Source organism: Bacteroides intestinalis, from assembly GCF_003464595.1.
Taxonomy (GTDB): domain Bacteria; phylum Bacteroidota; class Bacteroidia; order Bacteroidales; family Bacteroidaceae; genus Bacteroides; species Bacteroides intestinalis_A.
Map to the genome: position 1 here is coordinate 346,030 of NZ_QRZF01000001.1, position 57,671 is coordinate 403,700.

Annotated in this window: 33 protein-coding genes and 1 tRNA gene (2 of these 34 only partly in view); 27 read left to right on the top strand and 7 right to left on the bottom strand. The window is 43.3% G+C overall.

Annotated features, from left to right (window positions below):
• Together DWW10_RS01290 and DWW10_RS01295 are read right to left on the bottom strand one after the other, a co-directional pair.
• A protein-coding gene (locus DWW10_RS01290) for a RagB/SusD family nutrient uptake outer membrane protein (protein ID WP_022394235.1) crosses the window boundary here: on the bottom strand, window positions 1-647 show its 5' end (the start). The gene continues 1,051 nt to the left of window position 1, outside the view; only the first 647 of its 1,698 coding nucleotides appear in the window; it begins with the start codon at window positions 645-647; its stop codon lies off the left edge, out of view.
• 22 nt (window positions 648-669) lie between these two features.
• Window positions 670-4,062 carry a SusC/RagA family TonB-linked outer membrane protein gene (locus tag DWW10_RS01295; RefSeq protein ID WP_022394234.1) on the bottom strand — a complete coding sequence of 1,131 codons (3,393 nt, stop codon included), beginning with the start codon at window positions 4,060-4,062 and terminating at the stop codon, window positions 670-672.
• A 785-nt stretch (window positions 4,063-4,847) separates the two neighbouring features.
• On the opposite strand from DWW10_RS01295, the gene DWW10_RS01300 reads away from it, so the two are divergent.
• The 5 genes from DWW10_RS01300 (at window position 4,848) to DWW10_RS01320 (ending at window position 14,489) form a co-directional block, all read left to right on the top strand.
• Complete coding sequence (locus tag DWW10_RS01300) at window positions 4,848-5,696, top strand: hypothetical protein (protein WP_007660601.1); 849 nt, start codon at window positions 4,848-4,850, stop codon at window positions 5,694-5,696.
• Between the two features lie 433 nt (window positions 5,697-6,129).
• Window positions 6,130-9,609: a SusC/RagA family TonB-linked outer membrane protein gene (locus DWW10_RS01305; RefSeq protein ID WP_022394213.1), complete on the top strand. Its 3,480-nt coding sequence runs from the start codon at window positions 6,130-6,132 to the stop codon at window positions 9,607-9,609.
• Window positions 9,610-9,621: 12 nt separating this feature from the next.
• Window positions 9,622-11,484, top strand: a complete 1,863-nt coding sequence (locus tag DWW10_RS01310) for a RagB/SusD family nutrient uptake outer membrane protein (protein WP_022394214.1) — start codon at window positions 9,622-9,624, stop codon at window positions 11,482-11,484.
• A 52-nt stretch (window positions 11,485-11,536) separates the two neighbouring features.
• Complete coding sequence (locus DWW10_RS01315; protein ID WP_022394215.1) at window positions 11,537-12,949, top strand: DUF4623 domain-containing protein; 1,413 nt, start codon at window positions 11,537-11,539, stop codon at window positions 12,947-12,949.
• 97 nt (window positions 12,950-13,046) lie between these two features.
• On the top strand, window positions 13,047-14,489 hold the full coding sequence (locus DWW10_RS01320; RefSeq protein WP_022394216.1) for a glycoside hydrolase family 10-like protein: 1,443 nt from the start codon (window positions 13,047-13,049) through the stop codon (window positions 14,487-14,489).
• Between the two features lie 101 nt (window positions 14,490-14,590).
• Here the strand turns inward: DWW10_RS01320 and DWW10_RS01325 are convergent, their stop codons facing one another.
• A complete protein-coding gene (locus DWW10_RS01325; RefSeq protein WP_022394217.1) occupies window positions 14,591-15,916 on the bottom strand; it encodes an ATP-binding protein in 1,326 nt (441 codons plus the stop codon).
• A 682-nt stretch (window positions 15,917-16,598) separates the two neighbouring features.
• Here DWW10_RS01325 and DWW10_RS01330 point away from each other — a divergent pair.
• The 17 genes from DWW10_RS01330 to DWW10_RS01410 all read left to right on the top strand — a co-directional run bounded on the left by DWW10_RS01330 (window position 16,599) and on the right by DWW10_RS01410 (window position 45,104).
• Complete coding sequence (locus tag DWW10_RS01330) at window positions 16,599-19,769, top strand: SusC/RagA family TonB-linked outer membrane protein (RefSeq protein WP_022394218.1); 3,171 nt, start codon at window positions 16,599-16,601, stop codon at window positions 19,767-19,769.
• A gap of 27 nt (window positions 19,770-19,796) precedes the next feature.
• Complete coding sequence (locus DWW10_RS01335; protein WP_259320396.1) at window positions 19,797-21,707, top strand: SusD/RagB family nutrient-binding outer membrane lipoprotein; 1,911 nt, start codon at window positions 19,797-19,799, stop codon at window positions 21,705-21,707.
• Window positions 21,708-21,732: 25 nt separating this feature from the next.
• A complete protein-coding gene (locus tag DWW10_RS01340; protein WP_022394220.1) occupies window positions 21,733-22,677 on the top strand; it encodes a hypothetical protein in 945 nt (314 codons plus the stop codon).
• A 239-nt stretch (window positions 22,678-22,916) separates the two neighbouring features.
• Window positions 22,917-24,083: an exo-beta-N-acetylmuramidase NamZ family protein gene (locus tag DWW10_RS01345; protein WP_118420640.1), complete on the top strand. Its 1,167-nt coding sequence runs from the start codon at window positions 22,917-22,919 to the stop codon at window positions 24,081-24,083.
• Window positions 24,084-24,124: 41 nt separating this feature from the next.
• Window positions 24,125-25,573 carry a sodium:solute symporter gene (locus tag DWW10_RS01350; RefSeq protein WP_022394222.1) on the top strand — a complete coding sequence of 483 codons (1,449 nt, stop codon included), beginning with the start codon at window positions 24,125-24,127 and terminating at the stop codon, window positions 25,571-25,573.
• A gap of 22 nt (window positions 25,574-25,595) precedes the next feature.
• On the top strand, window positions 25,596-28,745 hold the full coding sequence (locus tag DWW10_RS01355; RefSeq protein WP_022394223.1) for a golvesin C-terminal-like domain-containing protein: 3,150 nt from the start codon (window positions 25,596-25,598) through the stop codon (window positions 28,743-28,745).
• 23 nt (window positions 28,746-28,768) lie between these two features.
• Window positions 28,769-30,628, top strand: a complete 1,860-nt coding sequence (locus DWW10_RS01360) for an outer membrane protein assembly factor BamB family protein (RefSeq protein WP_022394224.1) — start codon at window positions 28,769-28,771, stop codon at window positions 30,626-30,628.
• A 32-nt stretch (window positions 30,629-30,660) separates the two neighbouring features.
• The gene (locus tag DWW10_RS01365) at window positions 30,661-32,127 is read left to right on the top strand and encodes a glycosyltransferase family 2 protein (protein ID WP_022394225.1); all 1,467 of its coding nucleotides are present in this window, start codon (window positions 30,661-30,663) and stop codon (window positions 32,125-32,127) included.
• Window positions 32,128-32,284: 157 nt separating this feature from the next.
• Complete coding sequence (locus DWW10_RS01370; RefSeq protein WP_022394226.1) at window positions 32,285-33,217, top strand: DUF4922 domain-containing protein; 933 nt, start codon at window positions 32,285-32,287, stop codon at window positions 33,215-33,217.
• Between the two features lie 6 nt (window positions 33,218-33,223).
• Window positions 33,224-34,588 carry a SpoIID/LytB domain-containing protein gene (locus DWW10_RS01375; protein ID WP_118420641.1) on the top strand — a complete coding sequence of 455 codons (1,365 nt, stop codon included), beginning with the start codon at window positions 33,224-33,226 and terminating at the stop codon, window positions 34,586-34,588.
• A gap of 24 nt (window positions 34,589-34,612) precedes the next feature.
• Window positions 34,613-35,935, top strand: a complete 1,323-nt coding sequence (locus DWW10_RS01380) for an MFS transporter (protein ID WP_022394228.1) — start codon at window positions 34,613-34,615, stop codon at window positions 35,933-35,935.
• Window positions 35,936-35,962: 27 nt separating this feature from the next.
• Window positions 35,963-37,198: an exo-beta-N-acetylmuramidase NamZ family protein gene (locus DWW10_RS01385; RefSeq protein WP_118420642.1), complete on the top strand. Its 1,236-nt coding sequence runs from the start codon at window positions 35,963-35,965 to the stop codon at window positions 37,196-37,198.
• Window positions 37,199-37,330: 132 nt separating this feature from the next.
• On the top strand, window positions 37,331-40,246 hold the full coding sequence (locus DWW10_RS01390) for an FAD-binding and (Fe-S)-binding domain-containing protein (RefSeq protein ID WP_022394230.1): 2,916 nt from the start codon (window positions 37,331-37,333) through the stop codon (window positions 40,244-40,246).
• Between the two features lie 25 nt (window positions 40,247-40,271).
• A complete protein-coding gene (locus DWW10_RS01395) occupies window positions 40,272-41,459 on the top strand; it encodes an acyltransferase family protein (RefSeq protein WP_118420643.1) in 1,188 nt (395 codons plus the stop codon).
• A gap of 74 nt (window positions 41,460-41,533) precedes the next feature.
• Entirely contained in the window at window positions 41,534-42,373 is an 840-nt protein-coding gene (locus DWW10_RS01400) for a hypothetical protein (RefSeq protein ID WP_022394232.1), read from the top strand.
• A gap of 53 nt (window positions 42,374-42,426) precedes the next feature.
• A complete protein-coding gene (gene murQ, locus DWW10_RS01405; RefSeq protein WP_021968228.1) occupies window positions 42,427-43,248 on the top strand; it encodes an N-acetylmuramic acid 6-phosphate etherase in 822 nt (273 codons plus the stop codon).
• Window positions 43,245-45,104, top strand: a complete 1,860-nt coding sequence (locus tag DWW10_RS01410) for a serine hydrolase (protein WP_022394233.1) — start codon at window positions 43,245-43,247, stop codon at window positions 45,102-45,104. The genes murQ and DWW10_RS01410 overlap by 4 nt, the downstream gene beginning before the upstream one ends.
• Window positions 45,105-45,184: 80 nt before the next feature.
• Here DWW10_RS01410 and DWW10_RS01415 read toward each other — a convergent pair whose 3' ends face one another.
• The 4 genes from DWW10_RS01415 to DWW10_RS01435 form a co-directional block, all read right to left on the bottom strand.
• Complete coding sequence (locus DWW10_RS01415; protein ID WP_118420644.1) at window positions 45,185-46,510, bottom strand: ATP-binding protein; 1,326 nt, start codon at window positions 46,508-46,510, stop codon at window positions 45,185-45,187.
• A gap of 182 nt (window positions 46,511-46,692) precedes the next feature.
• The gene (locus DWW10_RS01420; protein ID WP_118420645.1) at window positions 46,693-47,325 is read right to left on the bottom strand and encodes a BamJ family beta-barrel-assembly machinery protein; all 633 of its coding nucleotides are present in this window, start codon (window positions 47,323-47,325) and stop codon (window positions 46,693-46,695) included.
• 44 nt (window positions 47,326-47,369) lie between these two features.
• Complete coding sequence (locus DWW10_RS01425) at window positions 47,370-48,911, bottom strand: glycine--tRNA ligase (protein ID WP_007660624.1); 1,542 nt, start codon at window positions 48,909-48,911, stop codon at window positions 47,370-47,372.
• Between the two features lie 207 nt (window positions 48,912-49,118).
• The gene (locus tag DWW10_RS01435; protein ID WP_259320397.1) at window positions 49,119-49,988 is read right to left on the bottom strand and encodes a DUF4373 domain-containing protein; all 870 of its coding nucleotides are present in this window, start codon (window positions 49,986-49,988) and stop codon (window positions 49,119-49,121) included.
• A 603-nt stretch (window positions 49,989-50,591) separates the two neighbouring features.
• Here DWW10_RS01435 and DWW10_RS01440 point away from each other — a divergent pair.
• The 5 genes from DWW10_RS01440 to DWW10_RS01460 form a co-directional block, all read left to right on the top strand.
• The gene (locus tag DWW10_RS01440) at window positions 50,592-53,270 is read left to right on the top strand and encodes a DNA gyrase/topoisomerase IV subunit A (protein WP_022391435.1); all 2,679 of its coding nucleotides are present in this window, start codon (window positions 50,592-50,594) and stop codon (window positions 53,268-53,270) included.
• Between the two features lie 40 nt (window positions 53,271-53,310).
• Window positions 53,311-54,174 (top strand): DUF3316 domain-containing protein, encoded by an 864-nt coding sequence (locus DWW10_RS01445; RefSeq protein WP_022391436.1) that lies wholly within the window; start codon window positions 53,311-53,313, stop codon window positions 54,172-54,174.
• A 36-nt stretch (window positions 54,175-54,210) separates the two neighbouring features.
• Complete coding sequence (locus DWW10_RS01450; RefSeq protein WP_022391437.1) at window positions 54,211-55,242, top strand: S41 family peptidase; 1,032 nt, start codon at window positions 54,211-54,213, stop codon at window positions 55,240-55,242.
• A 75-nt stretch (window positions 55,243-55,317) separates the two neighbouring features.
• Window positions 55,318-55,399: transfer RNA gene (locus tag DWW10_RS01455), tRNA-Leu, on the top strand.
• A gap of 298 nt (window positions 55,400-55,697) precedes the next feature.
• On the top strand, window positions 55,698-57,671 hold the 5' portion of the coding sequence (locus DWW10_RS01460; protein ID WP_022391438.1) for a SusC/RagA family TonB-linked outer membrane protein. 1,065 nt of this gene lie beyond the right edge of the window; the window shows 1,974 of its 3,039 coding nt (coding positions 1-1,974); it begins with the start codon at window positions 55,698-55,700; the stop codon falls past the right edge of the window.

Here is a 57,671-nt window from a genome sequence, read left to right on the forward strand (position 1 = left end):
TTACAGTAGGTACCTTCGTACAACGTGATGTCAGCTTTCATTGCCAGTGCCATGTTAGCACTGAAGCGCTGCTTGTTGGTTCCCGTAATTGTAGTTGCAGCATAATTTAGATCTTCAAGAACATTGTCCATTACAACATCTCTATCCGTACGTGGTCCGTAAACCACATCCTTGTCTGCCGGGTCTACAACTGTAGTTATCCACTGTACATCACCATACATGCGAACCAATTGGTAATATTGCCATGCACGGTTTAAACGTGCCAGACCTTCATAATTAGCTTTAACCGCATCATCAAGAGAAGATGTTTGCAATCCTTCGATAATATAATTGGCACGACGAATTTCTGTGAAAGGGCTTGACCAATTTGTAGAAGTAGCCACTACACTCGTGTAAGTCCAGACTGTCGACTGATAGTCTACCTGGTCATCACTCAGCGTTTTGAAATAGAACCAGCCACCACCGCTGCCATTTCCATAACCCGAATAGTTGTTATAGAATGTATTGCATTGGTTGTCAAGGTTACTCGTATTACTCCAATATGCAGGAGTATTGGTAAAGGCATCCAAAGGTGCTTTGTCGAGAAAGTCATTACAACTTGTCAAGGCCATCAGTGCCATTGTTCCGTATATGAATAGCTTTTTCATCATTCTTATTGTTTAATAGTTATTATAAGGTTACCTGAATACCGAATGAGAAGGTACGAGTGATAGGAGTTGTACGTCCCCAACCTCCATAGGTAAGGCCATCACCAGTACTGATTTCCGGATCAACTGGAAGATCACTGCCCTTGTAGAGCAAGAAGAGGTTACTACCACTAAAGTAGATACGTGCCTTTTCGATGAAAGCTTTACGGGTCCACTCTTTCGGCAAAGTATAACCAACTGTTACGTTCTTTAAACGAAGATAAGACATATCGGTCAAGTAACGAGATTGCGGATAATAGTTATTGGAACCGTTTGCAATACCCGATACAGTACCTTTGGCTTCATTTCCCGGATATAAACGAGGATAAGTGTTACCCTGGTTGATATCATAACCGGTAATTGTTTTCCAATCATCAGTATAGAATACTCTATTGAAACTTTTTTGATTATCGTAGATAGCTAAGTCAGCTCCACGCATCATCGGGAAGTTCAGAGAAGAAATAGTCCAATCAGAACGTTTGCCTACGCCTTGGAAGAATAAATCGAGGTCAATGCCTTTCCAGTTACCACCCAGATGGAAGCCATATTCATAACGAGGGAGTGAATTACCGATAATCTTCAAGTCACCATGATCATCAGCGGTTCCTTTTCCACCGTCAATCGCGCCACTGCCATCCAAATCTTTGAACTTAATATCACCAGGGCCATAATGGAACGGAGCACGTTCAAGTGCGGACTGGCTGGCAATACCTGACTTATAATTCCATGAACCATCTGCATTCTGGCCGGTAAAATCAGATTCTTCAAAATAACGATCTGTTTCGAAGCCCCAGATATCACCATAATTCTTGCCCGAATAGTAAGAACTGAGTAACTTAGTATCATTATTCCACTTCGTTACTTTTGTCTTTGAATCACTAAGATTGAAGTTAGCATACACATTAAATTCACCGAATTTATGATGCCAATCGAGGTTTAACTCCCATCCACGGGTGCGCAGTGTACCGGCATTATCGTAAGGAGCAGTAGCACCTACACTGTTCGGAAGAACCTGAGCAGGAGCAAGCATATCACGGTTTTCACGTTGGTACCAGTCAAATCCTACGGTTAGTTCGTTATTCAGGAAGCCTAAGTCCAGACCAATATCAGTAGTACGGATGCGTTCCCAAGTAAGAGACTTCGACACCAGTTTAGGCATATTGTACTGAGTCAATCTATTAGCATTAGCTCCATTGCCATCTACCCAATAAATATATCCTGAAGCCGATGTGTTTTCGCGTTGGCTGATCAATGCCTCAAACATATAGTCTCCGATGGCTTCATTTCCAATTTCACCATAAGATGCACGCAACTTAGCATTGTTAACCACTTTCTTCAACGGTGCAAAGAAAGCTTCTTCTGAGAACCGGTATCCGATAGATGCAGAAGGGAAGAATGCCCATTTATCATTATGTGGGAATCTGGAAGAACCATCATAACGTCCATTCACTTCTAACAGGTAAATACCCTTATAATCATAATTAATACGTCCGAAGTAACCGGCTGAAGCACGGGAAGTGTGCGACCAATTTATTTGTTGTCCATCTTGGCTTGCCAGATTCAATTCGGGATATGCTTCATCATACAATCCCTTGCGGTATCCATATAAATAAGTATAATCCACTTCTTCAGCATTAGCTCCGACCATTACATTCAAATTATGGCTCTTCGCAAAAGTCTTGGCATAGTTGGCATACGCATTCAAAGTCCAAGTATTCTGCTTGGAATTATCCCGCCAGATTGCCGAGTTACTTTTGGTAACAATATATTTAGGAGTAGGCATTCCCGACCAGTCAATACCATAGACCGAGAAGTCTTCAGAACCACTGTTCAAGTTCTGAATAGCATAAGTGAAATCAGCATTCAAAGTAAGTCCTTTTACTATTTCTGCTTTCAAGAATCCATTCAGACGGGTAAGGTCAGTTATTTCCTTACGGTCTGATGCTTGTTTACGCATAGACATGAGGCGAGTGTCATAACCATCAATGGTACCTGAAGGAATAAAGAAAGAACCCCAACGCCAAAGGGTCTGATAAGTACTGCTGTAAATGTCAGGACGCTGATAAGCCTTACGAGAGTAATTGACACGTGCACCTACTTGCAACCAATCATATAAATTGGTCGTTACATTCACTGAAACATTATATTTCTTCAATTCATCGGGACGCACTTTCATAATACCTTCCTTCTCATCATAACCAAAAGAAAGATAATAATTAGTCTTACCAGAACTTCCCTGAACAGATATATTATGGCTCTGTGAAGGGGCTGCTTTGCTATAATAAATATCTTGCACATCCCAGTCAGCATAATAATAAGGAGTTCCGTCAACGATGCTATAATCACCCACATTGCTATCGCTCTGATAGGGTCTCATTTCACCGTACTTCAGTTTTCTTCCGCCATTCTGTTGCGCCCATTTCTCAGCATAAGGTAACAGCTTGTCAAAGTACATGCCGAAGAGCTCAACTTCATATTGGTTAGCATTAGCCTTAGCCTCTAATGCAGCTCTAAGCTGTGTGGGTACATCCGGGAAATTCGGAAGGTAAGTGGCTTGATCCCAAGCGAAATTATTACTATAGTTTATAGTAACCTTTTCCGTCGGTTTAGCACTCTTCGTATTAATTAAAATAACACCAAAAGCTGCACGTGTACCATAAATAGAGGTAGAAGCAGCGTCTTTCAGTACAGAGATACTCTCAATATCCTGTGTATTCAAGAAAGAAATGTCATCCATCGGGACTCCATCCACAACAATCAACGGATTACTCTTTTCAGAATTACTTAACGTACCGACACCACGAATACGCATTGCAGCACTTCCGTTGATATCACCATTTTCTGTTGTGATACTCAAACCAGGAACCGCACCTTGCAGTGCTTTGGTTACATCTTGCTGAGGACGGCCTGACATCGTTTTATTCAAGTCTACAGTAGTAACTGCACCTGTTAAATTGGCTTTCTTTTGTGTACCGTAACCAACTACTACTACTTCATCCAATAATTCCGTATCTTCCTTCAACACGATTTTCATAGTAGGTGTAGCCTTTACTTCCTGAGGCTGATAACCTACGAATGATATTTTTAATATTGCTCCTGATTTTACACTCAATGCAAACTTTCCATTAACGTCAGTAACAATACCATTAGTTGTCCCTTTTTCTACCACACTGGCACCGATAACCGGCTCGCCTGTCGCATCTACAACCAAACCTGTAACATTGATAGATTGTAACTGCTCTGTTACTTCTGAAACATGATCCGAAGCAACCTGGTTAGCCATCGCATTACCGCTTCCTAAAAACAGTGCACTGATGGCTACTGCTGTGAAGAATTTGCTATTTGCTAATCCTCGTTTTTTGCGATCTTCATTCATAAATGATTGATAATTTTGTTGTTAAATAAAATAGTTCTCTCAAAAATTAGGGTAAGGATAATCAGATAGAAATAGTTAGTCAGATCTATTTCTTCTGTCAGACAAGTTTTTCTTCCATAGGCGTTTTTTCTTATTTATAGGTTTAACTTATATTTTATCTCTCTTATTATTTTTAGAGGTTTACTAAGTTCCAAGAGAACTTAGTATATACAATATTATTCTATGGTTTACATTGTTTTCAGCCATATCTGAGACGTACTTGCTCCGTACCTTTTCCGTACTTTCTCCAGTCAGAAGTACCTCTGAGTGGAGAATGTACGGAGCAAGTACGTCTCAGGTATGGCTACGGTATGGAGCAGACTATAAAAAGCGTTTTTTATTCCAGTCAATAAATATAGACTCTTAGGCTAGTTTCCTTTTTAAAGAAAAGCCTTTTATCCCTCTCGAGAAGTAGGTGTAAGCGTTGTTTCACAGGACTACACCCTTTCTTTTGAATGACTACACCCTTTGGCTGCAATGGCTACACCCTTTATTATAAAAGGTGTAGCCCTGCATAAGGGATGTTTTACATATTAGAAAACGGATTACATTTATTCAATATAGACTTGTGGAACTATCCGGTAACACATATTTCTTCTCGTTTCTACCCTATATCTATTGAATACTCATTTTATTGAGTAGTACACTCTCCAAGAACGAGATGATAAAATGAAGTTTTGGAAGTTTTTGTGCTGGTATATTAAAAAAAACTATATATTTGTATCCAATTCTAAATCTAACTGCGTATGAAACTGATTGCAGAGAGTGGTTCAACAAGAACTGAGTGGGCCTTAGTTGAAGACAATCACCTGATACAACGTGTTTTTACTGAGGGACTTAATCCTTTCTTCCAAACCCGAAGAGAGATCAGCCGAAGTGTGCGCTTAGGTTTACCCGAGACTTTTTTCAAAAGAAAGCTTGAGCAAGTATATTATTATGGTGCTGGTTGTACTTCTTATGAAAAAAAGAATGTATTGGGGGCCTCATTAGTAGCACAGTTCAAAACTCCGATTCAAGTAGAAAGCGATTTACTTGCGGCTGCTCGTGGTCTATTTAAATGTGAAGCAGGAATTGCGTGTATTTTAGGTACAGGTTCCAATTCTTGTTTTTATAATGGGAAAATTATAGTAAAAAATGTCAGAGCTGGTGGGTATATATTGGGCGATGAAGGCAGTGGGGCAGTGCTGGGCAAGCATTTTCTTTCAGACGTATTAAAAGGTTTAGCACCCAAAGATATTATGGCCGATTTCTTTGAAAAGTTTCGTATTAGCCCGAATGAAGTAATGGAATCTGTTTATAATCGTCCATTTCCTAATCGTTTCCTCTCTACTATTTCTTATTTTCTGGCAGATTATACAAGCGATGATTATGTATATGATCTAATAACTACTAATTTACGCAATTTCTTCATAAGGAATGTTTGCCAATATGATTATAAGAACTATCCAATCCGTTTTGTTGGATCATTGGCTTATAGTTATGCCAAAATTTTGAGAGAAGTTGCCAATGAGTTTGATATTGAGCTGGATATTATTGAAGAAACTCCAATGAATGGTCTAATTGACTTCCATTCATTAAATATTGAAGAACCTTAATATTTGTATATAAAACATATTAACAAGGGTGTAATAACCTCTCATTTGCAAACATATAAATATAAAGTTAAATAAATGCAAAGGAATGTTCTTGATATTAAATTATAATATATCTTTGCTAAGAAGAAACGAAGAAATTGCGTTTCGTCACCTTTGTTAATAACGAGTTTATCTCTTAAAATGACCAACTAAATCGTAACAGTATTTAGTGTATTTTAATTTTTGACCGATAGCAGAATTACTAAGTTCTCTTGGAACGGTAAATGAAAACAAATAGAGATACTATATAAGTCAAACCTAATAAATAGAAGAAACGCCTATGGAACAGAAACTTACCTAATAGAAGAAATAATTCCGTTTATTTCTAATTCACTACCCTTACCCTAAATTTTGAGAAAATTATTTTGATTAACAACAAAATCATCAATCTTTTATGAATGAAGATCGCAAAAAACGAGGATTAACGCATAGCAAACTCCTCATGGCAGTAGCTATCGGTACGCTGTTTTTAAACAGTGGAAATGTACTAGCTACTCAGGTTGCCTCCGACAGCCCTTTGGAAGTGACAGAGCAACTACAAACCCAAACGATTAACGGCTTGGTTGTAGATGCCAACGGTGAACCGGTTATTGGAGCCAGTATTATAGAGAAAGGAACTACAAATGGTGGTATTACGGATATTAATGGTAAATTTACGCTGACTGTAAAGCCAGGAGCTACCTTAAAGATTTCATACATAGGCTACCAGACTCAAGAAGTGAAAGCTGCCCGAACTATGAAAATTATTCTGAAAGAAGATAGTGAATTGCTACAAGAAGTAGTAGTGGTAGGTTACGGTACACAAAAGAAAGCTAACCTCACAGGAGCAGTAGCAACAGTCGATGTAAATAAGACATTAGACAGCCGTCCTATCGCTGATATTGGTCGTGGATTGCAAGGTGCAGTAGCGGGAGTTAATATCACAATCCCAACTGGTGAAGTAGGCTCAGACCCTTTAATTAAAATTCGTGGGCAAGTTGGTTCTATTTCAGGAAACAATACACCACTCATCTTATTGGACAACGTGGAAATCCCAAGTATCCAGATGGTAAATCCTAATGATGTTCAATCTATTTCTGTTTTGAAAGATGCTGCTTCATCTTCTATCTATGGTTCTAAAGCTGCATTTGGTGTAATCCTGATAACCACAAAATCAGGGGCACAAAGTGATAAATTTGAAATAAGCTACTCGAACAACTTTTCTTGGCAAGATCCTGCTAAGAAAATTGAGATTGGCGGTATAGAAGCATTACAATATACATTGGATGCACAAACAAACAGAAGAGAACCGATGCCAGCCGGCGGTTTCTGGCGTATTAGTCCTGAAAGCCTGGAAAAGGCTATTGAATGGCAAAACCTGTACGGTGGAAAAGTAAAATGGAATGATCCGGTAGTGTATGGTCGCGACTGGTACTATGACGGAAAAGATAAATATGGATACAGACTTTACGACGGTGCTAAAGCCATGATTAAAAATTGGACACCGACAATGACCCATAACTTGTCTGTTAATGGTAAGAGTGGCAAGACCAGCTATAATATCGGATTAGGTTATCTGGACCAGAGCGGTATGTCAAAAACGGCTAAGCAAGATGACTTCAAACGATACAATGCTTCGGTTAGCGTTACTTCAGAAATCAATAAGTATATTACTGTAAGAGCAAGCTCAATCTATTCAGATCGTAACAAACGCTATCCGGGAATTGGGAATACAACTGCTGACCCATGGTTATATCTTTATCGTTGGAGTCCGCTAATGCCTATGGGAGTGACTGAAAATGGTAATCCGTTAAAAGAACCTACCTACGAAATGGCAGCTGCCAATACGGATAACCTGCAAAATAAATACTACAATATCAATTTAGGTTTCACACTGAATCTAACCAAAAATTGGGATGTAAAGTTTGACTATACGTATGATAGACAAACTACTGAAACGAATTCATCCGTAATGCAATATGAGGCTGGTGAAATGTGGTATGCTCCCACTGCCTGGATGGAGAACGGCAGTCAGGTATTTGTTAACGAACAAGGAGAGAGAGTAGACACCGGTGGTATGCCTGCATATCGCTTCCCTGTGAACAAATACTATAACAGTTCCGGTCCAAGTGCCAGTCAGGTAGGCAATAACAGTAAATCTATTGATAATAATACTTTCAACATTTATACTACTTACAACTTGTTATTGGGTCCAGAAAAGCAACATGCATTCAAGCTTATGGCAGGTATGAACAGAGTTACCAATAAATGGAGTTCATATAAAGGTTGGAAAACAAATCTAATTGACTTGACAAATCCGCAATTCCCGTTGGCCTCCGGAGATCAATTTATAGAAGGAAACCGAAACTGGGAAGCGCAGTTAGGCTTTTTTGGTCGTCTCAACTATTCTTTTGAAGATAGATATTTCGTTGAAGCAAATATACGTCGGGATGGTTCATCCAAGTTCCCAAAGCATCTGCGTTGGAAGTGGTTCCCTTCTTTCTCTGCCGGCTGGGTATTTACCAATGAAAAGTTTATGGCACCTATTAACAATATCTTAAGCTTCGGTAAATTCAGAGCTTCATGGGGTAGTATTGGTGACCAATCCGTTTCAAACACTCTGTATAAATCCATATTGTCAGATGGTCAATCATCATGGCTGGATGGAAGTGGAAATAAAATACCTATGTTCGGTACTCCGTCATTGGTGGACAGCGATATTAGCTGGCAGCAAATCGAAACGCTGGACTTCGGTATCGATCTCAGATTCTTTAATAACAAATTCGGAGTGACTTTTGACTGGTTCCAACGTGATACGAAGAATATGATTATTCCAGGTGAAAGCTTACCGGTAACTCTTGGTGCAGCTGCCCCTAGTGGCAACTATGGTAGTTTGAGAACCAAGGGTTGGGAATTGTCAGCTGACTTCAACCATCGTTTTGCTAACGGATTGGGCATTAATGCAACAGCCTCTATTTCAGACGCTTCTACTTTTATCACAAGAGGTGCCGACTACTTGACTCCGTGGGAAGATCGAAGTTTAGGAACTACCTACTCAACAGGCAGACGTTATGGTGATATTTATGGTTTTGTAACCGACAGATTATTCCAAAAAGAAGACTTTGTATATGGAGCGGATGGTCAGATTGAAAAGATTATCGTTATTTATAACGGAACAGCCCGTACCACCTATAAACAATCTTCAGAGTATCCGGTTTATCAGGTGCATTATGAAGATGGAAATAAGCTAATATTCTCTCCTGGTGATACCAAATTTGTAGATCTTGATGGTGATGGTTACATCACTCCGGGAACCAGTACAAATGGTAATCCGGGTGACCAAACCGTTATCGGCAATACCACTCCTCGCTATGAATACAGTTTCAGATTGGGTGCTGACTATAAAGGCTTTGATTTTTCTATCTACTTCCAAGGCATTGGAAAACGCAAGATCTGGGGTAACGGTCAGTTAGCAATTCCTGGGTATAATGCAAAGGAAGGTGCACTGCCTAAAACTTTTACAACAGACTATTGGACAGAAGAACGCACCAACGCTTTCTATCCCAGAGCATGGGACTTAGGTGGCAGCAATACTGGATTTGCTATGCAGAAACAATCCCGCTATCTACTGGATATGTCTTATTTAAGAATCAAGAATATAACATTGGGATATACCGTTCCGACAAATATCTTATCTAAGATATACATCAGCAAAGCAAGAGTCTATATGTCATTGGAGAACTTCTTTACATTTGATAACCTGAGAGGATTACCTATTGATCCGGAAGCTATATCAGGGTATTCTATGTTCTCCACCAACTATAACCTTGGACGTACAGGTACCGGTACACCGGTATTCAAAAGTTTATCATGTGGTGTTCAATTAACCTTCTAAAATAGAATCATTATGAAATTAAAAATATTTATAATTTTAGCCGGTGTCGTTTTATTGTTTACGAACTGTAATGATGTGCTCGACCGCCCGTCATTGACTACGGCTGAGGATGATGCATATTGGACCAATGAAGATAGAGTACGTCTATATGCTAATGCTTTTTACACAAACTTCTTTGTGGGGTATGGATTAAAGTATACAACGACTTATGCTCCTAACGCCAATTATACATTTAATGACGACGCAGTGAGGATGTCCACTCAAACACAGTTTGGGCGTACAGTTCCTACATCTAAAGGAAGTACAAGTCTGGATATGATGTGGCAAAGTGAATTTACCGGTCCTACATGGAATTTTGCCTGGGTTAGAAAAGCAAATGTTATGATTGACCGCATCACTAATCTGATGCCTGAAATATTGACAGACGAACAATATAACCATTGGACAGGTGTTGGACGCTTCTTCAGAGCACTGGAATATGCTCGTCTGGTAAATGTTTTTGGCGATGTTCCTTATTACGACACAGAAGTTCAGAATACGGATAAGGATGGCTTATACAAAGACCGCACTCCGAGAAACGAGGTTATGGATGCAGTTTACAACGATTTTGAGTATGCATTACAGAACGTTCGTTTGAATGATGGAGGTCAATATGTGAATCGTTACGTAGTAGCCGCCATGGTTTCAAGATGGGCTCTGTTTGAGGCAAGCTGGCAGAAATATTATTATAAAAATAACGAACGGGCTAAAAAGTTCTTCGATCAAGCTGTTGTTGCAGCAGAGATGGTTATGAATAGTGGCAAATATGGTATTGTTGAAGATTTCCGTAAATTATTCGGTTCTACTGACTTAACCAACAGCAAGGATTGCATTTTATACAGAAAATATGATGCTGGTCAAAATGTTACGCATTCCATCGCATCAACTTGTAATATGAATGACCCTACCGATGTTGGTCCAAACCTGGATTTGATTAAAGCGTTCATTTGTACAGATGGTAAGGATTGGCAGACTTCTTCTTTGGAAAATGTAGATGATTTTACTCTTAGCAATCTGATTAAAACAAGAGATTCTCGTTTTGAAGCCAGCTTCTATACTAAACCCACTCCAAGATCCAAGAGTAGCTATTTATATGTAACAAAGTTTATCCCACGAAGTGGACTGAGTTATATTGAAAGTGGTGGTTCTCCGGCTGCCGAATTCCAAAGCGAGAAAAACGTAACAGGTTATCCGGTACTGCGTTATGCTGAAGTCTTGCTAAATTGGATTGAAGCGAAAGCTGAACTTGCAACACTGGGTGGTACAGAGGTTTCTCAGAGTGATATAGATATATCTATCAATCTGATTCGCAAAAGACCGGTGGCAGATGAAGCCAAAGCTTTAGGAGTAACAATGACAGCTGAGATGAAGTTGGACGCACTTCCACAAGATCCCCATAGAGATCCTACTGTACCGGCACTACTTTGGGAGATCAGACGGGAAAGAAGAATGGAATTTGCTTTTGAATTCTCACGTATCATTGACTTAAGGCGTTGGAAAAAGCTGGAATATATGGATACCGATAAGAATGAAGATTTGTTGATTGGTACCTGGGTTAATTTCAACAATGAAGTAAAAAGCGAGTTGAAGGATGAGAATAAAGGGAAACTCAGAGTAATGACCAAAGACGGAAGCTTTACGGTATATGATGGAACTAATGCAGCTAAGATGAATGGTTTCTTCTATCCTACACAGAATCAGGGTAGACTACCGTTCCTGAACGTTCCTAATGTTAATCCTTATCTTTCTCCTATTGGCACGAATCAAATTTCGGACTATAAGAATAAGGGATATACTTTGACTCAGACTGAAGGTTGGCCAACAGGCATCAATTGATAACATGAATCAATGAAATCATGGAAATTATTTTAAACTAAAACATGAGATTATGTATAAATTAATAAGAAATATAGGATTTTTGGCTGTATTGCTGGGACTTGGTCTGGTATCCTGCGATGAGGATTATCCGAAAAGCCATATAGCACCTTATGACACCGAACTTCTTTCTATCAAAATAACCAATGCAGGTGCAGATGGCAATACAGTTGTAGAAGGAACCATTGATGAAGACAATAAAATCATCAATTTCCCGCGCTTGGATATGACAACGAACTTCTCTGCTCTTAATCTGGACGCGAAGCTTTCTGATGGAGCTACTCTTCAAAATTCGGTATTGGATTTTTCTATGGATGAAGAAACTGCTTCTAAAACTTTGGTTCTTCGGATAGTAAATCAAAAGAGATACAAAGAATATTTTATAAGAGTCAGAAAAAGAATTCCGGTATACGGAGCTGATTTTGAGAAGCCTACAGTATATGATTTCTCCGGAGATAATATCTATCCTGATTATGTAAGTCAGAATACAAGATGTGCTTCTTATGATGGTGAGCATGTATTGGTTGTCAGCAGAAAAACCGCCCCCCACCTTCTTAAGGTATCTGACCTGAAGAAGGGGGAAACTAAACCGATCATGTTGGATCTTACAGGTGTAGCGGGCGGTACTTTCACCTACAATATGGGAGCATTGGTAAACGGGCATGTATATATTGCGTCATTATCAGGCTCTCAAGCATCACCGCTGAAAATTTACTATTGGGAAACACCGGATTCTAAACCTGAAGTTGTTGCCGATATCAAAGTTTCGGATATTCCTGGAGCTGGAATCAGACATGGAGATAACATATCAGTCAACATCGATAAAAACGGTAATGGATTTATCTTCTTTGGAGATAATAAATCCACTAGTTTTTTGAGACTGACCGTAAGCAATCATAAGACAATAGGTGAACCAAAAGTGCTGACTTCAAGTGCTGATGCGACTATGGTTACCAATGTGTATAGAATAGAAGATACAGACCAGTATGTATGGGCGGGAGTAAGATTGCCTGTTACATTGGTTGATGAATCTCTTGGAAGTAAATATGCAATGAACAAATCGAACTTGGAAACGGAAGCAGTTGCCCCCAGGATATTTACCTTTAATGAGGAACGTTATCTGATAGTTTGCAGTGCCGGACAAGGAAGTGCGACCAAAGCAACTCCTTCTTTAGTTGTTTACAATCTGACCAAGGGAAGTACAGTAGCTGAAGCTATGCAGAAATTTGATGAAGGAGATAATCATAATCCTGATTATAGATTCATCTTGGGTGGAAGCGGCAATGGGGCAGCTCTTGCACAAACTGATTATCGTATAGAGAAAGATGAAAATGGAAAGGATGCCAAACTCTGCATTTTCGGCTCGCGTACAGATTCAGGGTTTGTAATCTGTGAGTTCCCTATTAAACAAGAGGAAGAAGATTAATAACTATCTTCGTTTTTTAATCAAATAAATTATAGTATTAACATAGGAGCCGTCTAATGAGTGAGAATTAGACGGCTTCACTATTCTGAATTTAGGAATGAAATATTTGAAATATCTAACCTTGATTATTTTCATTGCATTTGTCGCATCTTGTAGCAAGGACAATGACGATGATATTATACCACCGCCGGAAGAAAATACACCTTCGACTTTGCCTCAAAAAGAGTTGCGTGGAGTATGGGCAACCACAGCCTGGGGTATCGACTGGCCCATGGAGGAGTACGATGCTACTGCTCAGAAACAAAAGTATATTGACTATCTGAACTTATTAGTCGAAAACAAAATGAATGCAATATTCTTCCAGATTCGAGGAATGGCAGATGCATTTTATGATTCGCAATACGAGTCTTGGAGTAAGTATATCACAGGAACTGCCGGGGTTAAGCCAAGTTATGACGTACTGGAATTTCTTGTTGAAGAAGCTCATAAACGAGATATCCAATTCCATGCCTGGTTAAACCCTTATCGTATTTCAACCCGGGCAAATAAAGGTTCGGCATTTCCTCAGTTGGATCCAAAGATTCCTACTGAACTGACTAAGGATTACGAAAAGATTCGGATTTATAATCCGGCTTTACCCGAGGTGCAAACCCGCATAACACAAATCGTCAAGGAAATTATTACTAAATATGATGTTGACGGTATTCATATGGATGATTATTTCTATCCTGCATTAGAAGCGTCTGAGAGCATGAATGATAATGCGGAATATGAAAAATATGGTAAGGCACAGTTTGATAATATTGCTGATTTCAGACGAAATAACGTAAATGTAGTAATCCAGAATATTCAAAAGACTATTATCGAGACTCGTCCTGATGTGATCTTCTCAATCAGCCCCGCGGCCAATATGGATAGTAACTATAATACTTTGTTTGCAGATGTGAAAAAGTGGTCGAAAGAAGGCTGGGTGGATGTTGTAATTCCACAATTGTATTTTGCTACGGGCACGGAAGAGAGCAGTTTTAATCAGAGACTAAATTTATGGTCACAATATATTTATGAGAATCATCTTTTAGTAGGATATGGAGTTTATAAATTTGGTGACCCGGCATATGGCAGCAAATTCCAGTCGTCTGAGGATCTGCAAAAACAGTTCGACTTTGCAAAAACAAAACCAAAAGTAAAAGGAAGTGTTTTGTATAGCGTTAAATATCTGGTAGAAAATAAAGTCAGGATTATGGATGTAATCAGGAATGTATATAAAACTCCTGTCTTGCTCCCCTACTTAGGCAGAACCATAGCTGAAAAGCCAAATACTCCGACCAATGTCCGCGTAAGTGGAAGTAATTTATCATGGAGTGGAGTACAAGCTGCTTATTATGCAGTGTATAAAGATAATGGTATCAACCAAATAGCCAGCTTAATAGGGACCACTAAAGATACCACATTCAAATTGAATGAAAAAGGAACTTATTTCGTAACAGCACTCGATAAGAAAAATGCAGAAAGTGATTTATCGGAATCTGTAACTTATTAAAGCTGTTTCATTCTACAAAATGTTCCTTGGCAATCAGAACATAAACAAATATAGTGTAATATATCGCTAATTAAATGGTCATTAAATTAATGACCATTTAATTAGCGATATATTAAAAAGTTAACGATCTTCTTTGTCCAATCTGCCAGATATAAAGGTATATTAATCAATGTACCATCCTGTTTCAAATTATTCAATGAATAACGCAGTTTATATGTCGGATGATAATTCGCATCATAAACAGACAAACTTTTACCTCCTAACCGAGTTTGAGCTTTCACCTCAACAGGGATAATTTCACTGCCAGACTGAATGACGAAATCAACTTCTGCTTTTCCTATAGAAGTCCAGTAACGTGGAAGAATATCATATTGAGGAACTAAACTCTGCAAAACATAATTTTCGGCAATAGCACCTTTAAATTCCGTATAAGTATCATTGCCAAGAAATACGATTTCGGACGGAAGACCGGATAATTCACGCAACAGCCCGACATCGGATAAATAGACTTTAAATGCTGATAGATCATCATAGGCCTTCAAAGGAAGAAACGGCTTTGTTGTACAAAATACCCGGTAAATCAAGCCGGCACTTTCCAACCAAAGCAAAGCGTCTTCATAATCCCGAGCACGCGCACCGGGTTTAACCAATTTATACAGAAACTTTCTGTTTTCCTTAGCCAACTGGCTGGGGATGGAATTCCAGATGTGAATAATACGGGGAATATCCTTATTTTCTGCATGTTTAGAGAAATCCAGAGTATAGGCATTCAGTATTATTTGCTGTTCTTTTTTCACTTTTTCCATGCCTTTGTTTTCGAGAAAATAGTTTATTGCGGCAGGCATTCCGCCAATAACCAAATATTGCTGATACAGTTCACTAAGCCTGTCGGTAACAAATTGTGGCAAAGGAGTTATTTCAGTAAGTTCTTCAATATAGTTGTATAGTTTTTCATTGGTCGTCTTTAAGAATTCCTTAAATGTAAGAGGATATAAATTCAGGAACTCAACTTTGCCTACCGGGAATGAATCGCCTTTAGACAAAGCCACACCTAACAAGGAACCTGCCGCTACAACAGCATATTCAGGCGCATCTTCATAAAAATACTTCAATGCATTTAAGGCAGGATTGCATTCTTGGATTTCATCGAAAATGAGTAAGGTTTCGCTCGGCAGAATAGGACTATCAGTGAGCAATGATAGTTGTGAAATAATTCGTGAGGGTTCCTTGGTTGTTTCAAATATCTCATGGATAGAATGATCCTTATCAAAATTAAATTTGACCGTATACTTAAACTCCGTTCTCCCGAAATACTCAAGAATCCAAGTTTTTCCGGTTTGACGTGCTCCTTTCAATATAAGGGGCTTTCTTTCGGAATTACGTTTCCATGCTTTCAAATCTTCTATTATGCTCCGATATAGTTCCATAGCTACAACTTTATATTCCAATTATTGGCATTATAACACAAAACAGGTTCCTGTTTTTGGCAAATTTACCAATAATCAGAACATAAGCAAATAATAATGGGACAATTATAGGTATAATTATTGCTTCAGCATATTCTTTGCTAACAATTTTGTATCATTAATCCTATATATAAGTTTAAGAATCTTCTATCATACTTCTTAGTCTTCAGGCTAAGATGCAATTTTGCACGGACTTTCTAATCCTACTCCAACTTACTAATAACAGTTTTTGGGAAAAGTTCCTTTCCAAAGAAATTATGCGTTCTAAAAGCTCTATAGAATAGAGTTAAAAAAAACTTTGCGTTCTCTTGGAACTTATATAGTACATAAATAAAAGTAACAGAGATAAAACATAAGTTAAACCTAATAAATAGAAAAAACGCCTATGGAACAAGAACTTACCTAACAGAAAAGAATAGCCTCAGCTATTTAAATCAACTATCCTTATCTTTAAATTCGAAGAAGCTATTTTAATTAACAACAAAATCATCAATATTATGAATGAAGATCGCACAAACAAAAGCAATAGTACATAGCGAAGTACTCAAACTACCACAACTAATGTATTATCCTGTAAGTCATGACAATACAATAGTATAACTATTTTATCCAACAAAAAAACAATTTAAACCATGAGACTCTTATGAATAGATTTAAAGAAATCTCAATGGGCATAGCTGTTATGCTAATAGTACCTGCTATCAGTATAAATGCCAGTCCTAACAACATTGCAGGTAAACCAACTTCACCTGCTACTGAAGTAATGCAACAACAGACCCAAATCACTGTTAAAGGTAGAGTTACCGATTCTGCTGATGAGCCTCTCGCCGGGGCAAGTGTTCAAATACAAGGAACCGGTCAAGGCGTAATTACTAATGCTGATGGAAACTATACAATCGCTGCAAAACAAGGAGCTATACTCAAATTTTCATATATAGGTTGTAAACCACAGTCTGTCAAAGTAACTAAGGCACAAATTAATGTGCAAATGGAAGAAGATGCCAATATGCTAAACGAGGTCGTTGTTACGGAATTCGGACTAAAACGCGTACAACGTGGTATCGGTTCGTCTGTACAAAAAGTAACTGCAGATGAAATAGCAGAATCCGGACGAGATAATTTCATCACAGCACTGCAAGGACGCGTATCAGGTATGAACGTTGTATCCAGCTCCGGTGCTCCGGGAGCGTCAACACAAGTAACGCTACGCAGTATCACTTCATTGTCCGGTAGCAACCAGCCGCTTTACGTTGTCGATGGTATACCAATGAACAACTCTTCTTTCTCGGCAAGTAATGGCATGGCTGTAGATGATACCTATGATAGCCGTACATTGGACTTTTCATCACGTGGTAATGACTTCAATCCTGAAGATATTGAGAATATCACTGTCTTGAAAGGGGCCGCAGCTGCAGCACTCTATGGCTCAAATGCCTCCAACGGTGCAATCATCATCACTACCAAGAAAGGTACAGCGGGCAAGGGCAAGGTTTCATACAGTAATCGTTTCCGTTGGGATACATCCTATGGATTACCTGATCCACAGACTAAATATTCTAATGGAAATTATGGTGTAACCAACTATTTCAATACAGCTCGTTTTGGTGGACTTTATCCTGAAGGAACTAAACTCTATAATAATCTTGATCAAATTCTGCAAACAGGATTCACGCAGGTACACAATGTATCAGTGGAAACCGGTACAGAGAAGATAACCATGCGTGCAGCCGCTTCATTCACCGATCAGACTGGTACTATTAAAAATACCGATTATCAACGTAGCAACTTCTCTTTATCAGGCAAGGCAGATATTACCAAGTGGATGCGTTTTGAATCATCCATGCAGTATGCATCTACTCAAAACAATAAAATGCCTAAAGGTACCAGTGGACCACTTTATTATGCACTTCGCTGGCCGCTTGTGGATGACATGAGTAATTATCTTGACCCAGACGGAGTACACATGCGCTATCCTTACCCATATGTGGACGGAGACATGTACAATCCACTGTTCTTGATGAATAAAAACAAGTATTATGATGAATCCGACAGAATTATTGGTAACGTAACTGGTATTATCCAGCCGAATTCTCATATTTTCCTTCGGGCACAATATGGTTGGGATATAGGTACACAGACATTTGAAACATCAGAGCATCCACTATGGGCTAAAAACAACTATGATATACAACCCAGCCTTGGTGGGGTATACAATTTGGTTAAAGAAAACTTCTCAGACCTCTCTATGAATATACTTGCAGGTTGGAATGATAAATTCTTTGATGGAAAACTGACTGTAACCGCACAAGTTGGTTATCATCAGGTAGAAAATAAAATAACACGCTTGAGTTCTTATGGCAGAAATTACATAGTGTGGGATATGGCTTCTATCAACAACGTAAACCCAAAAACCATTATCGCTAAAAAACGTTCTACAATTCGCCGCATTCAGGCAATTTCCGCACAAGCAGAATTTGGCTGGGATAACATGGCATTCATTACCTTACGTGGGCGCAATGACTGGGCCTCAACACTGCCTACCGATAACCGGAGTTATTTTTATCCGGCATTGGAAGCATCATTCGTTCTGACAGAATTGCCTATATTCAAAGGAAATGAAGTTATAAACTACTTGAAGTTAAGAGGTGCTGTAGCACAAGTAGGTAAAGATACATCTCCACTTTCTATTAATCCAGAACTGGAACCCACAGAACTTAGAGGAGGAGGCTATAAATATGGGTTCACGGGTCCAAACTCAAAACTGAAGCCTGAGATGACAACCAGTTATGAAATAGGGGCAGAAGGCCGTTTCCTGAATGATCGAATCGTTGCAGATTTCACTTATTTCCGCACTCGTTGTACAGATCAGATAGTAAGGGGCTTCCGCTTATCATACGCTACAGGTTTCATATTGAACACCCGTAATCTGGGTGACTTTAAAACATGGGGCTGGGAAGGACATATCGATGGAGACATCATCCATAATTACAATGGATGGCGCTGGAATGTAGGTGTTAATCTTTCACATACCGGTTCTAAGACAATCAAACTCCCAATGGCAGAATTTTATGATACCTATACCAATGGAAATACGGCTGGTATTCGTTTAGGAACAATGGTAGGTGATCCTGTTACTTCTATTCATGGTCTTGACTTTGAACGTAATGACAAAGGTGAAGTATTAATAGATCCCACTACAGGAGCTCCACGTGTAAGTTCAGAATGGACACACATCGGTGACCGCGAACCCAAATTACGTTTCGGTTTCTCGACGGAAGTAACTTTCAAACGTCAATGGCGCCTTAGTGCAATGTTTTCCGGCAAATTCAAATCAACTGTAATTAATGGAACTGGCCGATATTTAGCACAAAATGGTATCGACTGGGATTCAGTGAAGAAACGCGAGCAAGGCTCTGTTATTATTCCTGGCGTATTGAAGGATGGTAATGAAAACTCAGAGAATCCGACACCGAACAATATCGCCATCACATACGGTAATTATGGTGGTACGATTTACGCGGGCTCTGCCCGGGACTGGGTTCAACCCAACGTCAACTATCTGCGTATGTCAGAATTACGTCTATCGTATACATTTACTGAAAAGTTCCTTAAAAAAGCAACTAATGGTCTGCTTAGTTATGCTCAAATTTACGTATCCGGAAGTGATCTCTTCACTATTACCAACTACAATGGTCTGGATGCTGTAGGTAATACAATGTCTGCTTCTGCCGGTGGTGTAGGTGGCGAAGGTTACGATACATGGGGAATTCCGAGTCCACGGGGTGTCACATGTGGTTTAAGCATACAATTCTAAATCATAAACCCTATTAATATGAAAAATATGAAGAAATTTATAATAGTTCCATTTTTATCTCTACTGATGTTATTCAATACCGGTTGTGACGACTATCTGGATGTAAATAAGAATGTTGACTCTCCTGATTATGTAGAAGACTACCTATATCTGTCTGGCATCCTGCAAACTTATCAAGACGTTACGTGGGATTTAACATATGCTATTCTGCCTATGATTTCCATGTGGAGTTCTACACAGAGTTCATATGGTTCCAATTATGGTAATCACTATTATCCACAAAGTAGTGATACTGGTGCAATAATTTGGCGTACTGTTTACTGGAATCAAGGTATGAACCTTGAAAATTTACTGAACCAAGCCATTGAAGCAGAACATTGGCATCTTGCCGGCATTGGTTATGCCATTAAAGCATATAGTTGGGATATGCTGACCAAAGTTTATGGCGAATTGCCACTTAAACAGGCATTTGACAATGAACGCGTCCGGTTTGATTATGATTCTCAGGCTGACATCTATGAAGCTGTCCGTGAATGGGCTCGCAAAGCTATTGAATATTTGGAAATGGAAGATAAAACCGTTTACGGCTCAAAAATCTCCGCTAATGACTGGGTTTACAAAGGCGACATTACTAAATGGAAAAAGTTTGCTTACGGTGTAATTGTACGTAACCTGTCATCTCTGTCAAACAAATCAGACTTCCTCGAGAAGTATGCCGATGAATTAATTGAAGCCGCCAATAAATCATTGCAAACATCTGCCGATGATGCAATGGTTGAAATGGAGGGTGGCTCAGCGAGTGTATCTTCTTCTGGATTTAACAACTTCTGGGGAACGCAACGTGGAAACCTGGGTACCACTTACTATCAACATGATTATATGGTACAGATTATGACAGGAACCATACCTAAATATGGAACAGATGGTCAACGCATCAAACAGGCAACGCCTCCTAACCCGTATTATCAATATGAATTGCTCGAAAAGCAATATATAGCAGATACACTGATTAACTTAACCGGCCACTATGACCCTCGTGTAGCAGTTAAATTGAGTACTGACAGTGACCCTGAATACCTCTATATTGACAATCCTGACAGTGTAAAAGCCCACCAATATTACGGAGGAAGGAACAATACTTCCCGCACCAACCCTGCTGGAATCAAGACCACTCCACATCTTTATGGCCGTACCACAACAGTAAAGAATTCCACAACATCTTTGCCTAACGATGGCATTGGTCGTTGGATATTTCGTGATGACGCACCTTATGTACTGATGACTGCTGCAGAAATTAAGCTGTGCCTTGCTGAAGCATATTGGAAGAAAGGTAATAAAGGAGCTGCTTATACAGCTTTCAAAGAAGGTGTTCGCAACGACTTGGATTTCACTGTTACCCCACTCTATCCGGGAAACAAGGGAGTTATTGGCGGTGGAGACAAAGTTACTAAGAGTGTCTACAATGCTCTGGCAAACGAATATTATGCCGGTCCCTACGTAGAAGGATTAGGAGAAGCGAATCTGACTCTATCGCACATCATGCTGCAAAAGTTTATTTCACTTTATCCTTGGGGAGGTATAGAAGCGTGGACCGACTTACGCAAATATCATTATGATATTCAGTATACTGGTGACTATCCATCCAAGGGTAACGGTTGGGACGCCACACGTTTGATTGAAGTGAAACGTGATGAAGATGCCACGAAGGTATTCAAAGGTTACTTCTTGGGTGCTGCCAGAGACATCGAATTCCGAAATGCGGCATATAATCTTTATAATGATGGCTCGCCTTGTTATCGCATTCGCCCGCGTTACAATTCAGAGTATACATGGAACATAGAATCATTAGAGAAACTGAAACCGATTTCCGGTACAGCACCCAACTATCAGTGTTCTATCCCTTGGTTCGCCTACCCAGGTGAATACCCTGAAAACTAATGTTTTATTTTAAATAAATAATGATATGAAAAAAATAAAGTATATAAGCATTGCTCTTTTAGCCACCTTCTTTATGGGGTCATGTGAAAAAATGGAAGTGGATTACGATGCCATTCCAGTCGGAGACGATATGGCTCAGTTCCAAATAGGTCATTACACACCAGTAACGACATCGGCTGAAAATAATATCTATAAGGTAGAGTTGGATGGTAAATTGCTGGCTAACAATACCAATGTATTGAAATACTATAACACAATTCCCGGTGCGAGCAGGTTCTACTACGCCAAGCCAGGCAAAGCGAATCTGAAGTTGTATCAAGGAACCGATTTAAAGTTAGTATTCGATCAAGATATTACTTTAATCAAAGGAAAACAAAATGTCATTGTACACGACTATAATACCAGTCCGATCATTCTGGAGCGCAATTTTGATATTCCGTATCCACTGGATCCATCCAAAGCAACCTTTGACACAGATACCATCGGCTACATTCGTTTCATTAACTTGATGTATGAAAATGAGGGGCAACCCACCACAATGAAACTACAATATCAATATCAGTATACCTTGCATCCGCTTTATACGAATGCAGATAAAGACGCTGGTCTCATTCCTGACGGCAAAAAAGTAGGAGATGCAACGGGAGACGCAACTAAAAGTGCATGGCTCAATTTAGGTTCACCTGTCGCCTTTGGTGAAAGTACAGGCTTTCAACCTGTACCTGTAAAAAAGACAACATACATTGCACAGGGAGCTGCCCGCATAGATTTTCGCATAGTAGTAACAGCCGCAAATGGTGGCGTACCCGGAGAAACAGTTATGGACAATGTAGATTGGTTACTAAAAGTCAATGGTAAGCTTTACACAGACTATTGGAATATTACCATCGGTCGTTATACGACTCATTACTTTGCCGGTCTTCGCAATAAAGCAACCGTTGTAAAAGCATACAGCTATGCCGAGCATTAGAAGAGACAAACTGATTTGGAATATCCAGTAAAGAGTTTCCCATCATTTAAAAGGAAAGAGGATGTATCTCACAATGAGGTATATCCTCTTTCCTCTTTAAGATATCAAACATTGAACAAGGAAACTTTTATTTGCAAATTAATAATTATAATACTAAAAATAATAAAATAAGTGTTTTTGATATTAAAATAAAGTCTATCTTTGTTGCTACGAAAATCCTCCTTAACAATAATACTATTATGAAGAAACTTCTGCTACTGACTCTTTTATTGTGCAGTGCCTTCTTGTGTCAAGCGCAAAAAGATCGAATCATTTTGGGTGACGAACAGACTTCCGAGTATTTTCCCATCCTGAAAGATAAGAAAATCGCTATATTCTCCAATCATACAGGAATGATAGGAGACAAACATTTATTGGATGTCCTTTTGGAAAATAAGTTCAATGTGGTTGCTATTTTTTCACCGGAACATGGATTCCGTGGAAATGCAGATGCAGGAGAACACGTATCCAGTTCAGTAGACTCAAAAACGGGTGTACCTATCCTTTCACTTTATGAAGGTAAAGATAAGAAGCCAAGTAAGGCCTCAATGCAAAAGTTCGATATTTTAATAATAGATATACAAGATGTAGGGCTACGCTTCTATACTTATTATATAACAATGTGCAGGCTAATGGATGTTTGTGCAGAATATAATAAGAAAGTCTTATTGTTAGACCGCCCCAATCCAAACGGACATTATGTAGATGGACCGATTCTGGATATGAAATATAAGTCGGGAGTGGGATGGTTGCCGATTCCTATTGTTCATGGAATGACATTGGGAGAACTTGCATTAATGGTAAATGGAGAAGGCTGGTTACCCGGTTCACGCAAATGTGATTTAGCTGTTATCAAGTGTAAGAACTATACACACCAGACAAGGTATCAATTGCCAATTCCTCCATCTCCTAATCTACCGAATATGAAGTCGATATATTTATATCCGTCCACTTGTTTCTTTGAAGCAACACCTGTCAGCTTAGGCAGAGGAACTTCACTGCCATTTCAGGTGTATGGACATCCCAATATGACCGGATATAATTATAGCTTCACTCCAAGAAGTATTCCCGGAGCAAAGAATCCCCCTCAGTTGAATAAACTATGCCATGGAGTAGATCTGAGCAATATGAGTGATGAGGAAATCTGGAAGCGAGGAGTAGATTTAACCTATGTTATTGACGCCTACCGTAACTTGAATCTGGATGACCATTTCTTCCGTCCATTCTTTGAACTGTTAGTGGGAAGAGATTATGTACGGAAAATGATTAAAGAAGGAAAAAGTGCCGATGAAATTAAAGCCATGTGGAAAGGTGATGTTGAAAAGTTCAAGGCACAACGTAAACCCTATCTGCTTTATGAAGAGTAAGTTTATTACCGATATAAATCGTTCAATCGTAAATTAATAGTATGAGCCCGATATCCGTTATTATCACCATTGCCGCTTACTTTGTGATATTGTTCACTATATCCTACATAGCCGGCAGAAAAGCCGACAATGAAGGTTTTTTCGTCGGTAACCGTAAATCGGCCTGGTATGTTGTGGCATTTGCCATGATTGGGTCCAGCATCTCCGGAGTGACGTATGTATCAGTGCCGGGCATGGTGGCTGCCAGTAGTTTCGGTTACCTGCAAATGGTATTGGGATTTGTTGCGGGACAACTAATCATTGCATTCGTATTGACGCCATTGTTCTACCGAATGAATCTGGTATCCATCTATGAATATCTGGAAAATCGTTTTGGCATGTCTTCCTACCGGACAGGCGCATGGTTCTTCTTTATCTCTAAGATGCTGGGAGCCGCAGTACGTTTGTTCCTCGTATGCTTGACACTGCAACTGCTGGTATTCGAACCGTTTGGATTACCTTTCATTTTGAATGTAGCTATTACCGTAGCATTGGTATGGCTCTATACTTTCCGGGGTGGAGTTAAATCTCTGATCTGGACAGATTCACTCAAAACATTTTGCCTCGTGGTATCGGTAGTTCTCTGCATCAGTTATATTGCTTCCGATCTTAATCTATCGCTTAGCAGTATGATCAGTACAATTGCCGATAGTGACATGTCACGCATCTTCTTCTTTGACGATATAAACAGTAAACAGTATTTCTTCAAACAATTCTTTGCCGGGGCATTCACAATGATTGCCATGACAGGACTGGATCAGGACATGATGCAACGTAACCTCAGCTGTAAGAACTTCAAAGATTCACAGAAAAACATGATTACGAGTGTTATATCACAGTTCTTCGTAATTCTGTTGTTCCTGATGCTGGGTGTATTACTTTACATCTTTGCTGGTAACCAAGGCATTCAGGTAGAAAAGAGCGATGAGCTCTTCCCGTTGATAGCCACCGGCAACTACTTCCCTGCAATTGTAGGAATCTTGTTTATCATCGGACTTATTTCTTCAGCTTATTCCGCTGCCGGCTCAGCATTGACAGCTTTAACAACTTCCTTTACAGTAGATATCCTCGGGACAAAAGGCAGGACGGAAGAAGAAATCGTAAAGATACGCAAGCGGGTACATATTGGTATGGCTGTAATTATGGGTATCACGATATTCGTATTCAACCTATTGAATAACACAAGTGTGATTGATGCCGTATATATACTGGCAAGTTACACATACGGTCCCATTCTCGGATTATTCGCATTCGGTATATTCATGAGACAGCAGGTTCGCGATAAATATATCCCATTGGTAGCCATCCTTTCCCCTATCCTTTGCTTCATCCTGCAAAAGAATTCGGAAGCCTGGTTCAATGGGTATCAGTGTAGCTACGAACTGTTGATATTCAACGCTCTGTTCACGTTTATCGGACTCTGCCTGTTGATCCGAAAAGATAAGAACTAATAATTAACTTAATACATCATCCATGAATGTAAGACTTCATTTTTTGTTCACTTTGCTCACCGCCTCCCTGATCCCCCAGACGGGAGGCGCGCAAGAGCTTCCGACGGATGTCCGCCAGGAAATCGGTAAGTTTCTGGACGCAACCGCACGGAAAGAGGTTTCCGTAGGACGCATCCGGATTGACTCTGTTGCCATTGAAGGAAATACGTTGCAATTATTTGCTAACATGAACTGTGCATATATTCCTTTCCGAGAAGATAATGTGACAGAGATTTATCAAGGTGTGCAGGCACTGCTTCCGGCAGAGTTTTCAAAGTACAACCTGCAAATCCGCACGAATAAGCGTAGCATTGAAGAATTAATCCCCCAGGCACTACGCAGCAAAAAGGACAAAAAAAACAAAACATTCAATCCTGCCGGGACAAAACCTTTAGTAACGGCCCTTTCTACCCCCTATACCCCTACAAATGGACTAAAGAACCGTCACATTGCTTTGTGGCAGAGTCATGGCTTCTATTATGAGCCCAAACTGACACGCTGGGAATGGCAACGCGCCCGCATCTTCCAGACGGTGGAGGATTTATATACGCAAAGTTATGTACTGCCTTTCTTGGTTCCCATGTTGGAGAATGCAGGAGCTAATGTGTTGATGCCCCGTGAACGGGATAGCCAAATAGCAGAAGTTGTTGTAGACAATGACGGTTGCCTTCACTCCCGTTCCGTTTATACAGAAAAGATAGGCGATAAGAACTGGATGCAAGGTACTGGTGAAGGTTTCGCCCATCTGCGCGATCAATATATCAATTTTGAGAACCCATTCCGTGAAGGAACCTTCCGCACTGTTGAGACGGTGAAAGGTAAGAAGGAGAAAGAGAGTACAGCCGAATGGATTCCTGAACTTCCGTCAACCGGACAGTATGCCGTTTATGTATCCTATAAATCATTGCCAAACAGTACGGATGATGCCCTTTACACCGTTTATCACAAAGGAGGAGTCTCCCAATTCAAAGTGAACCAACAGATGGGTGGCGGCACCTGGATTTATCTGGGTACATTTGGTTTTGATGCCGGAAAAAGCGATGCCGGAAAAGTTGTTTTAAGCAATCGTTCTGATAAAGCCGGACGTATCGTTACCGCTGATGCCGTAAAAATCGGAGGTGGTATGGGAAATATGGCACGCCGTATCTCTGAGACAGGTGCCACAGAGAATATTAAAAGTTCGGACGGCAATGCTGCCATAGTGCATAAAGAAATGCCAAAAGTAGATTATCCGTATGAGATAAGCGGTTATCCCCGTTTCTGCGAGGCGGCACGCTACTGGCTTCAATGGGCAGGTATTCCGGACAGTGTCTATTCCGACAGTCAGGGTAAGAATGACTATACGGACGATTACAAATGTCGTGGTATCTGGGTGAATTACCTTGCCGGTGGTTCTGCGGTTAACCCGACAGAACAAGGACTGAATATCCCGGTAGATATGGCTTTCGCCTTCCATTCAGATGCAGGAACCACGCTAAACGATTCCATCATCGGAACATTGGGCATCTACTATACCAACGTTCACAATGAAGAATACGCCAACGGAGCATCCCGCTATCTGGCACACGACATGACAGACCTGATTCAGTCAAATATTGTACGGGATATCCGCAGCCTATACGAACCGGATTGGACACGCCGCGGTATGTGGAACCAATCCTACTACGAAGCACGTGTGCCCCGTGTCCCCACTATGTTACTGGAATTACTTTCACACCAGAACTTTGCAGACATGCGTTATGGTTTAGATCCACGTTTCCGTTTTACGGTAAGCCGTGCAATCTATAAAGGTATGCTGCAATTCATTTGCTCGCAATACCACATGGATTATATTGTTCAGCCGTTACCTGTCGACAATATGGCATTGAAAATGGCAGGCGAGAATGAAATAGAGCTGACCTGGCAACCCGTAGCCGACCCACTGGAGCCAACGGCAAATGCTGAAAAATATATAGTTTATACCCGCATCGGAGATGGCGATTTCGACAATGGCGTGTTGGTAGATAAGAATACCTATCGCACTGCCCTCCCTGCCGGCATGGTATGCAGTTATAAAGTAACTGCCGTCAACAAGGGCGGAGAAAGTTTCCCGTCCGAAATACTCTCTGCAGGACGTGCACTTAATAGCTATAAGCGATTAGCGATGAGTGATAAGCAAACAAACGCTAATCACTCATCACTAAACGCTAATCACTCAGATATCGTGCTGATAGTAAACGGCTTCGACCGTATCAGTGCTCCGGCAGATTTTGTTGCACCTGCTCCCGGTGATACTTTATTCGCCGGCTTCTTAGATGATCTGGACCACGGCGTACCTTATCTGAAAGATATCAGCTACATCGGTAAGATGAAAGAATACCGCCGTTCCATTCCATGGATGGACGACGATGCTTCCGGCTTTGGCGACAGCTATGGTAATTACGAAGATAAAGTAATCGCCGGAAACACATTCGATTATCCCGCTATTCATGGAGCCGCCATTTTGAAAGCCGGATATTCTTTCATATCTTGCAGCGATGAAAGTGTGGAAAATAAAACAATGAACCTGAACGATTATAAGTATGTAGACCTGATATTAGGTAAAGAATGTCAGACCAAAATGGGACGTGGCGGTGTGAAGCCGTTAGAGTTCAAAACATTCAGCCAACCTATGCAGGAAGCTATCACCGCATATTGCGGACAAGGCGGAAACATCTTCGTCTCGGGTGCTTATGTAGGAACCGACCTTTGGGACAATCGCCTTGCCCCGGCTCAGGAATCCGATAAGAAATTTGCAACAGAAGTCCTGAAATATAAATGGCGCGTGGGGCAGGCAGCTACAGAGGGTAAGGTGAAATGTGTAGCTTCACCGTTCCCCGCCCTTTCAGGCAACTATACATACCATAATGAACTGAATGCAGACAGCTATGTGGTAGAATCACCGGATGCCATCGAACCGGCAACAAAAGATGCATACACCGTAATGCGTTATTCGGAAAACAACCTGAGTGCCGGAGTAGCTTACAAAGGCGACTACAAGACCTGCATACTGGGCTTCCCGTTCGAAGCATTGCGCACTGCCTCTGAAAGAGAAGCGTTGATGAATGCCATCCTGACATTCTTCAGTGAAAAAACTAATTTATTCAAGCAATAATATACTAAAACCAATCATCATCTATGAAGCGAAGACTTTTAATAATGTTCCTGTTGGGCTGCCTGCTACCGTTCGCGGTACAGGCACAACATGGCACATTCCGTTTTGCGCAAATAACGGACATCCATTTCAGCCCCAACAATCCCAACCCGACGGAAGACTTGCTACGTTCCGTCGCGCAAATAAATGCGACAGACAGTATCGACTTTGTTTTGGTTACGGGCGACATTACCGAAGAGGGCGACCGTGCCACCATGCTGAAAGTAAAAGAGACATTGGATTTACTGAAAGCAAAGTATTACATGATCCTCGGTAACCATGAAACCAAATGGAGTAACTCCGGTTGTACTGCCTTCGGTGAGATTTTCGGCGGCGAACGCTTTGAATTCGAGCATAAAGGTATCCTGTTTCTGGGCTTCAACTCCGGCCCGTTAATGCGTATGGCTTACGGACATGTCGTTCCGCAGGATATCCGTTGGATGACGGAAGAAATAGATAAGTTTGGAAAAGATAAACCGGTTATACTCGTCACACACTATCCGTTACTGGATGGAGATGTGGATAACTGGTATGAAGTAACAGATGCAGTGCGCCCCTATAACATTCGTTTGTTCATCGGCGGGCACTATCACCGTAACCGGGATTTGCGTTATGATGGCATTCCGGGTATCTTAATGCGCAGCAACCTGCGTGATAAAGAAGGAAAACCGGGATACGGCATCTATGATATAACGAAAGATTCGATTCTCGTCTACACTCAACGCATTGGCGAACCGAAAAAGCAATGGGCTGCTTTCTCACTGACTCAGCCCTATTATGACCGCAATGGAAAAGCAGAGAAATACCCCGACTTTTCAGTCAACACAGAATACCCGAATGTGAAAGAACAGTGGGTAGTGCAAACCGGTGCAGGTATCTATTGTTCGCCTGCAGTAGAAAAAGACAAAGTGTTCGTCGGAGACGATATGGGTTACCTGACTTGCTACGCCTTGAAGAATGGAAAGAAACTATGGAATTTCCAGTCCGGTAAGCGTATTGTAGGTACTCCGGCTGCGGCAGATGGTGTAGTCGTATTCGGTTCTGCCGATCGTAACATCTACGGTCTGAACAGCAAAGACGGAAAACTGCTATGGACTGTAAAAGCAGAAGATCCGGTATTGGGCGCGGTAACCATTGAAAATGGAATTGCCTACATCGGTGCCAGCGATTCTACTTTCCGTGCTATTGATATCCATACAGGTAAAGTAATCTGGGCATATACCGGTGTGAAAGGATACATTGAAACCAAACCACTGGTAACAGCCGACAAAGTGATCTTCGGTGCCTGGGACAATACCCTCTATGCATTGAATAAGGCAGACGGCAAGGAATTATGGAAGTGGACAGGCGGGCTGACGCGCATGCACTTCTCACCCGCAGCCGTATGGCCGGTAGCCGCAGAAGGCAAAGTATTTATCACCGACCCGCAACGTGCCATGACGGCTATCAATATAGAAAACGGAAAAACTGTATGGCGCACTTTCCAGTCTATGGTACGTGAAACGATTGGCCTGTCGGAAGACGGAACGCGTGTATTCAGCAAGACCATGAACGACAGTATTGTCTGCTATGCCACACAAGGAGATCAACCCCGCGAATTATGGGCAAGCAACGTCGGCTTCGGATACGAACATGCACCCTCCATGCAAGTGGAAAAGGGAGGTGTAATGTTCGGCAGCACCAAGGAAGGACTGATCTTTGCCTTAGAAGCCCAAACCGGTAAAGTCTTGTGGAAGCATAAGATAGGTAACTCACTGATCAGTACCGTAGTGCCGCTGAACGGGCGACAGGTATTGTTCACCGCCACCAGTGGCGAAGTAGGACTGCTACGAGTTAAAAATTAAAGAATTAATAATTAAAAGCAATATAGGACATTATGAATAAAATCAATTGCTTCGTTCCTTTCTCAGGAGCTGCACAAGCGGAAAAGACAGTAAAAGGCCTGCAAGAAACCGGCTTAGTGAATAATATTTATCTGCTCGCCCTACCGGACGTTACAGAAAACCTACCCGGATGCAGTACCCTGCACATGCAATCCATCCAGTCCAGCACTGCTATGAGGGATATCGCCGGACATAGCGATGCAGAATATACACTGATCTATACGAAATATACGACGCTCGAACTGGGTTTATTCGCCCTGGAGCGTATGATCCACATTGCTGAAGACAGCGGTGCAGGCATGGTATATGCTGACCGCTACCAGGTAAAGGAAGGCAAGCAAACCAATGCCCCGGTGATCGATTATCAATTCGGCTCATTGCGCGATGATTTCGACTTCGGTTCCGTACTGTTATTTCGTACGGATGCATTCAAGGAAGCCGCTGCCCGCATGAATGAAGACGAGTATAAATTTGCCGGACTTTATGACCTTCGTCTGAAAGTAAGCCAAAAAGAAAGTCTGGTACACATCAATGAGTATCTGTACAGCGAAATCGAAGACGATACGCGCAAGAGCGGTGAGAAGATATTCGATTACGTGGATCCCAGAAACCGTGACCGCCAGATTGAAATGGAACAGGCTTGTACCGAGCATCTGAAAGAAATCGGCGGTTATCTGGTTCCTGAATTCAAACAAATAGAATTCTCAGCAGGCAACTTCGAATATGAAGCTTCGGTTATCATCCCCGTACGCAATCGTATCCGCACCATCCGCGATGCCATCCATTCGGTATTGAAGCAGAAGACCGACTTTAAGTTCAACCTGATTATCATCGACAACCACTCTACGGACGGGACCACAGAAGCTATTGACGAGTTCAAGAACGACAAACGCCTCATCCATATCATCCCCGAACGCAAGGACCTGGGTATCGGCGGGTGCTGGAACATGGGTGTGCATCATCCTAAGTGTGGTAAGTTCGCCGTACAACTGGACAGTGACGACGTGTACAGCGATGAAAATACACTGACCACTATGGTTCGTGCTTTCTATGAACAGAATTGCGCCATGGTGGTAGGTACTTATATGATGACGGACTTCAATATGAATATGATTGCTCCGGGTATTATCGACCATAAAGAATGGACCCCCGAAAACGGACGCAACAATGCACTCCGCATCAATGGTCTGGGTGCTCCGCGTGCTTTCTATACTCCGGTGCTGCGTGAAGTGAAAGTTCCGAATACCAGCTATGGTGAAGACTATGCACTGGGATTAAACTTCTCCCGCCAATACCAGATCGGCCGTGTGTATGACGTAGTTTACATGTGCCGCCGCTGGGACGACAACTCGGATGCTTCACTGGATATCGTGAAAATGAATGGCCATAATCTATATAAAGACCGCATCCGTACCTGGGAACTCCAGGCACGTGTGGCGAAGAATAAAAGCAAATATTGACGAAGTATCGTCACTTGATCGGGTGAAGTATCGTCACTCGATCGGGTGAAGCATCGTCACTCGACCGGGTGAAGCATCGTCACTCGACCGAGCAAGGCATCATTGCCTGACCGAGCAAAAGATTCGCATTATACAATCAATAATATATAGAGTATATATGAACCAAACCATAAACAATCTGCTTACCGAGCAACTTGCCTCCTGGGAAACGGCTCGTAACAACTACGCCGCCCTTTCGGGTGTGCAGGTGAAGGAGTTGGATGTAAACGGTATTCCATATAAGGTACAGTTCAATCCTGCACGTATCGTTTCTTCGGGAGCTAAAGTAGATGCCCAGTCCATCAAGGAACGCAAATGTTTTCTCTGCCCGGCCAATTTACCGCCGGTGCAGAAAGGAATTCCATTCGAAGGACATTATAATATCCTGGTCAATCCGTTCCCTATCTTTCCCCGCCACCTGACGATACCGGAAGTGGCACACGTGAACCAGCGCATAGCCGTCCGTTTCAAGGATATGCTGGCATTGGCACAGGCGTTGACGGATTACACAATATTCTATAATGGTCCCAAATGCGGTGCATCCGCCCCCGACCATGCTCACTTCCAGGCAGGCAACAAAGGTTTCATGCCTATTGAAAAGGACTGGCGCGGACAGGTAGCAGGCAAAGTGGCCGATTACGGTGAAGCTACCCTCTGGTACCTGAATGACGCTCCCCGTGCAACATTGGTCATCGAAGCAGGCAATAAGAAACACGCTGCCGCCCTGTTCGATATCATTTACCACTCACTGGACATCAAACCGGGAGATGACGAACCGATGATGAATATATTGGCATGGTACGAAGATGAGAAATGGATCGTATGCGTATTTCCACGTGAGAAGCACCGTCCGGCTTGCTATACAGCCGAAGGGGATGCTAATTTATTGAGCAGTCCTGCATCCGTAGACCTCGGCGGAGTGTTTATCACACCGGTAGAAAAAGACTTTCTCAAGATCACAGCCGAAGATATAGCCCAGATCTTGAGTGAAGTATCGCTTTCTGCCGAAGACTTCCATCGGGTACGTCAGCGCATTAAAGAACAAATATAAACGATTATGAAAGAGCCCAAAGTACACGTAGGCATATTGTTCGAGCCACAAATAGAGTTTATCCTGCTGAATCCGTACCGCATCAACGGTATGGAAATCAGTGGTAAGCAGGTTGTGACCTACAACGAAGACAGGATACTGTGGAACGGACGCCTTTATGACGAGCTTCTATTTGAACCTGTAAACGAAGCCACCGACGCTTTCGAACTGCTCGATGTCACCATCGGCATCAACTTCCACTGGGAGCGCAAAGAAGACCAGCGCTTTCTGGGTTCTCTGAAGATTATTGTGGAGAACAAGAAGCTGACAGGTATCAACGTCATTCACGTAGAAGATTACCTGACCAGCGTAATCTCCAGTGAGATGAGCGCAACGGCTTCGTTAGAGCTGTTGGAGGCACATGCAGTAATTTCACGAAGCTGGCTTTTGGCTCAGATTCATAAGAACAAGGAGATTACGGAAACCCAGACAGAGTATTCCGCTTTCACCCAAACAGATGAAGAGTTAATCCGTTGGTACGACCGTGAAGACCACACCCGTTTCGACGTCTGTGCAGACGACCACTGCCAGCGTTACCAAGGCATTACCCGTGCCTCCACCGAAATCGTAAAGCAAGCCATCGCTGCCACCCGCGGACAAGTATTAACGTCTGACGGTAAGATATGCGATGCCCGATTCTCTAAATGCTGCGGCGGTGCATTCGAAGAATTCCAGTATTGCTGGGAAGATGTGAAGTATCCCTATCTCCTGAAACAACGGGATTTCCGTATCTTCAGTTCCAAATTCAATGACTTGAGTTTCGAAAACACCTTATCCGGTAGCGGATTACCAGATCTGACCGACGAGCAAGAAGCCAAGACATGGATACGTACTTCTCCACCCGCTTTCTGCAACACCACAGACAAGAAAGTCCTCTCACAGGTATTGAATAACTACGACCAGGAAACCACCGACTTCTATCGCTGGAAAGTAGTTTACACCCAAGAAGAACTTTCCGCACTGATCCTGAAACGCTCTGGCATCGATTACGGGCAAATCATTGATCTTGTTCCTATCGCTCGTGGAACTTCAGGTCGCCTCTGGAAACTGAAAATCGTAGGAACCAAGAAGACGCTCACCATTGGCAAAGAACTGGAAATACGTCGCACACTGTCCACTTCCCATCTGTACAGTTCCGCATTTGTAATAGATAAGGAAGACGTCTCTCCCGAAGGTATCCCCGCCCGTTTCATCCTCACCGGAGCCGGCTGGGGACACGGTGTAGGACTATGCCAGATCGGTGCTGCTGTTATGGGCGAACAAGGCTATAAGTATGACGCGATACTGCTGCACTATTACATAGGTGCAAGTATCGAGAAGCTATATGAATAATTTAACAAAACAATAAACAATATCATGAACAGTACAAAAAGAATATCACCGTGGGCATGGGTACCTACCTTATACTTTGCACAAGGCATTCCCTACTTCATAGTTAACAACATCTCGGTACTGATGTTTGCCAAGATGGGTGTTCCCAATGGAGAGATGGCTTTGTTTACGAGTTTACTGTATCTACCCTGGACCATCAAGCCCTTCTGGAGTCCGTTCATCGACATCATCAAGACCAAACGATGGTGGATCATCTCTATGCAAATCCTGATGTCGATAGCATTCATTCTGTTGACACTGTCCATTCCGAAACCGGATGAAGCAACAATAGCTGCCGGGACGACTCCCATCAGCATGTTCACCATTACACTGATTCTCTTCATCATTACAGCATTTGCTTCGGCCACACATGATATTGCCGCCGATGGCTTCTACATGCTGGCATTAAAGCAAAGCGACCAAGCCGCATTCGTCGGTATCCGAAGCACCTTCTACCGCCTTGCATCCATCTTCGGACAAGGAGTACTCGTAGCCATTGCCGGTGCCATTGAACTGAGGTACAAAGACATTCCACTGTCGTGGACCATCACAATGCTGGTTACAGCCGTCATGTTCAGTTTGGTAACTTTCTATCACCTCTTTGCAATACCCAAGCCTACCTCTGACAAGTCTGTATTGACACCGGGAACAGCCAATGCAAAAGCCATATTCCAAGAGTTTGGGCGTACATTTGCCACTTACTTCACCAAACCCGGCGTATGGTTGGCCATCGCATTTATGTTACTTTATCGCCTTCCCGAAGCATTCCTCATCAAGATGTGCATGCCTTTCCTGGTAGCTTCTAAAGAGGCAGGAGGTCTGGAACTTTCCACAGCAGAAGTAGGTATTGTATATGGCACTATCGGAGTGATATTCCTCACCGTAGGCGGTATCCTAGGCGGATTATTCGCATCGCGCATCGGACTGAAGAAATCCATTTGGTGGATGGCAGCATGTATGACACTCCCCTGTCTGACCTTCGTCTATCTCGCCATCGGCCAACCCGATAATCTATTTGCCATTTCAACGGCCATTGCCATCGAGCAGTTCGGCTACGGATTCGGATTCACGGCCTATATGCTTTATATGATGTACTTCTCCGAAGGAGAGTTCAAGACGTCGCACTACGCCATCTGTACCGCTTTCATGGCACTGAGCATGATGATTCCAGGCATGTTTGCAGGTTACCTTCAGGAAGCAGTCGGCTATGTCAACTTCTTCTGGATCGTAATCCTCTGCTGTGCCGCCACTATTGTGGTCACGGTGTTTGCCGACAGGAAGATTGACCCAACATACGGAAAAAAGTGATTAACAATTAATGATTAGTGATTAGTTATGAAGAAGATAATTATAATATCCTTGCTCTGCCTCCTTTGCGGAAGCGTGGTGCAGGCACAAAAGATAAGAATAAAGACAGGTATCGAAGTCCTGAAAGACCAGAATTTCAAGTGCCTGGAAGGCAAACGCGTAGGTCTGATTACCAACCCCACCGGAGTGGATAATCAGATGAAATCCACCATTGATATTCTGCATGAAGCACCGAACGTAAATCTGGTTGCCCTCTTCGGTCCGGAGCATGGGGTTCGTGGCGACGTACATGCCGGCGACCACGTGACAGACATCAAAGACGCCACCACCGGATTGCCCGTATATTCCCTTTACGGCAAAACCCGCAAGGCTACGCCGGAGATGTTGAAAGACATTGACGTATTAGTCTACGATATCCAGGATATCGGTTGCCGCTCATTCACCTATATCAGTACAATGGGACTGGCTATGGAAGCAGCAGCCGAAAACGGTAAAGAATTTATCGTATTGGATCGTCCCAACCCGGTAGGCGGACTCAAGATAGAAGGCAATCTGGTAGAAGATGATTGCATTTCTTTTGTCAGTCAGTTCAAGATTCCGTACCTTTACGGGCTGACTTGCGGTGAGCTGGCATTGATGCTGAACGGAGAGAAGATGATGGCAGCACAATGTAACCTGCACGTTGTGAAGATGAAAGGCTGGAAACGCAAGATGGACTATGTACAGACAGGGTTGCAATGGGTACCCTCTTCTCCACATATCCCCCATCCGCACTCGGCTATATTCTATCCGGTAAGCGGTATTCTGGGTGAGCTGGGATACATGTCTATCGGGGTAGGCTATACGATACCGTTCCAGATGTTCGCCGCACAGTGGGTAGAAGCAGAAAAACTGGCGGGAAACCTGAACGCATTGAATGTGCCGGGTGTTGTATTCAGGCCGATGTATCTGAAACCCTTCTACTCCGTGGGTAAGGGTGAATTGCTGCAAGGCGTACAGGTACACATCATGGACGTGCAGAAAGCCCCGCTGAGCGACATCCAATTCCTAGTGATGCAGGAAATCGCAGCGCTCTATCCTGACCGTGCCGTATTTGAGCATGCCGACAAGGGACGTTTCCGTATGTTCGACATGGTAAGCGGCTCGGAAGAGATACGCAAGCGGTTCTCACAGCGCAACCGATGGGAAGATGTTCGCGACTATTGGTATAAGGATGCTGAAGACTTCCGACGATTGTCGAAGAAGTACTACCTGTACAAGTAGGGAACAATAAACGCTTCTTGCACCGAAAAGAACCATTAAGGAATCGGGATGCCATGAGGGGTGACAAGTGCTTGTCATCACAGGCAGGTGAAAGAAGAAAAGAATGATAAGGAAAAGAAAGGCGAAAACACTATGGTAAAAAGTAGCTACACTTCGTTTTTGCAGGGAATAAGGGGACTTATTCCGCAAGATAGGATATATACCGACGAACTGCGCCGGTTGGCATGGGGAACAGATGCGGGTTTCTACCGTCTTATCCCACAAATCGTGATTCGTTCCAACAGCGAAGAGGAGATCTCCGACTTGCTGAGACTTGCTGACCGTTACGGTCTGCCAGTAACGTTTCGTGCCGCAGGAACCAGTTTGTCGGGACAAGCCATTAGTGACTCTATCCTGGTAGTAGCCGGAAAACATTGGGAGAAGTACAGCATTTCTCCCGATCATGAACAGATTACCTTGCAACCGGGCATCATCGGTCAGCGGGTTAACGAGATTCTCGCCCCCTACGGACGTAAGTTTGCTCCAGACCCGGCAAGCGTGAAAAGTGCCATGGTAGGCGGCATCGTCATGAACAACGCCTCGGGTATGAATTGCGGCACACATGCCAATAGCGACAAGGTACTTCTCTCCGCCCGCATCGTATTGGCGGACGGCACCGTGCTAGACACAGGGGACGACATTTCGCGTGCTTCCTTCGAAGCCACCCACCCCGATTTCTACAATCGCATCTGCGAATTGCGTGACCAGATACGTGCCAACGAAGAACTCGCTGCACGCATCCGCTACAAATACTCCATCAAGAACGTAACCGGACTGAACCTTCTGCCATTTGTCCGTTTCGATGATCCGTTCGATATTATTGCCCACCTGATGGTAGGCTCGGAAGGCACGCTTGCGTTCCTTTCTCAAATTACCATGCGCACAGAGTACGACTATCCGTACAAGGCTAGTGCCATGCTCTATTTTACCAGCATCAAGGATGCCTGCCGGGCGGTGGTGGTGATGAAAGAACTCTCAAATGACAATACTTCCGCATCAGAAGCAGACAGAAAGATAGTAAAAGGTGCCGAACTGCTGGACTACAAGAGCCTCTCTTCGGTAGAAGACCCTGTCTACTTAAAGTATAAGCAAGAAGTTGCCGATGCCTCCGGCCTCACAGCCGTGCTGACCGAGACCAAAGCCCGCACCCGCGAGGAACTGGAACAGAACATCTCAGTAATCGAGGAATGTCTGAAAACTTTCAGCACCTACATCCCCGTGCACTTCACCGACCGGCCGGAAGAATATTCCAAGTATTGGGCTATCCGCTCAGGCATATTCCCATCCGTAGGCGGTACACGCCAGCCGGGCACTACCTGCCTCATCGAGGACGTAGCCTTCCACATCGAAGACCTGCCCGAAGCCACTGCCGACCTGCAACAGCTCATCGCCCGCCACGGCTACGATGATGCCTGCATCTACGGTCATGCCCTGGAAGGCAACTACCATTTTATCCTGAACCAATCCTTCAGTACCGACGCCGAAGTAAAGCGCTACGAGGACCTGATGAATGACGTAAAGACTCTGGTAGTCGATAAATACGACGGTTCGCTGAAAGCAGAACATGGCACCGGACGTAACATGGCCCCCTTCGTGAAATATGAATGGGGAGAGGCAGCTTTTGAAGCCATGAAGGCAGTCAAGCAGTTGTTCGACCCGAAAGGGCTGCTCAATCCGGGAGTTATCTTCAATGATGACCCGCAATGCCACATCAAGAACTTCAAACCGTTACCGTTGATTCCTATCGACGAAGCCAGTCCTGCCGAAAAAGTAAACAAGTGCATCGAATGTGGCTTCTGCGAAGTGAACTGCCTGTCGTGCGGCTTTACCCTTTCTTCGCGCCAGCGCATTGTATTGCAACGGGAAATATCACGTCTGAAACAAAGCGGCACAGACCCGGAACGTCTGTCTCTACTCGAAAAACAATACCGCTACCCGGGCAATCAAACTTGCGCAGGAGACGGACTGTGCTCCATGTCTTGCCCGATGAATATCAATACAGGCGACCTGACCCACATCATCCGCCAGGAAATACTGCCGAAAGGTAGTCTCGGATATAAAGCAGGAGATTTCGTAGCCAATCACTTCGCCGGTGTTAAGAGTAGTCTGCGCCCCGTTTTATCATTAGCCAATTTCGGGCACTCCGTATTGGGAACTAAAGCTATGAGCAGCATTACGAAAGGAATGCACAATGTATTGGGCGTGCCTTTGTGGACGCCTGCCATGCCGAAAGCTTATTCAATTGACAAGTCACAATTGTCAACTGTCAATTGTCAATTAAACAAAGTAGTTTATTTCCCCAGCTGCATCAACCAAACCATGGGTCTCCCGAAAAAATCCCCCGTGGAGCAACCTTTGGTAAACAAGATGATCTCCCTCCTGCAAAAAGGCGGTTACGAAGTCATCTTCCCCAAGGACATGGATAAGCTCTGCTGCGGCACCATCTGGGAAAGTAAAGGTATGCTCGACATTGCTGACCGCAAAGCTGCCGAACTCGAAGCCGCCTTTTGGGAAGCCAGCGAGCAAGGCAAGTACCCTGTTCTCTGCGATCAGAGCCCCTGCCTGCACCGCATGCGCGAAACCATTCAGAAGATGAAACTCTACGAACCTGCAGAATTCATCTACACCTTCCTGCGAGACAAACTGGTCTTCACGCAGACCGACCGCCCCGTAGCTGTACACATCACCTGCTCCATGCGCAAAATGGGTCTGGCAGATACAATTATCTCCCTGGCAAAACTCTGTTCTACGCATGTCTTCGTACCCGAAGAAGTAGGCTGCTGTGGTTTTGCCGGCGACCGTGGATTCACCTATCCCGAACTGAATTCCTATGCCCTGCGCAAACTCCGTCCGCAGATAGAAGCATCGAGTATCACTATCGGCTACTCCAACAGTCGTACTTGCGAAATAGGACTGACTACCAATTCAGGTATCCCCTACGTCTCTATTGCCTATCTCGTAGACCAATGCACGAAGAGCGTGAAAGCTGAAGCAACTGATAACTTATAACTAATAACTTAACACACTTATTACAATGAACAGTCAGACCAAGACAAACAAGCGCATTCTTGCCCTCGACATCCTTCGCGGTGTCACCATTGCGGGCATGATTATGGTGAACAACCCCGGCACTTGGGGACATATATATGCCCCCCTGCGCCACGCTGAGTGGAATGGCCTCACCCCCACCGATCTCGTCTTCCCTTTCTTCATGTTCATCATGGGTATCTCTACCTATATCTCCCTGAAGAAGTACAATTTCGAGTTCAGTCATGCAGCCGCCATGAAGATATTGAAGCGCACCATTATCATCTTCCTGATCGGACTTGCCATCGGCTGGTTCTCCAGATTCTGTTACTACTGGGCAGGCTCCCATGAAGGCCTCAGTTTTGGCGAACAACTCTGGGCATCCGTCTGGACTTTCGACCGCATCCGTATCCTGGGTGTCATGCAGCGTCTGGCCCTTTGCTACGGTGCTACCGCTATCATTGCGCTGACCATGAAACACCGTCATATCCCTTACCTCATTGCCACATTGCTGGTAGGCTACTTCATCCTGCTGATGTGTGGCAACGGATTTGCTTACAACGAAACCAATATCCTCTCCATAGTGGACCGTGCCATCCTCACCCCCGCACATATGTACAAGGACAACGGCATTGATCCCGAAGGTCTTTTAAGCACCATCCCCTCCATTGCCCATGTATTGCTGGGTTTCTGCGTGGGTCGCATGATGCTGGACAGCAATAAAGCCGAGAGTCGCGAAGCGTTACTGAACTCTCACCTGATCAAATTATTCCTGGTTGGTGCCATCCTTACTTTTGCAGGCTTCCTGCTGAGCTACGGTTGCCCTATCAACAAGAAAATCTGGTCTCCCACTTTCGTCCTCACCACTTGCGGGTTGGCCTCTACTTTCCTTGCATTGCTCATCTGGATCATCGACGTGAAAGGATACAAGAAATGGTGTACTTTCTTCGAAGCTTTCGGTGTCAACCCCCTGTTCATGTACGTTCTGGGTGGAGTGCTCGGCATCCTGTTCGGCAGCATCAGCTTCCCCTGGGGTGATGGCAACATCAGCATACACGGATTCTTATATAAGATTGTTCTTATGCCGATATTCGGTGAGACAGGCGGTTCACTGGCCTATGCATTGCTCTTTGTAGCCATCAACTGGTGCATCGGCTATCAATTGTATAAACGGAAGATATATATCAAGATATAGTAGCAAGCAGGTAAATCGGCAAAAGACTATAACACCGATGAAATATAAACGATGAATAATTAAAATTAAACGATATGATATTAATAGCAGACAGTGGCTCTACAAAAACCGATTGGTGTGTTGTAGAGAAAGGTAAACTCATCCAGCAGGTTTCTACGAAAGGTACCAACCCTTTCTTTCAGTCGGAAGAGGAGATCAGTAATGAAATTGCGACAGCGCTGCTGCCCCAGTTAACGACCAATGCCTTCGACGCTGTGTACTTTTATGGTGCCGGCTGTGGCTTTCCCGACAAAATTGCCATGGTACACCGTGCCATTATCCAGCATCTCCAGGTTTCGGGCGACGAAGTGGAAGTAAATACGGACATGCTTGCCGCCGCCCGCGGACTTTGCGGACACGAACCGGGCATAGCCTGCATCATGGGCACAGGTTCCAACTCGTGTTATTACGACGGCAAACACATTGGTGCCAACGTCTCTCCCCTGGGTTTCATCCTTGGCGACGAAGGTAGCGGTGCTTGCCTGGGCAAGTTGCTGGTAGGCGATATTCTGAAGAATCAGATGACTCCGGAACTGAAAGAGAAGTTCCTCAAGCAGTTCAATCTGGAACCGGCAGACATCATCGACCGTGTATATCGTAAACCATTCCCGAACCGCTTCCTGGCAAGCCTGTCTCCATTCCTCGCTCAGAATCTGGACGAGCCTTGTGTGCGCACGCTGGTGCTGAACAGTTTCAAGGCTTTCCTGAAAAGGAACGTCATGCAATACGATTATCAGCATAGCAAGGTACATTTCATCGGCTCCGTAGCATTCCATTATAAGGAGGTACTTGCCGAAGCAGCACAGGAAATGGGCGTTCAAGTAGGCACCATTCTCCAAAGCCCTATGGAAGGCCTGATTAGCTACCATAGTTAACCATCCCAGTCCCCATAAATCATAAATTATAACTCATAAATCTCATCATCATCATGGCATTCGTAAAAATATCAGAGCAACCTTCGCTCTACAACGACTTAGAAAAGAAATCTGTCCGCGAAATATTGGAGGACATCAACACAGAAGACCAGAAAGTGGCATTGGCTGTTCAAAAAGCCATCCCACAGATTGAAAAACTGGTGACACAAATCGTTCCACGCATGAAGCAAGGCGGACGTATCTTTTATATGGGAGCAGGTACCAGCGGTCGCCTGGGTGTGCTGGATGCATCAGAAATTCCTCCAACATTCGGCATGCCGCCTACGCTTGTCATCGGACTGATAGCAGGTGGCGATACAGCCCTGCGCAATCCGGTGGAAAATGCGGAGGACGATATGCGTCGCGGTTGGGAAGAGTTGGTTGAACGTAACATTACGGATAAAGATACTGTCATCGGCATTGCTGCTTCCGGCACGACTCCTTACGTGATCGGCGCCATGCAGAAAGCACGCGAGCACGGCATTCTTACAGGCTGCATCACCAGCAACCCCGACTCTCCAATGGCAGCAGAAGCAGATGTTCCCATCGAAATGATTGTAGGACCGGAGTATGTAACAGGCAGTTCACGCATGAAATCGGGTACGGGGCAAAAGATGATACTGAACATGATTACTACTTCTGTCATGATACAACTGGGCCGCGTGAAAGGTAATAAGATGGTGAACATGCAACTGAGTAACCAGAAATTGGTAGACCGTGGTACCCGTATGATTGTAGAAGAACTGGGATTGGACTATGGAAAGGCAAAGGCACTGTTGCTAATGCATGGTTCAGTGAAAAAGGCAGTGGATGCTTATAGGGGGGTAACATTATGAAACTCCTCCCTTCCTTTTTCTTCTTTGTGTTGCTTGCCCTGCAAGCCAATGCACAATCCTTGCAACGTGTTGCCCCCGAACAAGTAGGCATGGATTCCCGTCATTTGCTGTACGCTGACGAAGCGATAGAAACCGCCATCGCCAATAAAGACATTCCCGGTGCCGTGCTCGCCGTAGTACGCAACGGGAAGATGGCCTACCTCAAAGCATACGGCAACAAGCGTGTGTACCCTAACACCGAGCCAATGACCGTAAACACCATTTTCGATATGGCCTCATGCAGCAAACCCATGTCCACTGCCATCTGTACCCACATCCTCGCAGAACGTGGCAAGCTCCGCCTCCTGGACCCCGTCAGCCTCTACATCCCTGAATTTAAGTCCTGGATGAGCGAAGACGGAAAAGATAAGAAAATCATCCGCATCGCCGACCTGCTAACGCACACTTCCGGCCTCCCCCCTTATGCTCCAACCAGTGAATTGGAGAAACAATATGGCTCTCCCAGCCCCAACGGAATGATAGAGTACATAGCCAACTGCCGCCGCGACTTCAAGCCGCAAACCGACTTCCAATACAGTTGCCTTAACTACATCACCCTGCAACGCATCATCGAAACCGTCAGCGGACAATCTTTACGTGACTTCGCTCGCGAAAATCTCTTTGATGTATTAGGTATGACCCATACCGATTATCTCCCCTGCAAGCGCGACAAGGATGGAAAATGGATCAATACAGCAGATGCCCACTGGGCAACCTCTACTGAAGGTGACTGGCATAGCCTCATCGCTCCTACCGAGAAGCAACCCGACGGCAGCGTCCTCTGCGGACAAGTACACGATCCACTCGCCCGCATCATGAATGGCGGTATTTCCGGCAATGCCGGCGTATTCTCTTGTGCCGAAGACATAGCTGTCCTCTGCGCCGCCCTGCAAAACGGCGGAGAATGGAACGGACACCGTATCCTCAGCCCATTGGGAGTAAAAGCTATGCGTACCGTCCCTCGTGCCACCGCTACATTAGGACGTACTTTAGGATGGGATAACTTCACCGCCTACGCTTCCAATAACGGAGATTATTTTGGTCCGAATACCTACGGGCACACCGGATACACCGGTACTTCCATCATCATAGATCCGGACAACGATACTTCCGTCATCCTGCTCGTCAATGCCGTGCATCCCGAAGACGGTCACAGCATGGTTCGTTTGCGCTCTCTGATAGCCAATGTTGTTGCAGCTTCTATCTATCCCACCCCACGTATTTATACGGACCATTACTATAAGCGCTTCCTTCAATTCATGGATGAACCTGCCATTACTTCCAAAGACATCGTCATGGTAGGCAACAGCCTTACAGAAGGTGGCGGCGACTGGAACGCTCGCCTCAACAAGAAAAACATCCGTAACCGTGGTATCATCGGTGATGAAGTTATGGGTATTTACGACCGCCTGCACCAGATACTTCCGGGACACCCTGAGAAATTATTCCTCCTTGCCGGTGTCAACGACATCTCACACGACCTCACTGCGGACAGCATTGTCAATATGATACGCATGACCGTAGAGCGCATTCAGCGTGAATCTCCCGATACGAAACTCTACCTGCAAAGTCTCCTGCCTTTCGATGAGAGCTTCGGACGTTACAAAAAATTAACCGGGAAAACCGACATGGTTCCCGAAATCAATGCACAACTGGAAGTTTTAGCTAAAGATCACAAGATTACATTCATCAACCTCTTCCCGTTATTTACAGAGAAAGGCACGAATGTACTGCGCAAAGAACTGACTAGTGACGGCTTGCACCTGAATGAAGAAGGGTATAAGATTTGGGTAAAGGCGTTAAAAAAGAAGATGTAATTAGTGATTAGTGGTTAGTGGTTAGTGATTAGTAGGCTGCGCTATTATTCCGCATGAAGCTAATCACTAACCACTAACCACTAATCACTAACCACTCCCAACAACGCTTTCGTCTTATCCGCCAAGAACAAAGGTATATTCAGCAAATTTCCATCCCGCTTCAGATTCAACATTGAATACCGAATTCGACAAGTAGGTTGAAAGAGTTTCTCATACTGAATCAGACTTTTGCCCTGTATATTTTGGTCTGCTTTTACCTCTATCGGATAGATCTGATTGGCATACTGAAGCAAAAAGTCCACCTCTGCCTTATTGCCTGAAGCCCAATAACGGAAAGGCATTTGAAACTGTGCTGTAAGGCTTTGTAATATATAATTCTCAGCTAACGCCCCTTTATATTCTGTATAGGCAGGAGTAGGCAACAATAATATACTGGCATCCAATTCAGACAGCCTCCGCAACAAACCCAAATCCAATGTATAAAGTTTAAATGTACCTAAATCATCATAAGCTTTCAATGGTAACTTGGGAGCTTTGCTAAGTAATACTTTATTTATAAGCCCTGCCTGCTCCAACCACAAAATGGCATCTTCATATTCCCTGGCACGTGCTCCCGGACGGACCAACTGATAAACAAACTTGCGATTCTCTTTCGCCAACTGCGAAGGCAACGAGTTCCAGACATAATTGATACGAGGAGCCAAAGTCGGAGTAGTATGTTTCACGAAATCCAGAGCATAATCATTCAGTATATCTTGAAGTGCAGAATCCACTCTCTCCATATCATTAAAATCAACCATCAAGGTGGCAGGTTCGGGCATACCTCCACAAATGGAATAAGCAGTAAAAGACTCCCGCAACTTATCAAAAAAAATCTGTGGCAGTGGTTCTACCTTATCAATAGAATGCATATACTCATGCATAGCTGGGTCTTTTGTCCTCAGGAACTCCGTAAAAGTGAGCGGATACATATAAAGATGATTCACTTTCCCTACCGGAAATGATTTGCCCACATGATTCAGATAAATGCCTAACAAAGAGCCCGCACACGCCACAGCATACTCAGGAGCTTCCTCACAGAAGTATTTCAATGCATTCAATGCCTCGTTGCACTCTTGAATTTCATCCAGAATCAATAAGGTTGTTTGAGGTTCTATCTTCTTTCCATGCAAAAAAGATAAGTGTTGAATAATTCGTTGAGGGTCCTTCGTTGTTCTAAAGACATCGCAAAGACCACTTTCATCCTTATCCAAGCTAAAATAAGCAACATCGTCAAAATACTCTCTGCCAAAGTACTTCAAAGCCCACGTCTTACCTACCTGTCGTGCACCATGAATTACCAGAGGCTTTCTGTTCGTATCCGTTTTCCATGCTGCCAATTGCGAGATAATGTCTCTTTCAAACATAGCAAATCACATTTTTGATATCATAAATGTGTGAATTTACACATTTTCGATACGAGTTTTGTGCAAATATACACATTTCCAATAGAAAACCCTGTAATAGCAAAATATAAAACAAAAGAAGGAGGCATATCTAATCAAAAGAAATAGATATGCCTCCTTTATTTTTTCATGAAGAAGTTAGTTTACTGAGCCACCTCTGTCATTATCACATCAAAAGCTAATACTGAATAACCGGGAATCGATCCACTACCATCAGTTCCATATGCAGAACCCCATGGAACATAAACCATCCAGCGTTCTCCAACGCGCATATATTGCAGGAAAGTTCTCCATCCACTTGTCAGTGAAGATGAGTTGATAGTAAACTTAACAGTCCAGTCGAAATCTGTCGGCTCATTCTTTGGAGGATTAGGGATAGCCTGATCTATTGCACTATATCCCGTAAAACTTCCATCAAACTTAGTACCAGTAATCAATGTACCATAATAATAAGTATAAGCTGCTTCTGTAGCCATCGGACGTTGTCCATCCAGATTCTTCACAAGCTTTTTACAATATATATATTCCGGAGTCTGAAGAGTACTGACAAATTCATTCTTAATATAGAACATTTCGCCTACCTCTACTTTATCCAACTTTTCCAAGTCCATAGGAACATAATTATCCCCCGCAACTACTTTGATAGAATCCAGAAACGCTTGATTACGCTCCTGCCAGTTCGCATATTTCCCTTCCTCTTCCACTTCTTCGCAAGAGACAAACGCACCTGCCAAAATCAGCAGGAAAGGCAAAAATACTAAGAGTTTTTTATTCATTCAATTATTTTTTATTCTGTATTCTAACTTTCGAATTCCAGTACTTATTGCAACCCTTTCAGCAATGAAGTGATGCTGACACGGTCTGCAATAATGTTATTCAGTTCAGCAATAGCCACGCGTTCCTGTTGCATCGTATCACGATTACGCAGTGTCACGCAGTTATCTTCCAGAGTTTGGTGGTCAACAGTCACACAGTACGGAGTACCGATGGCATCCTGACGACGGTAACGTTTGCCGATACTATCTTTTTCATCATACTGGCAGTGGAAGTGGAACTTCAATGAGTCGATGATCTCACGAGCCTTTTCAGGCAGACCGTCTTTCTTCACCAACGGCATTACAGCCAACTTCACAGGAGCAAGTGCGGCAGGCAATCTCAGCACTACGCGGCTTTCTCCGCTCTCCAGTTGTTCTTCGCAATAAGAAGCAGACATAATGCTGAGGAACATACGGTCCACACCGATAGAAGTCTCGATAACGTACGGAGTATAACTCTCATTTGTTTCAGGATCGAAGTACTTGATATTCTTACCTGAGAACTTCTCATGCTGAGACAAGTCAAAATTCGTACGGCTATGGATACCTTCCACTTCCTTGAAACCAAACGGCATCAGGAATTCGATATCTGTAGCTGCATTCGCATAGTGAGCCAACTTATCATGATCGTGATAACGATAGTGGTCGTCACCGAATCCCAATGCCTTATGCCATTTCAAGCGAATTTCCTTCCACTTCTTAAACCAGTCCAATTCAGTACCCGGCTTCACGAAGAACTGCATTTCCATCTGTTCGAACTCACGCATACGGAAAATGAACTGACGGGCAACAATCTCATTACGGAATGCCTTACCAATCTGTGCAATACCGAAAGGTATCTTCATACGCCCGGTCTTCTGTACATTCAGGTAGTTCACAAAGATACCCTGAGCTGTTTCAGGACGCAGGTAAATCTTCATGGCACCATCAGAAGTAGAACCCATCTCTGTAGAGAACATCAGGTTGAACTGACGAACTTCCGTCCAGTTCTTTGTACCGCTGATGGGGCAAACGATTTCTTCATCCACGATAATCTGGCGAAGCTCGTCAAGGTTATTATCATTCAGTGCCTTTGCAAAACGTTCGTGCAATGCGTCACGTTTAGCCTGATGTTCCAGTACGCGACCGTTTGTGCTACGGAACTGTGCTTCATCAAAAGACTCTCCGAAACGCTTGGCAGCTTTGGCAACTTCTTTATTGATCTTATCGTCGTACTTTGCAAGTTGGTCTTCAATCAATACATCGGCACGATAACGCTTCTTGGAATCACGGTTGTCAATCAAAGGGTCATTGAATGCGTCTACGTGTCCGGAAGCCTTCCAGATGGTGGGGTGCATAAAGATAGCGGAGTCGATGCCGACAATATTTTCGTGCAGCAACACCATGCTCTGCCACCAGTATTGTTTAATGTTGTTTTTCAGTTCCACACCCATCTGACCGTAGTCATACACTGCTCCCAATCCATCGTAGATGTCGCTGGAGGGGAATACGAAACCGTATTCCTTACAGTGTGATACGAGTTTCTTAAAAACGTCTTCTTGTGCCATTTTTTGTTATATCTATTAATTTTAATCCAGTTCTTTATTAAAAAGCGCCACAAAGATAGGGATTTATATCATAAGTCGGGCAGGTGGGGTATTAATTTATCTTATCGTAACAAACTCTCACTTTGCACTTTCGACACAATCTGTCCGTCAAACAAATTGATGATACGGTGGATATACGAGCCCAAAATCCGTCTCATGGGATGATTCTTACCGCCCCACGAAGCAAGGCTGTCCCATCTCACGAGGCGGATTTCGTCGCATCACGGGACGAATTTCGCCATCTCGCAAGGCAGTTTTATCCGAAGTTGGAGAAGAATCCATTGCCTCGTGAGATTGTTCCAGATAGCATTGCCTGCCGGGTGGAGAAGTGCCTCGCTGGCGATAGGGCAGCTCACAGGACGGCTGCCTGAGACAGATGGCAGGAAAGAAACTACTGCCGGAAAAGGGAAAGATGGCAGTATCGGCAGCAACATAGATACCACTGTGATTAACAGTAGCAGCAACAGCAGATATTTCTTTTTCTTTTGCTGCTGTTGTTATTATATCTCTTATATTCTCTTTATGCTGTATGGAGTTTTCGGATAAACCACTGTTATTCTGACTGTTGCAAATTGCTCCAGATTCATTTCCATCGCGATTTTTGTCCATTGTCTGCCTGTTTTTCGTCGAAAATCCGTCATTTTTGCCCGATTTTACATCATTGTCCGGGTACTTTTTGCCATTTTGCCCACTGTTTTTCGCAGTATTTTTTGTCGGTTTCACCTCCACATCCTCTTCCTTTTTTTGCGGCTCTTCAACGTATTTCGTATTTAGCTGCACGGGTGAAAAATGATCGCCGACAATAGTGAACAACTGGAAATCCGTGACGATCTTCATCATATAAGGATAAGTAAAATTACGGGTGGCAAAAGGTTTCAGGTATTTCATGTCCGCTTCCATATCGGGCAGAAAGCTCAGTTTCTCCAAAATATACCAATAAATACCGTAGGCCTTACCGCCCTCACGGGAAATCATATTCTGAATACGGGGATCATTGAAAGACATAATCTCATGCTTAAGGTAAAAGTGCTTGTTCATATTCTGCTTAATTCTGTTTCAAATAATTTATCTTTTTGCTTTTACAAAGATCCGATTATTATTCCACTACACCAAAAACAGTTTTTCACGAAAAGGGCCGTTTTCTTACTATTTGAAATGCAGGAAATGAGATAGGAAACGACTTGTTAACTGGACAAAAAGCCATAAGACACCATGCTAACAATCAACACTTTACAACCATCTACCTTCTTATTTCCATTCTCATTCATAAATTCTACAAGTAGATTCGGAAAGTTGACAAAAAAACGAAATGCCGCCCACAAGCAGCCAAACGCCACATATTAGAGAAAAAAACTCACATTTCAAATAGTGCGTTTTCGGCCATAAATGTCTTATTTGAAAAGCACTTATTTATGATATAATAACACATTGAATGCAAAAGAGAAAATCACACATGCAACATCTGATAAATGATAATTTATTATTCATCTGCAGATTGTAGCTTATGTACATCCAAGATGTACCTTTCTTTTCCAGATAATTAAAAAGTCTTCATTTGCAGATTTTCCCAAGAAATTTCGTATTTTTGCGTTCGACTGAAAAATTCAGTGATTATTCAGAATAGATATTCCCGAAATAGATATGAGCGAAGACTTTGAAGCACCGAAAGACGACTTGGAAAAGAACCTCCCGGAAGGGAACGAAGGACATTCGGATTATAAACCCGCTGACACGAAAGACGTAAAAGCAAAATACCAACTTAGCGGTATGTACCAGAATTGGTTTCTGGATTATGCTTCATACGTTATTCTGGAACGTGCCGTACCCCACATCAATGATGGTTTAAAGCCTGTGCAGCGACGCATCTTGCACTCCATGAGGCGTATGGAAGATGGACGTTACAATAAAGTGGCAAACATCGTAGGACATACCATGCAGTTTCACCCGCACGGTGATGCTTCCATCGGTGATGCATTGGTACAGCTGGGACAGAAAGATTTGCTCGTAGATTGCCAGGGAAACTGGGGTAATATACTCACCGGCGACGGTGCGGCTGCTCCCCGTTACATCGAGGCACGTCTGTCTAAGTTTGCCCTCGATGTGGTATTCAACCCTAAAACAACCGAATGGAAACTCTCCTATGACGGACGCAATAAGGAACCGGTAACTCTACCGGTAAAGTTCCCTTTGCTCCTGGCACAAGGGGTAGAAGGTATTGCCGTAGGTCTTTCTTCCAAAATACTTCCCCATAACTTCAATGAACTTTGCGATGCATCCATCCGCTATCTGCACGAGGAAGAGTTCAAGCTCTATCCGGACTTTCAGACTGGCGGTAGTATCGACGTTTCTAAATACAACGACGGTGAACGCGGAGGTGCAGTGCGTGTACGTGCTAAAATCGAGAAGATCGACAACAAGACACTTGCCATCAAAGAAATTCCTTACGGTAAGACGGTAGCCAGTGTTTGTGACTCCATTGTGAAAGCAAGTGAGAAAGGCAAGATCAAGATAAAGAAAGTAGAAGACCTCACGTCCGGAAACGTGGAGATACTCGTTCATCTTGCCCCCGGCGTTTCTTCGGACAAAACAATCGATGCCCTGTATGCCTTCACGGACTGCGAGGTTAGCATATCACCTAACTGTTGCGTCATCGACGACCAGAAACCTCACTTCCTCACCATTAGCGATGTACTGAGAAAATCGGTAGACAATACCCTATCCTTGCTACGCCAGGAACTGGAAATACGCAAAGACGAAATACTGGAAAGTCTGCACTTTGCTTCACTGGAAAAGATCTTCATCGAAGAACGCATTTATAAAGACAAGGAATTTGAGCAAGCCAAGGATATGGATGCTGCTTGCGCACATATCGACGAACGTCTGACTCCTTATTATCCACGATTCATACGCGAAGTAACTAAGGAGGATATCCTCAAATTGATGGAGATAAAGATGGGACGTATCCTCAAGTTCAACTCTGACAAAGCGGAAGAACTCATTGCTCGCATGAAAGCGGACATAGAGGAAATAGATCATCATTTGGCAAATATCGTGGAATATACGGTAGACTGGTATTTAATGCTGAAAAACAAGTACGGCAAGAATTTTCCACGCCGCACAGAATTGCGAAACTTCGACACCATCGAAGCAAGCAAAGTGGTGGAAGCCAACGAAAAACTATATATCAACCGTGAAGAAGGCTTCATCGGCACAGGTCTGAAGAAGGATGAATTCCTGTGTAACTGCTCAAGTCTTGATGATGTCATCATCTTCTTCCGGGACGGACGCTATCTGGTTACTCCCGTATCCGACAAGAAGTTCGTAGGCAAGAATATTCTCTATGCCAACGTTTTCAAGAAGAACGACAAGCGTACAATCTACAACGTTGTCTATCGCGACGGAAAAGAAGGTACACAGTATATCAAGCGGTTTGCCGTAACAAGCATCATCCGCGACCGTGAATATGATGTAACTCAAGGTACACCCGATTCACGCATCATGTACTTCACAGCCAATCCTAACGGTGAAGCGGAAGTCATCAAAGTAACCTTGAAGCCCAATCCGCGTGTGCGCCGCATTATCTTCGAAGAAGATTTCAGCAACATCAGCATCAAGGGACGCCAGGCAAGAGGTAATATACTAACCAAGCTTCCGGTGCACAAGATTGCCCTGAAACAGCGTGGCGGATCAACACTGGGCGGACGGAAAGTCTGGTTCGACCGCGACGTGCTTCGACTCAACTATGACGGACGAGGTGAATACCTGGGAGAATTCCAGAGTGACGACAGCATCCTGGTAGTACATGATAACGGAGATTTCTACATCACCAACTTCGACCTTAGCAATCACTATGAGGCTAACATCCGAATATTGGAGAAATTTGACCCGAACAAGGTATGGACCGCTGTGCTCTACGATGCAGATCAGCAGAATTTCCCGTATATCAAACGTTTCTGCATGGAAGCAACCAACCGCAAGCAGAACTATATGGGAGAGAACAAGAATAATCGCCTTATCCTGTTGACGGACGAATGTTATCCCCGCCTGGAAATTATATTCGGCGGACATGACAGTTTCCGCGAACCGATGATTATAGAAGCTGATGAATTTATTGCCGTAAAAGGTTTCAAGGCAAAAGGTAAACGTATCACTACGTTCACAATGGAAACCGTCAATGAACTGGAACCTACACGGCAACCCGAAGTTCCTGAAGAAACGGAAGACCAGGATGAAGAAGAACCGGAAATACTGGACCCGGATCATGGCAAAAGTGAAGACGATATCCGGGACGAGATAACAGGACAGATGAAACTGTTTTAAGTGATTAACGGCTAATGATTAGTGATAAGCAACTCTATCAATGAAGCTAAATAAGATTGGTGTAATACTAATGGGATGTCTGCTTCTGGCAGGCGGAAGTATACAGGCGCAAAGTGTGGAAGACAGGGCGCTACAGGAATTAAGAGCGGACTCTTCGGCCCGGACACGTTTTATAACCCGTGCCACCATGTATGGCGTCGGTTACACCAATGTGTACGACACTTACCTGTCACCGCAGGAATACAAAGGTATAGACTTCCGCATTTCACGCGAAAGCATGCGCATGACCAAGTGGATGAATGGCAACGTATCACTGCAAAGTTTTTTTCAGGCTGATTTCGGTTATACCCACAACCGTGTGGATAACAACAATACATTCTCCGGTCTTGCCAACTGGAATTACGGGTTGCACTACAACTTCCCGATTACTTCCAACTTCAAGTTGCTTGCCGGAGGGTTGATCGACCTCAACGGTGGCTTTGTCTACAATCTGCGCAATGGCAATAATCCGGCACAGGCACGCGCTTATATCAATCTGGATGCATCCGGAATGGCAATATGGGATTTACGGATCAAAAACTATCCCATCAGCCTGCGCTATCAGGTTAATCTTCCTTTTGCAGGCGTTATGTTCTGCCCGAATTACGGACAATCGTACTACGAGATATTTACGCTGGGCAACTGGGGCGGAGTGATAAACTTCACCTCCCTGCACAATCAGCCATCCCTGCGGCAAATGCTGACTGTTGATTTTCCTGTAGGAAGGGCAAAAATGCGCCTGGCTTATCTCTGGGATGCACAACAGGCAAAAGTAAATGACATAAGGATGCATACCTACTCGCACGTATTTATGGTAGGTTTTGTAAAAGAGTTGTTTCTCATTCGTGATAAGAAAAGAAAATAGAGTGATAAAGCGACAGCGTGTTAAGGTGATAGAATAATGAAAATAAAAGGAATATATTATATTAAATTAAGGTGGCTTGGAATACTTTTCATGTTGCTGCCATTGTTTTCAAGTTGCATTCGGGAAGAAGAGTTCAACAACTCTCCGCAAGGCAATTTTGAAGCCTTGTGGAAGATTATCGACGAACAATATTGTTTCCTCGACTATAAACAGATAGACTGGAAAGCCATTCATGACGAGTACCAGCCTCTCATTACTTCGAATATGCCCAACGATGGGTTATTCCAAGTACTTGACAGTATGCTGGCAGAACTGAAGGATGGCCACGTCAATCTGTACAGTTCTTCGAATATGGCCCGTTACTGGGACTGGTACCTGGATTATCCACGCAATTTCAACGAGGGTATCATCGAACGGCAGTATCTTGGAAAGAGTTACCGTATCGCCGGTGGCCTCAAATATAAAATCCTTGAAGACAACATAGGGTATATCTATTACGAATCATTCTCCAATGGTGTCGGCAACGGTAATCTGGACGAAGCACTCTCCTACCTTGCTCCATGTAGCGGACTGATTTTCGATGTGCGAAATAACGGCGGAGGTAATCTTACTTACTCTGAGCGCATCGCCTCTCGCTTCACTAATGAAAAGGTATTGACGGGATACATCCAGCATAAGACAGGAAAGGGACACAGTGATTTCTCTGATCCTGAACCTATTTATCTGGAACCATCCAACAGCATTCGTTGGCAGAAGAAGGTAATGCTTCTCACCAATCGCCACTCTTACAGTGCGACGAATGATTTCGTGAACGCTATGCGCTACTTTCCTAATGTCACTTTAGTAGGTGACAAAACCGGTGGTGGTTCAGGTTTGCCTTTTTCTTCGGAACTTCCTAACGGTTGGGGAGTACGTTTTTCTGCCAGTCCACATTTGGATGCCGAAAAGCAACATATAGAATTCGGCATTGATCCGGATGAGAAAGTAGATATGGCAAAAGAAGATGAAGACAAAGGGATAGATACGATCATTGAAAGGGCACGGGAACTCTTAAAAGTGGTTCAATAAATACTTTCTGCACTAAACTATTTGCTGAAAAGAAAAATCTTTCTATCTTTGCCGTCGCTTAACAAGAAAGCCACTGCGGGTGTGGCGTAATTGGCAGCCGCGCCAGACTTAGGATCTGGTGCCGAGAGGCGTGTAGGTTCGAGTCCTATCACCCGCACTAATATTTAGATACAGTTAAAAATGTAAGAAGAAAAAGCCTTCGGAATTAGTTTTCCGGAGGCTTTTCTTTGTTTACAATTCAATATTTCAAGGAATACAGATATTACGGTAACAGCCATTACGATAATACAAAGATATTATTTTTACGCTTATTACCAAAGAAATACGAGCATCTTTCCAAGTCCTGTTTTACAAAAGGAATTGTGTTAAAAAAACGGGATTTGAATGACCTCGAAATCTTTTTTTCATTTGCATTGTTCTGATGCAATATATCATTCACATAAAAATTTAATGCAATGAAGAGAAACCTGAACCCTCCTATGAAGAGAGCCCTAAGGCTTAAAAATCTATTCTTGACGGCATGTTTCCTGTTGATAGGCACTGCCGCATTTTCCCAGGAGCACACTGTAACAGGTGTTGTTACCGATTCATTTAAAGAACCGTTGATTGGTGTATCCATAGTGGTACAAGGAACCAACACCGGTGTAGTGACCGGACTGGATGGCGATTACTCGATCCAAGTTCCTGCAGATGCTACCCTCGAATTCTCATACGTAGGTATGGAGAAGCAAAGTATCAAGGTAGGCAACCGCAATGTCATCAATGTACAGTTGAAAGAAGACTCACAAATGCTTGCCGAAACAGTAGTCATCGGTTATGGTAGCGCAAAAAAACGCGACCTGACGGGATCTATCACCAATATCAAAGGGGATGAGATTGCCAACAAACCGGTTGCCAACCCACTGTCCGCCCTGCAAGGTAAAGTGGCCGGAGTACAAATCATCAACTCCGGTAAGGCTGGTGCCGACCCGGAAATCCGTGTACGCGGTACAAACTCTATCAATGGTTACAAACCATTGTACGTAGTAGACGGCCTGTTCAATGACAACATCAACTTCCTGAATCCACAGGACATTGAGTCTATGGAAATTCTGAAAGACCCATCTTCACTTGCCATCTTCGGTGTACGTGGTGCTAACGGTGTTATCATCATCACCACCAAGAAAGCTAAAGAAGGACAGACCCGTGTAAACATCAACGGCTCATTTGGTTTCAAAGCCATTACCAACAAAATTGCGATGGTGGATGCAGATGGCTTCAAGTTGCTGTATAACGAACAGTTAAGAAATGAAGGTAATCCGGAATATAACTTCTCGGACTGGACAGGCAATACCAACTGGCAGGACGAAATCTTCCAGACCGGATTCATCACTAACAACAACATCAGCATCACAGGTGCTTCCGATAAGCATAGCTTCTACCTCGGTGCAGGCTATGCCTACGAACAAGGAAACATCAAACATGAGAAGTATAGCAAAATCACACTGAACATCAGCAATGATTACAAAGTGACGGATAACTTCAAAGTAGGTTTCCAATTCAACGGTGCACGTATGCTGCCAGCCGATTCAAAGAGCGTTGCCACTGCCTTGCGTGCAGCTCCGGTGGCAGAGGTATATAATAAGGAATACGGCTTATATACTTCCCTCCCCGGATTCCAGAAAGCACAGATGAATAACCCGATGGTGGACGTTGACCTGAAAGCGAACACTACAAAAGCGGAGAACTACCGTGGTTCGGGCAATATATACGGGCAATGGGACTTCCTGAAACATTTCCAGTTCAAAGCCATGTTCTCACTGGATTATGCTTCAAACAGCACACGGACTTATACACCGATTATTCAGGTATATGACGCCAGTGCCGAAGGAGATATAGCCACATTAGGTAACGGCAAGACCGGAGTCACCCAGGCTAAAGAAACGGAAATGAAAGTGCAGAGCGACTATCTGCTGACCTACACCAACTCATGGGGCGACCACAGCCTGACAGCCACCGCCGGTTTCACAACCTATTACAATAAACTCGAGAACCTGAATGCCGGACGCACACAAGGTGTAGGTCTGGTCATACCGGATAACTCTGACAAATGGTATGTAAGCATCGGTGATGCAGCCACTGCTACCAATGGTAGTACACAATGGGAACGTTCTACGGTATCTGTACTGGCACGTATCCTCTATAACTATAAAGGTAAATACCTGTTCAACGGTTCTTACCGTCGCGACGGTTCTTCCGCCTTTTCGTATACAGGCAATCAATGGCAGAATTTCTATTCCGTAGGTCTTGGCTGGCTGATGAGCGAAGAAGAATGGATGAAAGACATCACTTGGCTGGATATGTTGAAACTGAAAGGATCATGGGGTACATTGGGTAACCAGAACCTGGATAAAGCCTATCCGGCAGAACCTCTGCTGAGTAATGCCTAT

Bases quoted from the DNA above. Each gene is read 5' to 3' on its own strand.
- DWW10_RS01320 (WP_022394216.1), top strand. From the start codon at position 13,047: ATGAAATATTTGAAATATCTAACCTTGATTATTTTCATTGCATTTGTC.
- DWW10_RS01435 (WP_259320397.1), bottom strand. From the start codon at position 49,988: ATGAACAAGCACTTTTACCTTAAGCATGAGATTATGTCTTTCAATGAT.
- DWW10_RS01395 (WP_118420643.1), top strand. From the start codon at position 40,272: ATGAACAGTCAGACCAAGACAAACAAGCGCATTCTTGCCCTCGACATC.
- DWW10_RS01420 (WP_118420645.1), bottom strand. From the start codon at position 47,325: ATGAATAAAAAACTCTTAGTATTTTTGCCTTTCCTGCTGATTTTGGCA.
- murQ (WP_021968228.1), top strand. From the start codon at position 42,427: ATGGCATTCGTAAAAATATCAGAGCAACCTTCGCTCTACAACGACTTA.
- DWW10_RS01295 (WP_022394234.1), bottom strand. From the start codon at position 4,062: ATGAATGAAGATCGCAAAAAACGAGGATTAGCAAATAGCAAATTCTTC.
- DWW10_RS01315 (WP_022394215.1), top strand. From the start codon at position 11,537: ATGTATAAATTAATAAGAAATATAGGATTTTTGGCTGTATTGCTGGGA.
- DWW10_RS01355 (WP_022394223.1), top strand. From the start codon at position 25,596: ATGAATGTAAGACTTCATTTTTTGTTCACTTTGCTCACCGCCTCCCTG.
- DWW10_RS01300 (WP_007660601.1), top strand. From the start codon at position 4,848: ATGAAACTGATTGCAGAGAGTGGTTCAACAAGAACTGAGTGGGCCTTA.
- DWW10_RS01305 (WP_022394213.1), top strand. From the start codon at position 6,130: ATGAATGAAGATCGCAAAAAACGAGGATTAACGCATAGCAAACTCCTC.
- DWW10_RS01415 (WP_118420644.1), bottom strand. From the start codon at position 46,510: ATGTTTGAAAGAGACATTATCTCGCAATTGGCAGCATGGAAAACGGAT.
- DWW10_RS01350 (WP_022394222.1), top strand. From the start codon at position 24,125: ATGAGCCCGATATCCGTTATTATCACCATTGCCGCTTACTTTGTGATA.
- DWW10_RS01325 (WP_022394217.1), bottom strand. From the start codon at position 15,916: ATGGAACTATATCGGAGCATAATAGAAGATTTGAAAGCATGGAAACGT.
- DWW10_RS01335 (WP_259320396.1), top strand. From the start codon at position 19,797: ATGAAGAAATTTATAATAGTTCCATTTTTATCTCTACTGATGTTATTC.
- DWW10_RS01380 (WP_022394228.1), top strand. From the start codon at position 34,613: ATGAACAGTACAAAAAGAATATCACCGTGGGCATGGGTACCTACCTTA.
- DWW10_RS01370 (WP_022394226.1), top strand. From the start codon at position 32,285: ATGAACCAAACCATAAACAATCTGCTTACCGAGCAACTTGCCTCCTGG.
- DWW10_RS01400 (WP_022394232.1), top strand. From the start codon at position 41,534: ATGATATTAATAGCAGACAGTGGCTCTACAAAAACCGATTGGTGTGTT.
- DWW10_RS01330 (WP_022394218.1), top strand. From the start codon at position 16,599: ATGAATAGATTTAAAGAAATCTCAATGGGCATAGCTGTTATGCTAATA.
- DWW10_RS01445 (WP_022391436.1), top strand. From the start codon at position 53,311: ATGAAGCTAAATAAGATTGGTGTAATACTAATGGGATGTCTGCTTCTG.
- DWW10_RS01450 (WP_022391437.1), top strand. From the start codon at position 54,211: ATGAAAATAAAAGGAATATATTATATTAAATTAAGGTGGCTTGGAATA.
- DWW10_RS01390 (WP_022394230.1), top strand. From the start codon at position 37,331: ATGGTAAAAAGTAGCTACACTTCGTTTTTGCAGGGAATAAGGGGACTT.
- DWW10_RS01425 (WP_007660624.1), bottom strand. From the start codon at position 48,911: ATGGCACAAGAAGACGTTTTTAAGAAACTCGTATCACACTGTAAGGAA.
- DWW10_RS01360 (WP_022394224.1), top strand. From the start codon at position 28,769: ATGAAGCGAAGACTTTTAATAATGTTCCTGTTGGGCTGCCTGCTACCG.
- DWW10_RS01410 (WP_022394233.1), top strand. From the start codon at position 43,245: ATGAAACTCCTCCCTTCCTTTTTCTTCTTTGTGTTGCTTGCCCTGCAA.
- DWW10_RS01345 (WP_118420640.1), top strand. From the start codon at position 22,917: ATGAAGAAACTTCTGCTACTGACTCTTTTATTGTGCAGTGCCTTCTTG.
- DWW10_RS01365 (WP_022394225.1), top strand. From the start codon at position 30,661: ATGAATAAAATCAATTGCTTCGTTCCTTTCTCAGGAGCTGCACAAGCG.
- DWW10_RS01310 (WP_022394214.1), top strand. From the start codon at position 9,622: ATGAAATTAAAAATATTTATAATTTTAGCCGGTGTCGTTTTATTGTTT.
- DWW10_RS01440 (WP_022391435.1), top strand. From the start codon at position 50,592: ATGAGCGAAGACTTTGAAGCACCGAAAGACGACTTGGAAAAGAACCTC.
- DWW10_RS01340 (WP_022394220.1), top strand. From the start codon at position 21,733: ATGAAAAAAATAAAGTATATAAGCATTGCTCTTTTAGCCACCTTCTTT.
- DWW10_RS01385 (WP_118420642.1), top strand. From the start codon at position 35,963: ATGAAGAAGATAATTATAATATCCTTGCTCTGCCTCCTTTGCGGAAGC.
- DWW10_RS01375 (WP_118420641.1), top strand. From the start codon at position 33,224: ATGAAAGAGCCCAAAGTACACGTAGGCATATTGTTCGAGCCACAAATA.